The organism is Brachybacterium sp. 107, assembly GCF_052379725.1.
Classification (GTDB): domain Bacteria; phylum Actinomycetota; class Actinomycetes; order Actinomycetales; family Dermabacteraceae; genus Brachybacterium.
In genome coordinates this window covers 1-57,671 of the sequence record NZ_JBQSYW010000017.1, presented here as the reverse complement: position 1 = coordinate 57,671, position 57,671 = coordinate 1, and the positions used below count along the sequence as shown (strand labels likewise).

Genomic DNA, 57,671 nt, shown 5'->3' with positions numbered 1-57,671 from the left:
TGCCCTCGTGGACGCGGCGCACCACGCGGGCGACGACCTCGTCGGGAACGTCCTCATGGGCCATGTGGCCCCACCAGGTGAGCACGTCGGTCTCGGCGAGGGCTTCCTCGGAGAGGGTCTCCTCGATGTCGTCCAGCAGGGCGATCCGCACCTCGGCGTCGACGCCGTCGGCCGCGAGCACGTCGCGCAGGCCGCCGGCGATGACGGTGTGCATGCCCTCGGGATAGATCTCCTGGACCTTCGGGTCGACCTTCTCGTGCCGGTTCTCGCCGAACACGGCGATGCGCAGTGTCATTGCAATCCTCTGTGATGTGGAAGGTGCGCCGAGGGCTACCCCGTCAGCGCGGTCCGTCCATCGTAGGGGCGTATTCCCACGAGGGAAACGTTCTGTCCACGACGCGCCGGTTCCGATCCGTCGGGCGCAGGATCCGGCGCCCCGGAGGCCGACGGGATGGAGCGCCGGTGCGCGGCAGAAGGGAGGCCGACGCGAGACGCAGGCGTCGCCGCCCGAGAGGTCGCCGCTCCCCCGGGACACGAGGGTGAACCGTGACCCACCTGTGACGCATTACTCATCAGTAGCCAACTATGGTCGTCGACAGGTTCCCTCAATGGCGAGGGGACCTGCCCGCCCGACTCAACGGCATACCGCCTCGTCGGGACCTGCTGACCTGCGGCACAGCGACGATCCAGGAGGCCTCAGGCCCTTCCCGCCCGCACGAGCATCCCGAGGTGCTCGAGATGCGCCTCGAGGGCGATGACGGTCTGCTGATGAGCACGCTCCGCACGGGCGCGCCCGAGGCTCCCGCCGAGCGCCGCACCGGCCGCCGCGCCCCAGCGGTATCGGATCTCCGTGGTGCGCCCGCCGGCGCGGATCTCGATCTGGGCGGTCAGGAAGAAGGCCTTCCCGGCCAGGGCGCCGAGGAGGATGGTCCGTCGGCGGCTGCCGCGCTCGTAGTCGATGCGGCCCTCGCCGCGCTCCCGTCGGCCCCAGCCGCGGTCGCGGAAGAAGGCGTCGAGGACCTCCCGTGCCGCGTCGGGGCCGCAGTTGACCACGAGCACCGTTGCGGTCGTGCGAGCCGATGCCCCGCCTGCCGCCGCGCCGCTCGCGCCACCGCTCATCGCTCCTGCTGACGGCGCGTCGCTCACAGGCGGGCCGACCCGATCCGGCGCAGCTCGGCGTTGCCCAGGTGCGGGACGTCGCGGTGGTCGTGCGGGTCCATGCCTGCCCCGATCGCGAGGGCGATCTGCAGGATGTCGCCGTGGGCGACGAGCACGACGGGGGCGTCGGCCGCGAGGGCATCCGCAGCGCGGAGCGCCTGGTCCACGCGCTCCGCCACCGCGGCGACCTGCTCGACGCCGTCGTCATGGGTGCCGCGCTCGCGGTCGACGGACCACACCAGGTCGTAGGCGCTGGAGGGCCCTTCGTCGTGCGCGCCGAAACCCCGCTCCCGCAGCCGTTCGTCGAGGCGGGGCGCGGCGGCACCGATCCCGTGCGCGAACTCCTCCGCGGTCTGCAGGGCCCGGGCGAAGTCGCTGGAGACGACGGTCGTCGTCGCCCCCAGCCCCTGCTCGAGCGCGCCGCGCGCCGTGGCCCGCGCCTGGCGTCGGCCCAGATCGGTCAGTCCCACGTGCGTCAGGGCGCGCGGCCCGGGCAGCGAGACGATCCGCCCTTCCACGTTGGCGGTGGATTCCCCGTGCCGCAGCACCCAGACGTCACTCATGGCCGCTCAGGGCGTGGTGACCTTGCCCGGGTTCAGGTTCCGCCCGGGGTCGTTGTCCGCGAACAGGCCCTTGACCATACGCACGCCGACCTCGCCGATGTCCTCGGTGATCCACGGCTGGTGCTCGGTGCCCACCGCGTGGTGGTGGCTGACGGTCGAGCCCAGATCCACGAAGGTCTGCTGCACAGCCTGCTTGGCCGCGTAGTACTGGTCCAGTGCCTGCTCGTCCGAGGAGTACGGGAAGGCGAAGGTGAAGTAGAGGCACGCCCCCGCGTGGTAGCTGTGCGACATATGGCAGAACATGAAGCCGGGCAGGCCCTGCTCCTCCTGCACCGCGTAGAACGCCTCGTACACCTTCGTGTGGACCTCGTTGATGCTCGACCAGGTCGCCCCGGTGTCGCACACGTCGCCGAAGACCTGGTAGTTCAGCAGGAAGTCGCGCAGGTACGGGGTGTCGAACTTCTTCTGGTCGTAGATCGCCCCGGGGCCGGCGCCCAGGGTGATGCCGCCGGCGTTCTTCACGATCTTCTTGACGATCGACTTCTGCTGCTCGACCGCTTCCTTGGAGCCCTCGAAGCAGACGTAGGAGATCGACATCTCGTTCGTGGTGTCCCAGCCCTTGGAGCGCAGGTAGGCGAACAGCCCGTCCTGCACCTTCGCGGCCACCTTGCCCTTGGTGGAGCTGGGCTCCTTGACCATGGAGAGGCTGAATTCTGTCTCGGGCCCGTCGGAGAGACGGGTGAACGTGGGCGAGACGTCGGTGGAGCGGGCGATCGCGTGCATGCCGCGGATGCCGTGCTCCCAGTCGGGGTACATATAGGCGATGACCTGGCGCACCGGGGCGAGGCGGTGCACCTGCACTGTGGTCTCGGTGATGATGCCGAGGCGGCCCTCGCTGCCCAGGATCATCTCGTGCACGCTGGGGCCGGAGTCTCGGCCCGGGATCGCCTTGGTGACGGCGATGCCGTCGGGGTGGACCATGCGCAGGCCGCGCACGATGTCCTCGATGTCCCCGTACTTGTCGGACTGCATGCCCGAGGAGCGGGTCGCGGCCCAGCCGCCGAGGGTGGAGTACGTGAAGGAGTCCGGGAAGTGCCCGACGGTCCAGCCCAGGGCGTTGAGCTGCTCCTCGAGATCCGGGCCGTAGACGCCGGCCTCGACGCGCGCCAGGCCCGCGGTGTCGTCGATCTCGAGGACCTCGCGCATGCGGCCCAGGTTCATGGTGAGCACGGGGCGCTGCTCGGTGACGTCGGGCGTGACCGAGCCGGAGATGCAGGAGCCGCCGCCGTAGGGGATCAGCACCAGGTCCTTCTCCAGGACGATGCGCAGGACCTCGGCGACCTCGGCCTCGGAGTCCGGGTAGACCACGGCATCGACCAGGCGCCCGAAGTCACCGGCGCGCACACGGAACAGGTCGGGCAGGGAGCGGCCGAAGGAGTGCACGACGCGGTACTCGTCGTCCTCCAGCAGGTTCTCCTCGCCGACCACGCCGGTCAGCAGCGCACGCACGTCCTCGGGGAGGCGGGTCGCAGGCACGTCGAACGCCGAGAGGTCGGGCTCGACCGGCGTGTCCTTCGCGGCCAGGTCCACGCCCACCTTGTTCTTCGCGAGCGGCGCGAAGGCCGGCTTGTTGTCGTACCGGAAGGTGACGTCGTCCAGACCCCATCCCCACCACTTGTGCCGCTTGACCTCTCGGGCGCTCAGCCGGTCGCTCATGCGGTTTCCTCCTCGTCCGGGGCGTCCGCGCCCAGGACCTCGTCGTGATGCTGCTCGTACAGGTCTTTGACTCGTGCGCGGATCCGGTCGGAGAAGTCGACCGCGGATTCGTCCTGGTCGGAGATGATCGGCTCACCGAAGACGACGCGCACCGGGGGGCGGCCCTGCGGCCAGCTCCGCCCCTTGGGCATCGCCTCGTAGCCTCCGACGATCGCCGCAGGGATCACGGGCACACCCACGCTGATCGCGAGGGCCGCCCCGCCGGGCTTGAAGCTGGTCATCTGGCCGCTGCTCTGGCGCCCGCCTTCGGGGAAGACCAGGATCGGAACCCCGGCGCGCAGCAGCTTGCGGGACGTGCCCGAGTGCTTGCGATCGCCGCCGCGGTCGATCGGGAAGGCGTTGAGCATGGTGCGCACGAAGAATCGGCGGGGCCAGCCGTGCTCGAACCAGTAGTCCGTCGCGACTCCGGTGGACAGCAGCCGGCCCTGAGCCCACGGCAGGCTGAGCGCCAGCAGGGGTCCGTCGACATGGCTGGTGTGATTCGCGACCAGCACGAACGGCCCCCGGACGCTCTTGACGCGCCGGTGCATCACGACCTGCGGGGTCACTGCGGACCGCACGACCATCCGGAAGATCACGCGCTGCAGCACGAAGCGGAGCCCCGAGCGCCAGCGCGAGCGGTACTTCGCGAGCTCGCCCTCGGGCTTCTCCCAGCCCTCGCCGCGCGAGCGGGCCGAGAGCGACGCCATCAGACGTCGGCCGGGGCTGGGATGCTTCGCCCCGTTGCTCTGCGTGGTCTCGTCGTTCTGCGTGGTCTCGTCGTTCTGCGTCGACTCGCCGGGCTGCTTCGTCTCATCGGCCGGACCCTCCGGAGCGTCACCGCCGGCGTCGCCGCCGGGCTCCCCACCGGCGTCGGCATCCGTGTCGACGTCGGAGTCCTCATCAGCGGCGGCGAGGTCGTCGGCGACGGTGTCGGCGTCCTCGGCAGGTCCCCCGGGACGCGCATGACCTGCGGCGTCACCGGATCGCGCCGGGAAGGCGGCACCGGCGGGATCGACGGTGTCCTCAGGGTCCTGCCCGGGGATCTGCGGGGAGTTCTGCGGGGTCATGCGATCACTTCTCCCGGCTGCGGCGGTGGCTGAGCAGTGCGCTCAGTCGTGCCACGATCCCACGAGGCGTCGTGCGCAGCACACCGGCGATCCCCTTCCAGCGCAGCGACGGGATCGACACGGGTTTACCGCGGGCCACATCCCGCAGGCACTCCTCGACCAGGCGGTCGGCGTCGAGCCACAGCACACCGGGGATCGAGGAGCCCTTGATCCCGGCGCGGTTGTGGAACTCGGTGCGCACCCAGCCCGGCATGAGCGCTGTGACCTGCACGCCGGTGCCGGACAGCTGCACCCCGAGCGACTCGGAGTAGTTGCCCACCCAGGCCTTGATGGCGGAGTAGTTGTTCTGGGTCACCAGGGCGCTCACGGAGCCCACGTTGATGATCCAGCCTCGGCCGCGCTCGCGCATCCCCCGGCCTGCCGCACCGCCGAGCTTCAGCACGGCGCGGATCATCACCTCGAAGCCGAGGTCATGGGCGGAGATGTCCTCCTCGAGGAGGCTCGCCTTCACGGAGAAGCCGGCATTGTTGACGAGCACGTCGACCGGTTTCGTCGCCGCCTCGAGGCGGTCGGCGACGCGCTGCTGCGACGCGCGGTCGGCGAGGTCGGCGACGAGGGTCTCGATCTCGACGCCGTACTCGCGGCGGAGCTGTGCGGCAGTCTCGTCCAGGCGGGAGGCGTCTCGCGCGACCAGCACGAGGGACGCTCCGCGAGAAGCGAAAGCTCTCGCGAAAGCGGCCCCGATGCCCGCGGTGCCACCGGTGATCAGGGCCCTATGCATGGCGGCTACGATACACTAGAGCCGCCCTGATCAGCGCGGGAAACACCCCTGGTGAGGCGACCCCGGGGCGCGTCGAACGCGACGGGATCGCGACACGGGCCCCATATCTTGCACGTCCTTCCGTACCCGTCCATCGAGGGAATCCATGTCGAACAGCACACCGTCCGCCGACCAGTCCGCGAGCAGCGGCGGGCACCGCGACGGGGATCGTCGGATCCTGCTGACCGGCGTCACCGGATTCCTGGGCCAGGCGGTCCTGCGGTCCCTCCTGGAGACCACCGAGAACACCCACATCACCGCCGTGGTGCGCCCCAAGGGTTCCCTCACCGGGCTCAAGCGCCTCGAGCAGCTGCTGCGCAAGCCCGTCTTCTCCTCCTGGGCCGACGCGATCACCACGAGCAGCCAGGACAGCCAGGACGCGAAAGACGGGAAGGCCGTCGTGAAGGCCGCATTCGACGCCCGTGTCTCCGTGCTCGAAGGCGATCTCACCGACATGCCCGCGATCGAGGACCCCTTCGACGTGGTCATCCACTCCGCGTCCTCGGTCTCCTTCGACCCGCCGATCGACGAGGCCTTCCGCACCAACGTCGGCGGGGCGAGGAACCTCTACGAGGCGCTGCTCGCCTCCGGCCAGGACCCCCACGTCATCCACGTCTCGACCGCCTACGTCGGCGGCATCGCGAAGGGCCTGCGCCAGGAAGGGTCGCTCCGGACCGACGTCGACTGGCGCGCCGAGTACCAGGCCGCGCTCGACGCCCGCACCCGCGTCGACGCCGAGTCCCGTCGGCCCGAGACCCTGCGCTCCCAGATCCGCGGCGCGACGCTGCGCACCGGCCGGATGGGCCCCAAGGCGGTCGCCTCCGCCTCCGAGGAGGCCCGCCGCGAGTGGGTCGACGAGCGCCTGGTCGACTTCGGTCGCACCCGCGCCCAGTCCGTGGGCTGGACCGACATCTACACCTTCACCAAGGCGATGGCGGAGCAGGTCGCCGAGGAGCTGTGGGCGGCCAACGGCCACCGTGTCTCCTTCGTGCGGCCCTCGATCATCGAATCGGCGGTCCAGAACCCGTACCCGGGCTGGATCGACGGCTACAAGGTCGCCGACCCGCTGATCATGGCCTACGGCCGCGGCGCCCTGCCCGAGTTCCCGGGCCTGGCGGACTCGATCCTCGACGTCATCCCCGTGGACTTCGTGGTCAACGTGATCGTGGCCCTGGCCACCCAGGACGTCACCCGCCGCGGCGACGACGCCTACTACCAGGTGGTCTCCGGCGCCTCGAACCCGCTGCCCTTCCACGAGATGTTCACCGCGGTGCGCGAGTACTTCGTGGAGCACCCGCTGGAGGACGACGAGGGCAAGGCCATCGAGGTCCCGGCCTGGACCTTCCCGGCCGTGGAGATGGTCGAGCAGCGCTTCCGGGCCAAGGAGCTCGCCGCGAAGGTCGGGGCCACGGCCGTGGCCTACCTCCCCGCCACCAAGCGCACCCGCGCGTGGACGTCGGACCTGCACAAGGCGACGTCGGGCCTGACCACGCTGCGCATGTACATCGAGCTGTACCGCCAGTACACGAAGACGGAGATGGTCTTCGACGACGCCAACACGCGTGCCCTGCGCGACGAGCTGCCGGCATCGTTCCTGGAGGGACACGACTTCGACGTCACCGGGATCGACTGGCGCGAGTACTTCACGAAGCAGCACCTGCCGGCGGTCACCGACCTCACCAAGGCGTACTCCCGGGCGAAGTCCGCCCAGCGCAAGCGCACCTCGCGTCCCGCGCCGGAGCTCAAGCAGAACGAGAACGCCCTGGCCGTCTTCGACCTCGACGGCACCGTGCTCGCCACGAACATCGTCCAGCAGTACTTCGCGGTGGTGCGGGCGACGCGTCCCCGCCGGTCCTGGCCCGCCGAGATCGGCGGCCTGCTCGCCTCGGTCCCCGGCTACCTGCGGGCGGAGAAGCGGGACCGCTCCGAGCTGATCCGCACGGTCAACCGCCGCTACAAGGGCTACCGCAGCGACGAGCTGCGCTCTCTCATGCAGGGTGAGGCCGGGCGCCGCATCCGCGCGTCGATCCGTCCCGAGGCCCTCGAGACGATCGAGCGCCACCGTGCCGCCGGCCACCGCACCGTGCTGGTCAGCGGTGCGCTCGACGTGCTCGTGGAGCCGCTGGCGGGCCTGTTCGACGAGGTCGTCGCCACCCATATGGACGAGGACGCCTCCGGGGTCATGACCGGCTACCTGGCCACTCCCCCGCTGGTCGACGAGGCCCGCGCGAACTGGCTGAGCAAGTACGCCGATCTGCACGGCGCGGACCTCGCCGCCTCCTACGGCTACGGCGACTCCCACGCCGACGCCGCCTGGCTCGAGCTGGTCGGCTCCCCCACCGCCGTCTCCCCGGACCTCGGTCTGTACGGCGTGGCGAAGAAGAAGCGCTGGCAGATCTTGGAGTGGTGAGCCGCTGAACGCGGTGGGCCACCGAATGTGGTGGGCCACTGAATGTCGAGGGCCACTGAGCGTGGTGGGCCGTAGGACCGTCGTGCCAGCAGCTCCCGCTCGCCAGACCTGATCGACCAGCAGCCCCGTCGCCGTGCGACGGGGCTGCTTCATGTCCGGTGGGGCTGTTCGGTCTCCAGGCCGGGCCGCTTCGTGTCCGGGCGGGGCTGCTCCGTGTCCAGGCCGGGCTGCTTCGTGTCCGGGCCGGGCGGCTTCGTGTCCGGGCCGGGCTGTTTCGTGTCCGGGCGTGACGGCTTCGTGCGTGCCCCATGGGGAGGATGGCACGGGGACTCCTGCCCATCGCCCCTGGCCAGAAGGCCGACTACCGTCATTTTCAGGTCGAGCGGCAACTCCCGGGATGGGAACTGCGAGGCCTGGGGACGGCGAAGGTCGCGGTCCCGGATCCCGCCGAGAGGGGACCCTCATGACCAGAACGATCTATGCCCGCGGAGCAGCTCTGGCGGCCGCGACCATGCTGGCGCTGACCGCATGCGGCGGCTTCGGCGAGACCGAGGCCGAGAGCGAGCCGGGCGAGCAGGGCCAGGAGCAGGACCGCGGGGGCGACGGTGAGGACGATGGCACCGACGAGGAAACTGGGAAGGGCGCAGACGAGGGCACCGAGGATGGTGCCGACGAACGCACTGACCAGGGCACGGACGAGGACGACTCCTCCACGGAGGACGGCGACGAGTCCGGCAGCGATACCTCCGACGGCGCGGGCACCGACGAGAGCGCCGATGGCGAGGACGCGAGCTCCGACGATGCAGGCTCCGACAACGACAACGACAACGACAACGACGACGCCGCCGCCGAGGGCACCGCTGCCTCCGCGGGCGAGCCCGCGGTCGTCGAGATCGGCACCGAGCTCGTCGACGAGGAGACCGGCGACGTGGTCACGATCGTCTCCGCAGTGCGGGGCAATCCCACCGATTTCTACGCCGCGACGGACAACCCCGACGGCGAGATGATCTACCTCGAGGTGGCCGTGACGCCCGGCGGCCAGTACGGCGGAGTGGTCAGCCAGTCCGACTTCTACCTGGAGGACGGCGGCGAGGAGGTCAACTACGCGGCGAGCGCCGACGAGGAGGTCTCCGACGCGGGCTTCGAGTACTTCGAGGGGGCGCCGCGTCGCGATGGCGAGGCCACCGGCTACATCCCGATCTACGTCGAGACCACGGATGACACCCTCACCGGCTCGTACGTGCGACCCGAGGCGGAGGTGATCGGCGAGGACACCGTGATCCCCGAGTTCCGGGGCGAGTTCGAGATCCCGGCCGTCTGATCGTCGTCGGCTGATCATCGCCGTCTCATCGCCGTCTCATCGCTGCACTCACATCTCGTCCACCAGCCCCGCTGCAGCGGGGGTCGACAGCGCACCAGGGGCGCACCGCATCCGCGGTGCGCCCCTGGTGCATGGTGCATGCATGACTGCTCGGCCCGGCGGCCGCCCCGGGCTCAGAGCACCGAGGCGAGGAAGTCCTGGAGGCGGTCGGACCTCGGATTCTCGACGAGCTCCTGGGCGGTGCCCTGCTCGACGATCCTGCCCTCGTCCATGAACACGACCCTGTCGGCGACCTCGCGGGCGAAGCCCATCTCGTGGGTCACCACGATCATGGTCATCCCGCCCTCGGCGAGCTCCTTGAGCACCGCGAGGACCTCGGCGACCAGCTCCGGGTCCAGGGCGGACGTCGGCTCGTCGAAGAGCATCAGCTCGGGCTCCATGGCCAGGGCGCGGGCGATAGCGACGCGCTGCTGCTGGCCGCCGGAGAGCTCCGAGGGGTAGTGATCGGCGCGGTCGGACAGCCCCACCCGCTCGAGCAGGGCGAGCGCGGACTCCTTGGCCTCGGCCTTGGACCGCCCCAGCACCTGGATCGGGGCCTCCACGATGTTCGCCAGGGCGGTCATGTGCGGGAACAGGTGGAAGCGCTGGAAGACCATGCCGATGCGCGAGCGCTGGCGGGCGATCTCGGCGCTGGGCAGCTTCTGCCAGCGACCGTCGGCCAGCGGTTCCTCGGTGTAGCCCTGGGTGACGCCGGCGATGCGCACCCGGCCGGCCGTCGGCTCCTCGAGCTGGTTGATGCAGCGCAGCAGGGTGGACTTGCCCGAGCCGGAGGGGCCGATCAGCACGGTCACCTCGCCCGGGGCGACGGAGAGGTCGCAGTCCTTGAGCACGTGGAGCTCGCCGAAGGCCTTGTGGATGCCCTCGAGCTGGATGAGCGGCGCCGCAGGGTCGGGCATGGCAGCCGGGTCGGGCGGGGCGGCCTGGTCGCGCGCGGCGGTCAGACCGGGCGTGGCGGCCCGGTCGGGCGTGGCGGCAGGAGCGTCGTCGGGCGTGGGCGTGGCGGCGTGGGTCATCAGAGCTCCACCTCCGGGAGCGAGTCCTTGGGGGTCGTGCCGGCGCGGTTCACGGCGGACTGGCGCGAGCGCTTCGGGGCGCCGCCGGGGCGGTCGTCGAAGCCGCGGCCGAAGTACCGCTCGAGGAAGAACTGGCCCACCATCAGCACGCTGGTGATCGCGAGGTACCATATCGCGGCCACGATCAGCAGCGGTATCGGGGCGTAGAGCTTGTTCGAGATCGCGTTGGTGGCGAAGGTCAGATCCAGGGTGAAGGGCACGGCGAGAACGAGCGAGGTCGTCTTCAGCATGCCGATGGTCTCGTTGCCCAGAGGCGGCACGATCACGCGCATGGCCTGGGGGATGATGATGCGCCGCAGGATGTTGCCGTTGCCCATGCCGAGCGCCTTGGAGGCTTCCGTCTGCCCCTTGTCCACGGAGTTCAGGCCCGAGCGGATGATCTCGGCGAGGTAGGCGCCCTCGTTCAGGCCCAGGCCCACCACGGCCGCCCAGAACGCCGGGAAGTAGTCGCGGGTGGAGAAGGAGAACCACTCGGGACCGAAGGGGACGCCCAGCGCGATCTTGGGGACGATCACGGTGAACAGGCCCCAGAACACCAGCTGGGTGTACACCGGCGTGCCGCGGAAGATGAAGATGTACGCCCAGGAGACGCCGCGGAGCACCGGGTTCTCGCTGCGTCGCATGATCGCGGCGGCGAGCGCCACGACGGTGCCGAGCACCATCGCGAGCACGGTGATCAGCAGCGTCCAGCCCACGCCCTGGACCACCTTGACGTCCAGGATGTAGGTCGCCACGGTGGGCCAGTCGAAGACGGGGTTGGTGATCAGGAAGTTGATCAGGCCCAGCACGACCAGCGCGACGATGACGGCGCTGATCCAGGTGCCGGGGCGCGGGCTGCGCCGGGCGCGGATCCGGCCCGGGATCGGGTCGACGGCGCGACGGCCGGTCGCGGGGCCTGCCGAGGCTGCGCCGGGGGCGGGGGCGGGGGTCTGTGTGCTCACTGCTTCGGGTCCACTTCCGAGGTCTCGATCATGCCGTTCTCATTGCCCCAGGCCACGAGGATGTCGCGGAGGGCGCCGGAGTCGATGAGGTGCTGCACCGCCGCGCGGATCGCCTCGGCCAGCTCCGGCTGGTCCTTGGCGACGACGATGCCGTTCAGGGCCGCGTCCTCGATCTCGCCGACCTCCTCCAGAGTGCCGCGGGAGCGGTCCACGGCGTAGGCGACGACGGGCGAGTCGCCGATCAGCACATCGGCCTTGCCGCCGGCGACGGCGGTCGCGGCGTCCGCATTGCCGACGTAGGGCTGGTCGACGATGCCCTGGCCGCCCGTGTCCTTGCACTCCTGGTCGCGTTCGACGACGACGTCGTCCATATAGGTGCCCACCTGGTGGGCGACGCGGGTGCCGCACAGGTCCGGCGGAGTGATGCCGTAGGGGTTCCCGGTCTTCACGGCGTAGGACATCCCCGCCGCGAAGTAGGACACCATCGAGACCTGCTCGAGGCGCTCGGGGTTGATGGTGAAGCTCGAGATCCCGACGTCGTACTTCGAGCCGATCGACGGGATGATCTGTGCGAACACCGCGGATTCGGTGCGGGTCGTCAGGCCCAGCACCTTGCCGACGGCGGCGAGGATGTCCATGTCGTAGCCGACCGCCCCTCCCCCGGAGCCGACGAACTCGCCGGGCGCGTAGTTCAGGGCGGCGCCGTTGACCAGCTCGCCCCGCTCGCGGATCTCGGCGGGGACGAGGGCGGCGAGCTCGGGCTGCTCCTCGATGCTGTCGACGTCGACCTCCGGGATCGCGTTGGACTCGGCGTCCAGGCGGACGGAGGCATCGGTGCAGGCGGCGAGCGCGGGCGCGAGAGCGGCGCCGCCCAGGGCGAGCGGCAGCGCGCGCAGCAGGGTGCGCCGGCGGGGATGCCGACGGGGGCGGAGGGAAGTCACGGGTGAATAGTATTCACGTGAATGCATGAAAACAAACCAGTGTTGGCTGGTTCACCGCAGTGGCCGCGGAGCCCGTCAGCCCAGCTGCATGCTGCCGGTCTCGGTGGAGGGCTCTCCGTCATGCGAGGCGTCGTGCGCGACCTCGTGGGCGGCGTCGTGCGCGCCCTCGTGCGCGGCGAGCTCCTCCTCCGCGTCGATGTCCACGGCGGCGCCCTCGAACTGCGAGCGGTACAGCCGGGCGTAGGCCCCGCCGGTCGCCAGCAGCTGCTCGTGATCGCCCTGCTCGACGATGTCGCCGTCCTCCATCACGAGGATGAGGTCCGCGTCGCGGATCGTGGAGAGGCGGTGGGCGATCACGAAGGAGGTGCGGCCCTCGCGGAGTCGGTTCATCGCGTTCTGGACCAGCACCTCGGTGCGGGTGTCCACGCTCGAGGTGGCCTCGTCCAGGATCAGCAGGCTCGGCTTGGCGAGGAAGGCGCGGGCGATGGTCATCAGCTGCTTCTCGCCGGCGGACAGCGAGGACTCGTCGTCGTCCACGATCGTGTCGTAGCCCTCGGGCAGCTGCCGGGCGAAGTCGTCCACGTGGGTGGCGCGCGCGGCCTCGAGGACCTCCTCGTCGGTCGCATCCAGGCGCCCGTAGCGGATGTTCTCCCGCAGGCTCCCCTTGAACAGCCAGGTGTCCTGGAGCACCATGCCGGTGCGCTCGCGCAGCTGGGCACGGGTGAGGTCGCGGATGTCGATCCCGTCGATCGTGATCCGCCCGCCGTCGACCTCGTAGAACCGCATCACGAGGTTGACCAGAGTGGTCTTGCCGGCGCCGGTGGGGCCGACGATCGCGACGGTGTGCCCGGGGTCGGCGACGAGGGACAGGTCGCGGATCAGCTCGCGCTCGGGGGTGTAGGAGAAGCGCACATGCTCGAACTCGACGCGGCCCTCGTGGATGCCGGCGGCGGCGGTGTCGAGGGTCGTCTCGGGCTCCTGCTCGTCGGCGTCCAGCAGCTCGAAGACGCGCTCGGCGCTGGCCACGCCGGACTGCAGCATGGTCGCCATCGAGGCGACCTGGCTCAGCGGCTGGGTGAACTGGCGGGAGTACTGGATGAACGCCTGCACGTCGCCGAGGGTGAGCTGGCCGGAGATGATCCGCAGCCCGCCCACGATCGCGACGACCACGTAGCTGAGGTTCCCCACGAACATCATGATCGGCATGATCAGCGACGAGACGAACTGGGCGCCGAAGGTCGCCTTGAACAGCTTCTCGTTGCGCTCCTCGAAGCGCTCGGCGATCTGCTCGCGGCGGCCGAAGACGGTCACCAGCGAATGCCCGGTGTAGGCCTCCTCGACCTCGGAGTTCATCACCCCGGTCGCGTCCCACTGCTGCGCGAACAGCTTCTGCGACCTGGAGCCCACGATGGCCGTGAGCAGCACGACCACCGGGATCACGGCGAGCGCGATCAGGGAGAGCTGCCAGGAGATCGTGAGCATCATGACCAGCACGCCGATCACCGTGAGGATCGAGTTCACGAGCCCCGTCACGGTGTTCATCAGCGTGTTCTGGATGTTGTCGATGTCGTTGGTGACGCGGGAGAGGATCTCGCCGCGCTTCATCCTGTCGAAGTAGGCCAGCGGCAGCCGGTGCAGCTTCTCCTCCACCTCACGGCGCATCCGGTACACCATGCGGTAGATGACCCGGTTCAGGGCGACGCCCTGAAGCCACATGAGCAGCGCGGAGCCGACGAACAGCCCCACCGCCAGGGCGAGGGTCTGATGGAGGGAGGTGAAGTCGATGCCTTCGCCGGGGGTCAGGTGCATCCCCGAGAGCAGGTCCGCCATCTGCCCTTCGCCGCGCTCGCGCATCTGGGCGATGACGTCGGCCGGTTCGGCTCCCGCCGGGAGGTTCTTGGAGATCAGCCCGGTGAAGATGATGTCGGTGGCGCGGCCCAGGATCTTCGGGCCGACGACGCTGAGCGCGACGGACACGAAACCGATGAGGATCGCGCCGATCATGAACTTGCGCTCCGGACCGATCTCCCGCAGCAGGCGCTTGGCCGAGGGCCAGAAGTTCTTGGCGCTCTGCCCGGGGCGCAGGCCCCGCTGGGCGTCCTTCTCGCTGGCGATCTCGTCGGCGGCCTTCGCCTCGTCGCCCGCCGCGGCGTGGCTCGTCGTGGTGTCGGCGGCGGACGTGGTGGTGGCGCCCGCGGACGTGTCACCGGCGGTCGTGCGCTCAACGGCCGTGCCGTCAGGAGTCGTGCCTTCGGGGGTCGTGCCGTCTGCTGCGGCGCCTCCTGCTGCGGGCTCGCGCTTCTTCTTGAAGGGAGACATCAGGCCACCTCCTCCTCGACGCCCTGCGAGCGCACGATCTCCTGATAGGTCTCCGAGGTCTCGAGCAGCTCGGTGTGGGTGCCCTGGTCCACGATGCGCCCGTTGTCGAGCACGAGGATCAGATCCGCGTTCGTGATCGTGGTGACGCGCTGGGCGACGATCAGCATCAGCGCATCGCGGGTCTCCGGGACCAGCGCCGCGCGCAGTTTCGAGTCGGTGGTGAGGTCCAGCGCGCTGAACGAGTCGTCGAACAGGTACAGCGACGGCTTCGCGGCCAGCGCCCGGGCGATGCACAGCCGCTGCCGCTGACCGCCGGAGACGTTGGTGCCGCCCTGGGCGATCGGCGACTCCAGCTCGGTGGGCATGGCGGCCACGAAGTCGCGGCCCTGCGCGACGCTCAGGGCGTGCCACAGCTCCTGCTCGTCGGCCGACGGGTTGCCGAAGCGGAGGTTGCTCGCGACCGTGCCGGAGAACAGGTAGGGACGCTGCGGGACCAGGCCCACGCGATCCCACAGCACGTGGGCGTCCAGGTCGCGGACGTCGTGGCCGTTGAGCAGCACCCGTCCCTCGCTCGCGTCCATCAGGCGCGGCACGAGGTTGACGAGGGTGGTCTTGCCGGCGCCGGTGCCGCCGATGATCGCGACGGTCTGGCCGGCGCGGGCGGAGAAGGAGATGTTCTCCAGCACCGGGCGCTCGGCGCCGGGATACGTGAACGAGACATCCTCGAAGGTCAGCTCGATGGGACCCTCGATCTCGCGCACGCCATCGGTGCGCTGGACGACGCTGGTGTCCGTGTCGAGCACTGCGGAGATGCGCTCGGCGGAGACCATCGCGCGCGGGATCATCATCGTCATGAAGGTCGCCATCATGACCGCGATGAGGATCTGCATCAGGTACGCGATGAACGCGGTGATCGAGCCGACCTCCATCTGCCCGGAGTCGATGCGGGGCGCCGCCACCAGCAGCACCATCACGCTGGAGACGTTGAGGATGAACATGATGATCGGGTTGATGAGGATCATCAGCAGGCCGATGCGGCGGTTCAGGTCGGTGAGCTGGTCGTTGACCACGCCGTAGCGCTCGCGCTCACGGTCCTCGCGCACGAAGGCGCGCAGCACGCGGATGCCGGTGATCTGCTCGCGCAGCACCCCGTTGATGTCGTCGATCTTGCCCTGCATCTGCTTGAACAGCGGCGCGGCCCGGAAGATCAGGATGCCGACGGCGACCAGCATGATCGGCACCATCACGGCGATCAGCCACGCCATGCCCGGCTCGACCCGCAGGGCGAGGACCACGCCGCCGATCCCGGTGACCGGGGCCTGCACCAGCATGTTCAGGGAGAAGAACACCAGCATCTGGACCTGCTGGACGTCGTTCGTGGAGCGGGTGATCAGCGAGGGCGTGCCGAACTCGCTCAGCTCGCGCGGCGAGAAGGAGGAGACCTTCGAGAAGACCGTGGTGCGCAGATCCTTGCCGACCCGCATCGCCGAGCGCGCCGCGAAGAAGTTCGCGGCCACGAGGGCGATGACGTTGCCCAGCGAGATCAGCAGCATGATCTTCCCGAGCTGCCAGATCACCGGGACATCCGCCTTGGCGACGCCGTCGTCGATGATGTCGGCGTTCAGCGTGGGCAGATAGAGCGCGGCCAGCACGCCGACGATCTGGAACAGCACCACCAGGAGGATCCAGAGCCAGTACGGCTTCACGGACCTCAGGACGAGTCGCAGCAGGGTCACGTGGCTCCTTCGATCACGGCACGGGCCAGACCGTGCCGGTGCGCCGCAGGAAGCCTAGTCCTCCAGGCAGGGAAACGGCATCCGACTTCCGTCGGTCCGCCGATCGGTGGAGGGGGTGGGCGAGGTCGGCGAGAAGGCACCGAGGAAGCCGCGGTCGACCGAACCGCGACGCCACCTGCTCGCCGACGAATTCGGTGCGCGTCACGGTGCCGGAACAGTCTGACGCGCATTGCGCCGAGGGCGTGATCCGTCCGACGCCCCTGCGGCGTCCACGGAGGCCCGTGCTCTACCGTGGTCCGCGTGAACCGACCTGTCCAACGCCTCATCATCGCCGTCCTCGCCCTCATCCTGGTCGTCTCCGTCGGCGCTGTCGGGATCAGCTCGCTGACGGGCAACAACCCCAGCGATGAGAACCAGAGCGAGCAGCCGACAGCCGCGAACCCGGACGATCGACCCACGGCGGACCCCGCGGATCAGCCCCCGAAGCCCGAGCTGCCCCGCCCCGAGGAGCCCGCCGGACTCACCGAGCAGACCTCCGAGGGTGCGCAGGAGACTCTCACCTACCTGCTCGAGTCGTACACGTACATGATGACCACCGGTGACACCTCCGTATGGGAGGACTCCGTGGACCCCAACTGCGAGGTGTGCACCACCTTCCTGGGCAACGCCCAGATCCTCCACGAGCAGGACGGCTACCTCGTCGACGGCGAGTTCGACGTGCGCTCGACAGGCTTCTCCGGCACCGGCGAACCCCCGGCCACCGGCCAGGTCGTCGCGGACTTCACGCAGGAGGCCAGCATCATCGTCGATGACCCGAACCTCCAGGCCAACCCCATCGACGAGGTCTCCGGCCAGCTCATCGCCCAGGTCGCCTGGGACGGCACGCGCTGGCGCGTGACCGACATGAGCATCGCCCCCGCCTCCAGCGGTGCGAGCGACGCGGGCGGTGCGAGCGACGCGGGCTGAGCGGGCTGAGCGGGCTGACGCAGATGGGGCCGACGCAAGGACAGGTCATGACGGCAGCACAGTGCCATCCGCGTCGTCACCCGCCACCGGCCACCGGCCACTCACCACTCACCACTCACCACTCACCACTCACCACTCACGCATCCTCGAGTACTGCCGAGCACCGAGCACCGAGCACCGAGCATGCACCACGTGTCGTTGAGAGCGGCCTCAACGACACGTGGTGCTTGATACCGCGCAGTAGCTGGAGCAGCTGACCGCTCCGTCCGAGTGCGCTGACCCGGGCATTGTGGATGAACAGCACCAGCTGACGGCTCTGCACGCATCCTGGTGCCATGCCGAGACCTCCCGCGCCCCTCCCCGCAACGTTCCCCTGGAACGTGTTCACGCGAGCAGAAGCTGCGAGTGCAGGGATCTCCGTGGAACGTCTGCGCCGCGCGGACCTGAGGAGGCTGCGACAGGGCCTCTTCGCCCGGACTGCAACAGAACTCGTCGAGATGGATATTGCCTCCGCCCTGTGCCGAGCCGATCCGGGCGCAGCGGTCGTCGGGGTGAGCTCCGCCAGGATCCAAGCCCTCCCTCTTTCCCTGCGTCTCGACCAATGGAGCGAAGGCACCCCGGTGCACATCTCCTTCCCTCAGGGCAGGAGGATCACCGACGGAGTGATCAGCAGACACGCGCTTGTCCTCGGGCCCGGTGATCTCCGCACTGCGTCGTTCGTCCATCCCTCGTCCGACGCAAGCAGCTCGGACCGCCTCGAGCTGCCGCTGCGACTCACCTCCCGAGCCCGGACCTGGCGGGATCTCGCCGGAGTCCTGTCACACTCTCGACTGGTGGCAATCGGTGATCACCTGGTGCGTCGGCCTCGCCCTGACTTCGAGTTCGGCAGGTCCGAGCCATGGTGCTCGCTCGAGGACCTGGCGCTCCAGTGCACTGGTCGGCATGCGCGGATTCTGCGCGCTGCACTGCGTGACGTGCGCGTCGGCGCGGACTCTCCCCGCGAGACGCTGCTGCGCCTCGCCTTCGCAGATGCCGGACTGCCTGAGCCGGAGATCAATGTTCCCCTGGTCGGAGCGGACGGCCGCATCCGGCACACTCCGGACTTCCAATGGCCCGCACACCGGATCGCTGCGGAGTACGACGGCAAGGGTCACAGCAAACCAGACCAGGTGAAGCGGGACATCGCGCGCGCTCGACGCGTGCGGGATGCCGGCTGGACCGAGGTTCGGCTGTTCGCCGCCGATGCCGAGGACGGCTGCGCGGGTGCGGTGGACCAGATCCGCCGAGAGCTGCGGTGCAAGGGATGGGTGCCGTGACGCCCCCTTGCTCGACCACCGCCCCATCACCCTCGCAACGCCTCCGTAGCTCCTCCTTCCTCGCGCCGCCCAACCGCCCTCGTACCGCCCAACCTGCAGCACGTGTCGTTGAGCGGCCTCTCACCGACACACAATGCACTCTCGATGGCACTCCCCGACCGAAGGCCAGTACGGAGGCGCGACAGCAGGCGGGCGCCGGGACGAGCAGGCGGGCGGGTCAGCTGGCTAGTGGGTGAGTGTGTACCGGGATGCGCGAGCGGACTAGCGCTGAAGAGCAGACGAGCAGACGAGCAGACGAGCGGACGAGCGGACGAGCGGACGAGTCGTCTATACCTTCCGGGAAGCCCGATAGAGGAACAGGTCGGTCCGGTACGGGATGCCGACGGTGCTGCCGGGCTCGTGGCCGAGGTGGTCGTGGAGGTACCAGTCGAGGTTCGCGAGCACCTTCGCGCGGCGCTCCTCGGAGGCGGTGATGACGTAGCTGCGGGTGCGAGCGAGGTCGATGATGTCGCCGGTGGGCATCGGGTCTTCCCACTGGTGCACGCTGCGGCGCGCGAGCGTGAGACCCGGGCCGACGGTGGGCGTGAAGTCCTCGCGGTGGATGTCCCCGGCGTGCATGATCCGGGAGAGGCGATGCACCCACGGGATCGTCACGTCGAGCATGTTCCACACCAGGGCGAGCACGCCGCCGGGGGCGAGCAGCCGTGTGACCTCTGCCGACGCGGCCTCGGCGTCGAACCAGTGCCACGCCTGCGCGACCGTGACCAGCTCCGCCGAAGCATCCGGGAGGCCCGTGGCCTCGGCAGGAGCGACCTGCGTGGCGAGGGTGGGGGCGGCGGGGGCTGCGGGGGAACTGAGCCGTGGCACGGGGTCGACGGCGGATGCGGGGTCGACGGCGGATGCGGGGTCGACGGCGGATGCGGGGTCGACGGCGGATGTGGGGTCGACGGCGGATGTGGCGCTTGCATCCAGATCGGCCGACGGGCCACGCCGCAGAGCTGTCTCCAGCATGGCGCGGCTGGTGTCCACGGCGGTGACGGCGAGACCCCGCTCCGCGAGCGCCCACGACAGCTTGCCGGTGCCGGCCCCGAGGTCGACGGCGCGGGGCTCCGCGCGGTTCACCTCGGCGAGAATCGCGTCGAGCACGGCGGGCGGGTAGCCGGGCCGTAGGCGGTCGTAGTCCTCGCCCTGGTCCTGGAAGGCCGCCGCGAGGGCGCTCTTGCGCTCCGCACTGCCGAAGCGGGGCTCGTCTCGCGCGGAGATCGCGGGGACAGGAGGGTTCACGGAGTCCGGCACGACCAGAATTCTAGATGCTCGAGAGATGAACAGGCAGGGCGTGATGCATGCCCGGCTCAGTCTTCGATATATCCCGTCTCCGGGTCGACCTGCTCGAGGAAGTTCCGGATGATCGCCAGATGATCGGCCATCTGCAGAGGCGGTGAATTGTGCGCAGCGAGAGAGAATCCGTACTGAGCGTTCGAGCCAGACGTCCAGTCATAGCCGTAGTTGCCGGGAGCGCCGTGCGAGACCGTGAAGACTTCTCCGTCGCACTCGAGCCTGAAGGACATCAGCGTCGCCACCTTTTCACCTCAGTAGGTTCCTCTCCCGGTCAGCAGCCACGGTACGGCGAGGCAGACCGCGAGAGCGAGGACAAGGGCGAAACCTGCCAGGACCAGCTGCCAGGGCGCTGCTTCCCGCCCGCGTAGCAGGGCCACGATGCTGAGCAGAGTCACCACGAGCGCGAGCAGAGCGCCGAGAAGCGACACGGGGATGAGGGCCAGCACGCTCCCGATCCAATCGGGATGCTCTGTGGCCTCCCTGGAGCCGTCCGGCGGCGGCAGGTAATAGGTGACGCGCGCAGACGTGGCTGCTATCAGGGTCGCGAGAGCGGATACGAGCGTCGCAATGGCCCCGAGCACGACCGTGAGCACCGCCCGCCGGGATCGCTTCGTCCCGAGAGCCAGCTCGTCGGCCCGAGCTCTCGCGTCTGCGCCTGTGCCCGCGTCCGCCCCTGTGCCCGCGGTCTCACCTGTGCCCGCTCGCGGGCCCGCGTTCTCGGTGTCGCGCTCCGTCCCCATGGTCCGTCCCCTCACGCGCTCGCCCGTCGATGCTGACCGACGCAGGGCGTCCAGCCCTCCGGTCGCCCTGCCCGGGCAAGACTGCCCAGCGTCTCGGCGGATGTCGATGGGGAGTTCTCACTGCGACGCGCGGTGCGCCACCCAGGAGCGGTGCAGGCCCGCGTAGATCCCGCCCTCGAGCTCGACCAGCTCGGCGTGGGTGCCGTGCTCGGCGAGGTCGCCGCCGTCGAGCACCATGATCCGGTCGGCGCGTTCCGCAGTGGAGAGCCGGTGGGCGATGGTGATGGTGGTGCGGCCCCGGGCAAGGCCGTCGACGGCCTGCTGGACGTGCACATCACTCCATCATCGTCGTTCGACTCACGTCACGGGATGAGCGGGAGATATTGCTTGCGGGCGAGCATCGAATGGATGATCTCCTCGGTGCCGTCGTCCCAGATCAACACCACCAATTCGAGAAGACGAGCGTGGGTATCGAATCCCAGCCGGAATTCGCGCTGCGGGTTCTCCTCATCCAGTGGAGCGAGGTAGACCGCGGTGCTGCCCGCACGAATCGACTCCTCAGGAGCGATGCCGTGCTTGAGCGCTGAGGGGCGGACCCTCACGCAGTCGTCCACTCACGGACGGCTTGTCGGATCGCCTCTGAACGATTCAGATGCTCCCGGTCCGCACGCTGCATGAGCGAGGCGATCTCCTCGTCGGTGAATCGCACAGGCACCACCTGGGCTGCCTGCTCTCCGCGGGCGGGCCGCCCGCGTCGGCGCAGTTGCTCCACGTCGTAACCGGCCTCGGCTTCAGCAACCCAGGCGTCGACCTGCTCCTCGGGAACCTCACGTCCCTGCATCTTCCTCATACCACGTATTGTATTACGTATACCTGTGCCATGGCCAGGCAGCCCGCCACGGCCGTGATCGCAACGACGGTGCACCGTCTGCTGCTCACCGCGACGCGCGGTGCGCCACCCAGGAGCGGTGCAGGCCCGCATAGATCCCGCCCTCGAGCTCGACCAGCTCGGCGTGGGTGCCGTGCTCGGCGAGGTCGCCGCCGTCGAGCACCATGATCCGGTCGGCGCGCTCGGCTGTGGAGAGCCGGTGGGCGATGGTGATGGTGGTGCGGCCGCGGGCGAGGCCGTCGATGGCCTGCTGCAGGCGCACGTCGGCCGCGGGATCCACAGCGCTGGTCGCCTCGTCGAGCACGATCACGTCGGGGTCGGCGAGGTAGGCGCGGGCCAGGGCGACCAGCTGCCGCTCCCCCGCGCTGAGGGATTCGCCGCGCTGGCCGACGGGGGTCGCCAGACCCTCGGGCAGCTCGTCGGCCCAGGTGCCCAGGCCCAGCTCGGCGAGCGCCTGGTGCATCTCCGCCTCGGTGGCGCCCGGCCTGCCGTACAGGAGGTTCCCGGCGACCGTCGTGTCGAAGAGGAAGCCCTCCTGCGGCACCATGATCACGCGCGAGCGCAGCGAGGCGTACGGGATGAGGTGCACGGGCACCCCGCCGATGAGCAGATCGCCGCTGGCGGGATCCATCATGCGGGTCAGCAGCTTGGCGAACGTCGTCTTGCCGCTGCCGGTCTCCCCCACGATCGCGATGCGGCTGCGGGCGGGCAGGTCCACGGTGATGCCGTGCAGCACCTCCGGGCCCGTCGGATAGGAGAACCGCAGGTCGCGGATCTCGATGTCGAGCAGACCGTCCGGCAGCTCCGTCGCGCCGGGCACGGGATCCAGACGCTTGCCGGTGTGGGGGTCCATGGCGCCACCGGGGTCGGCGACGTCGGCCGGGGTGTCGAGCACGCCGAGCACGCGCCGCCAGCCGGCCACGGCGTTCTGGGCCTCGGAGAGCATCTCGATGCCCATCCGCACCGGCTGACTGAACAGCGACACGAGGAAGACGAAGGCGATGACGCCGCCGGCGGTGAGGTCGCCGCCGGGCAGGTTCACGCCGAACGCCTCGGTGCCCAGCAGGATCCCGACCACGACCACCACGGCGGTGGCGAGCCCGTCGGCCGTCTCGGAGAGGAAGAACGAGGCGGACTGCGGCTTCAGCACGGAGAACTGGGCATTGCGCACGTCGCGGACCCGCTCGAACTGGCCGGCGCGGGTGCGGTCCTCGATGCCGTAGGCGCGCACGGTGGCGGCGCCGACGAGGGACTCCGAGACGGAGCCGAGCATGGTGCCCACGTTGGCGCGGACCTGCTGGAAGCGGGCGCGGATCCGCTTCTGCAGCGAGCCCATGATGAGCAGGATCGGGATGTAGCAGATCCACACCACGAGGGCGAGCGGCCACGAGTAGAACGCCATCACGGCGGTGGCGAGCACGAGCTGCATGCTCATGACGACGAGCATGATGCCGCCGAAGCTCATGAACTGGCTGACGGTGTCGACGTCGCTGGTCACGCGGGAGACGAGCGCGCCGCGCTGCTCGGTGCCCTGGGTGAGCAGCGAGAGGTCGTGGATGTGGCGGAAGGCGCGCTTGCGCAGGGTGGCCAGCGAGGTCTCGGCGAGCCGGAACAGCCGACGGTTCATCAGCACGTTGCAGGTGGCGGTGACCAGCAGGACCAGCGCGGCGAGCCCGGCCGCGCCCCCGACGAAGGCGAGGTCGGGCCGCTCGGGGGCGATGATGCCGCGGTCCAGGATGGACTGCACCGCGATCGGCACGACGACCTTTCCGCCGGTCGCGACCACGGCCAGCAGCAGAGTGATCCAGATGCCGCGCAGCAGCTCCGGGGTCAGGGCGAGGCCGCGCCGGATCGTGTGCAGCGCGGATTCGTCGGTGGTGGTCTCGCTGCCGAGGGCGGAGGATTCGGCGCGGTCGGCTGCGGGTGCGGCGGTCATCGGCCGTCCTCCTTCTCATCGCGCGGTGCTGAGTCGGGTGCGGGGCGCGGCTCCTGAGGGCCGACGGGGCGCGCCTCCTGGAGGCCGACGGGGCGCGCCTCCGCGCGGTCCGCGCCGACGGGGTCGGGCTCGGACGGGTCCGGTGGGAGCGCATGCAGCGCCCCGGTGGTCGCGGGCGGCTCGCACTCGCACTCCCCGTCGGGGGTGACGTCCTCGCGGCGGTACCTGCCCTCGCCGTGGCGCTCGACCGCGGCGGAGACGGTGCGGGCCCGGTCGGCGTCCACGGCGATGCTGGGGTCGGGGCCGTCGCTGGGCTGCGGCCCCGAGGACTCGAGCAGGTTGTGGGAGATCGCGGCCTCGTCGTACGCGTCGACCAGGGCGCGGTAGCCCTCGCTGTCCGTGCGCAGCTCCTCGTGGGCGCCGCTCGCGGCCACGCGCCCGTGGTCGAGGAAGACGACCTGGTCGGCGAGGGAGATCGTGGACTTGCGGTAGGCGATCAGCAGCAGCGTGGACGAGGTCATCTCACGGCGGATCCCGTCGAGGATCGCCAGCTCCACGGTGGGATCGCAGGCGCTGGTCGCATCATCCAGGATCAGCAGCCGGGGTCTGCGTGCGAGGGCGCGGGCCAGGGCGATGCGCTGGCGCTGCCCGCCGGAGAGCGATCCGCCGCGCTCTCCCAGCTCGGTGTCCAGTCCGTCGGGCAGGGCGTTCACGAAGGTCTCGGCCTGGGCCACGCGCAGCGCCCAGCGGATCGTCGCCTCGTCGATGTCCTCGCCGAGGGTGACGTTCTCGCGCACGGTGTCGTCGAAGATGAAGGCCTGCTGGAGCACCAGGGCGACATCCGCGGTGAGGGCGTCGGCCGTGAGGCAGCGCAGATCCGCACCGTCCACGGAGATGGCGCCCTCGTCAGGGTCCACGAGCCCGGCCGCGAGCAGGGCGAGGGTGGACTTGCCCGACCCGGTGGCGCCGACGACGGCCAGCACACGGGTGCCTGCCTCCGGATCAGCACGAAGGGTGACCCCGTGCAGCGCCGCGGAGGTGCGCAGGTGGTCCTCGGCGCGCGCGCCGCGACCGAGGATGACCTGGGCGGGGTCGTCGCGGTAGACGAACGAGACCTCGTCGAAGGTGAGCACGCCGGGGCCCGCGGGCAGGGCGTCGGGGCCGTAGGTGCGCTGTTCGGTGACGTCGAGGATCTGCTGCACGCGGCCGCCGCCGACGACGGTGCGCGAGAGGTCGCCGAGCACCCAGCCGAAGGAGCGGATCGGCAGGGACATCAGGGTGAACAGGTACGCGACCTCGACGAGCTGGCCGGTGGTGAGGTGCCCGTCGCCGATGCGCCAGGCGCCGAGCACGGCGACGGCGAGGATGCCGAGGTTGGGCAGGGCGTCGATCGCGGGGTCGAACCAGCCGCGCACGTAGCCGAAGCGGATCCCCGTCTCGCGCAGGTCGTCCGCCGCGCGGGTGAAGCGCTTCTCCTCGACGTCCTCACGGCCCAGCGACTTCACGACGTTCGCGCCGTCGAAGGACTCGTGCGCGATCTCGGCGACCTCGGCGCGCAGCCGCTGGGAGCGCACCGCGATCGGGGTCGCGAAGCGCTGCAGCAGCACGTTGAGGATGATCAGCAGCACGATGAGGGCGAGCATCACCAGCAGGATCACGGCGTCGATGCGGGCCACGACGACCGTCGCGTACACGAGCATCACGATCGTGGACAGCGCGAACGGGAAGGGCGCCATCGCGAAGAACGCGGCCTCGACGTCGGAGTACACCGAGCTCAGCAGGGTGCCGGTGGACTGCCGGCGGTGCCAGAGCAGCGGCACCTTCGCGTAGACGGCGGTGAGGCGCTCGCGGTACAGGCGGAACAGGTCGAACTGGGCGGCGGCGGCGAAGATGCGGCGGGCCATCACGGTGACCGCGCGGGCCACGGCGATGCCGAAGATCGCGAGGCCGCCGCCGACGATCAGGCCGATCTGGGGCTCGCCGCCGGCGAAGGACGGCACGACGACGTTCTCGGTGACGCGCCCGATGATCGAGGAGGTCGCGATCTGCAGCAGCGCGAAGACGGTCGCGCCGAGCACGGCCAAAGAGAACCAGAGGCGCTGCTCCCAGGACCCCTTGAGCAGTCGCTTCAGGCCCGGGACCAGCACGGCGGGGTGGTCGCGCTCGATATTCGCGATCGGACGCGGCGCGGGCGCAGGGGCATTGGCGCCGGCCGGATCTGGTGCGCTGCCGCGGGCCGGAGCGGACGAGTTGCCGGGGGCGGTGGTGGCGTCGGGCGTGGTGACGGGAGTCGCGGCGGAGCGCGGTGCGGGGGTGGTCATGCGGTCACGAAGTGGACGACGACGCCGATCGCGAACACGATCGTGGAGAGCATGGCCAGCGAGAACTCGATCATGATGCCCACACCGAGCGCCTTGACCGCGATCCAGGCGGAGCCGAGGCCCTTCTTCAGATCCTTCTGCCGCACGGCCTCGCTGATGCACAGGCCGAGCACGAACCCGATCGGGAGGCCCAGCAGCGGGATCACGAAGAACCCGACGATGCCGGCGGCGATGCCCACGTAGATCGGCCACATCGGCACCTCGGCGGCGTGCAGCTTCCGGCCGGTGAGGACGTAGCTGGTGGTCACGCCGATCGCGCTGAGCACGAGCACGATGCCGAAGACGATCCAGGCGGGCCAGCCGCCGATCACGATGGCCCATACCAGGGTCGCGATCGCGATCGTGATGGTGCCGGGCAGCACGGGCACGACGATCCCGGTGAGTCCGACGATGTACGCCAGACCCGCCAGGACGGTGACGATGATCTGGACGGTGAGGGAGTCCACGGGTCCTCCGGAGGGGCTCGAGATGTGTCAGTCCCCGGCGGGTGCGTGAGCGTTCACGACCAGGATGCGGGGCGGCGTCGGCCCCGACGGACAGGGCTCCGTCCATCCTATCGGGATGATGCGACGGATCACCCCGATCGCCCACGGCAGCGCGATCAGGAGGCGGTGCTGCGCCTGCTCAGAGCAGATTCGCCCTCAGAGCAGATTCACCAGGAGCACGAAGGTGAGGGTGCCGAGCCCGACGCTGAGGAGCGTGCGTCGGCCGCCCAGCAGATGCGCGGCGATCGTGACCGCGGTCGCGATCGCCGCCGGGACGAGCCGGCCGGGATCCGCGTCGATCGAGGTGCGCAGCGTGGAGACGGCGAGGATCGCGAGGATCCCCACCGGCATCCACAGGGCCATGACGCCCACGAAGCGCGACTCCTGCAGCGGGCCGAGGATCACGAAGGGCACGGCGCGCAGGCCGAACGTGATGACCAGACCGATCACGAGGACAGCGAGGTAGTACGAGGTCTCAGGCATGATCGACCTCCAGTGGGGCGCTCTGCAGAACGTCCGTGGCGTCCTGCGGGGCGGGCCGACGACGATCCGCCTTCCGGGTGGTGAGCAGGTAGCGCACGGCGAGCAGGGACACGAAACCGATCAGGCCCACGAAGAGCGCGGATCCCGGCACCAGCAGCAGGGCGAGGCTCAGGGCGAGCCCGGCCAGCAGCAGTGAGGGGACCTGGCGGCGGGAGCGGCAGGCGTCGAGCGTGAGCGTGATGAACAGGGCGCACAGTGCGTACTCGAGGCCCTCGATGCGGCCCGGCAGGAACGAGCCGATCGCGACGCCCACGAGGCCGCCGCCCACCCAGTAGCTCTGGAAGGCGAGCTGCATGGCGACCAGTCGGGCGCCGGTCCAGGTGCCCGGCCGCGCGGCGGAGACGGCGTAGGCCTCGTCGATCATCGCGTAGACGGAGTAGAAGCGGGCCAGCGGATGGCGCACCACGCGCAGCGGGAAGGAGAAGGCGTAGAAGACGTGACGGAAGTTCACGAGCACCGCTGTGAGCGCGATCGTCGCCAGCGGAGTCCCGACCGCCATCAGTCCCACGAGCAGCAGCTCGACGGAGCCCGAGAACAGGAAGATCGACAGGCCCGGGGCGACCCACCAGGGCAGGCCCGTCTGCACCACGAGCATGCCGAAGGCGATGCCGATCGGGAACATGCCCAGGCCCGCCGCGAAGGAGAGGCGCACGCCGGCGGCGATCTCCTGACGGCGCGTCCCCAGGGTCGACGGCGGATCGGCGGGGGCGAGCACTGCCGCGGCCTCGCCGACCGGGATGGCGTCGAACGCCTCGCGGACGTCGTCAGTCACGTTGTCCGTCGCGTGCGCCTGCTCGTCGCCCCGGCGCAGCGTGTCATCTCCGGGGCCGACCGGCGTCATCGTCGGGCGGCCTGTCCGGAGGTCGCCCTGCCTGCTGATCATTTCCGTCACAGGAGCAATCATCGCAAGATCACGGCTTCTGGGGATTGCGCATATAGCGGCGCGAACCCTCTACGATGCAACATATGAGCCTTGATGACGTGGATCGCGCAATACTCGAGCATCTCCGCGAGGACGGCCGACTCTCGAACGTCGCCCTGGCCGACCGCGTGCACCTCACTCCCGGACCGTGCCTGCGCCGGGTGCAGCGCCTGGAGGCCGAGGGTGTGATCCTCGGATACGCCGCGCAGGTGTCGCCGGCAGCGCTGGGGCGGGCCTTCGAGGTGATCCTCGATGTGGACCTCACGGCGTACGACCGCGGCACCGTCGAGCACTTCGAGACCACGGTCGCCGCCTTCGACGAGGTGATCGAGCTGAACCGTCTGTTCGGCTCCCCCGACTACTTCGTGCGCGTCGCGGTGAGCGATCTCGAGGCGTACGAGCACTTCCTCACCGAGCAGATCATCACGATCCCGGGGGTCTCGAAGATCTCCTCCCGCTTCACGATGAAGGTGCTCAAGAGTCAGCGGCCGTCGGCGTCTCAGGCGTCCTCCGGTCCACCATCTGTGCGCCGCTGATCCGCCCAGACAGACCGCTGCGGTCCACGAACAGCACCACGACCAGAGTTCCGAGCACCACGGCGGCCGCGGCCGTGTTCAGCAGCGAGGGCACGAGCGGCACGTGGGCTCCGGCGGCGAGATCGGCGAGGCCGGGCGCCAGGGCAAAGACCCCGGCCACCGGCAGGGCACGCAGCAGACGACAACGGCGGCTCCCCCGTCGGCCGTCCCACAGCGGCCGGATCGCGACCAGCCGCTGCCCCGGCGAGGCGCCGCTCCCCCGCAGCGCGGGCAGCACCACCGTGAGCAGCAGGCCGGCGAGAAGCGCCACCGGCTGCAGGAACGCGGCGGCGGTGAGCGCAGCGTCGGGCATCTGTCTCGCGCCTGTCGCGACGGTCCAGGCGAGCGCCATGGCGAGCACGGTGACCGTGTGCAGCATCGCGGGCATCACGGAGACGAGGGCGGCGTCGAGCGCCGAACCCAGCAGGCGACGGGTCCGGGTGACGGGCTGCGTGGGCAGCGCGGCGAGGGTCGCCGGGCGCGGGACCCAGCCGGCGATGATCGGTGCCGCCACGGCCCCGAGCAGGGCGCCCGCTGTGTTCGTGAGCAGGTCATCGACGTCCGCCACGCGATAGCCGCAGTCGTAAATCTCCCACAGGCCGGTGAACTGGGTGGTCTCGATCAGCAGCGAGGCGGCGAGGCCGAGGAGCAACGCGGTGGGGATCCCGCGACCGGTCATCACGCGCACGAGCAGTCCCAGCGGGATGAACAGCACGATGTTCAACAGCGGCTGCGCGATGGTCGCGAGGGCGAAGGAGGATCCGAGCCCGTTCTCGCCGACGATGCGTGCGATATCGGTGATCACCGCGCCCGGGATCACCTGCAGGATGCCGCCGCTGCGACCCTCGCACACCGACGGATCCGGCAGCGGGAGCAGCGTGTACGCCACGAGGGCCACCCCGTAGACCGACACTGCGGCGGTGCCCAGCAGACGCGTCAGGCTGAGCCGGCCGTACGCCGAGTACTGGACAAGGACAGCGGGGACGAGGACGCCGAGGAACACGAGCGTGCCGCCCACCAGGGCGAAGGGGATCTGCCAGGTCCACGTCTCGATCATGGTCCCAGCCTAGATATGCAGGTGGCGCACGGAATCAGACCGGGGTGCCGACCGTGGTCCTACCGTGGTGGGAGGCCTGGTTGAGGGCCCGGTCTCGGGGGCCTGGTCCCATCCAGCATCGCCCCGTACGGTTCCCTCGTGAGCGAGCTGCTGCGCCTGGGTCTGGTGGGGGTGGTCGGCGGGATCGGCGTGTTCGTCGTGATCCTGGGACCTGCCCTCCTGCTCCAGCGACGCCGATTCGGCCGGGTGCGACCGAACCGCCTGGTGGGCGTGGCCGTGATCTGCGTGTACACGATGTCCCTGGCCGGGCTCACTATCGCCCCTGCCTACGAGATCGCGGCGACCTGCCGGAATCGGTCGGGCGGCAAGCTGCACCCCTATCCCTTCAGCTGGGTGACGGACCTCCTCCAGCTGCACGACAGCGGAGTGGGCGTCCTCGGCCTGGCGCTGAGCTTCCCGGTGCTGCAGCTGCTCTCGAACGTCGTGCTGTTCGTCCCGCTGGGGATGGTGCTGCGCGGGGTGTTCCGGCTCGATGCGACGACCTCGCTGGCGCTCGGGGTGATGCTGTCAGTGCTCATCGAGGCCACCCAGTACACCGGCGCCTGGGGGCTCTACCCGTGCGGGGTGCGGATCGCCGACATCGACGACGTGTTCGCGAACTCCCTCGGTGCCCTGCTCGGTGCGATGGTGGCGCCGCTGCTCACGCGATGGCGGGTGCCGCTGTTCGTGCACGAGGGGCCGCTGGGTCGCACGGCCGACGGGAAACCCGCCGAGGGGGCCCCTGACGACAGGAGCTCGACCGACGGGAGTTCAACCGACGGGAGTTCAACCGACAAGTCGGATCACCGCTCGGACGACGCCGGACGGTGAGCGGCCGACGCCATCCGGCCCGACTCAGCCGGAGGCTGCCGGGCCCGCCTGGTCTTCCCTGGGCTCAGACGTCGACCTGGTAGCCCAGCGCCAGGTCCTCGGCGTTGACCCCGCGGATACCCCAGTTCACGCGCGGGGTCTCGGTGATCGTGACCTCGACACTGTGGGCGGGGATCCCGGCCTCCGCCTCGATACGGGCGAAAAGCTCGGAGAGCAGGGTGCGCTTCGCGGTGTCCGTGCGGCCCTCGAACATCGAGATCTCGATAATCGTGTAGTCCGGCCCACGGTCCTCGGGGTGGATGAAGTCTTCCGGCTCCAGCGCGATGAAGCGATGGAAGCGCTTCTCGGTCGGGTACTCGAGCGCCGTCATGACGGCGCCATGGATCGCGTCAGAGAGCGCCGATCGTCGTCGCTGGATGGATTCTCGGTGCCCGTACACAATGATCTGCGCCATGGGCCAAGACTATGGGGCGGGCGCAGGTCAACCTCGCTCAGGGCAGGCGCACCACCTGGCCGGCGTAGGAGAAGCCGCCGCCGAAGCCCAGGAGCAGCGCGGTGGCGCCGGCGGGGAGTCGGCCGGCCTCGCGCATCCGGGAGATCGCCAGCGGGATCGTGGCGGCGGAGGTGCTGCCGGAGGTGGTGACGTCGTCGGCGACGATGGCGTCCTCGCGCAGGTCGAGTGCCGCGGCGAGCGGCTCGATCATGCGCAGATTCGCCTGGTGCGGGACGAAGACGTCGATGTCCGACATCTGCAGTCCGGCGGCGGCGACCACGCGCTCCGCGATGCCGGGTGCCTCGCGCAGCGCCCAGCCGAGCACCTGGCGCCCGTTCTGGGAGAAGCAGCCCGACGGCGGGCTGATGGTCACGGCGTCGACGAGGTCGGGCACGGTCCCCCAGACCACGGGGAAGATGCCGGGCTCCGTCGCCGCCTGCACCACGGCGGCGCCGGCGCCGTCCGCGGTGAGGATGCAGGTGGTGCGGTCGGTGTAGTCGGTCTTGGCGGAGAGCTTCTCCGCGCCGATGACCAGGGTGGTGTGCGAGGCGCCTGCCCGGATGCCCTGATCGGCGACGGCCAGGGCGTGGCTGAAGCCGGAGCAGGCGGCGCCGATGTCGAAGGCGGCCGGGGCGGAGAGCCCGAGGGCCTGGGCGACACGGCCGGCGGCGCTCGGGGAGCGTTCCTCGTCGGAGCAGGTCGCGACGATCACCTGGGTGACCTCGGACGGCTCGATGCCGGCGTCCTCGAGCGCGGCGCGGGCCGCATGGGTGGCCATCTGCGCGACCGTCTCGGACTCGGCCGCGATGTGCCGTTCCTCGATCCCGGTGCGCCGGCGGATCCAGTCGTCGCTCGTCTCGACGATCGACTCGAGGTCGATGTTGGTCAGCACCCGTTCCGGACGGTAATGGCCTGTTCCGATGATCGCGGACCCCGGGGCGGGGGTGGCAGGGAGGGAGGAGTGGGTCATGGTGGTCCTTCCGTCGGGAGCCCGATGAGCAGGGTCTCCCGCGCTGGTCGCAGGCGGCGCCTCCATCATTCCGTACCTCAGGCGGTCACGCTGAGGGTGGAGTGGAAATCGGCGCCGCGGCGCACGTGGATCTGCTCGGCGATCTGGGCCTTCATGTCGCCCACGTGGCTGACGATGCCGATCACGCGGCCGGTCTCGGCGAGGCGGCCGATCTCCCGCACCACGGTCTCGAGGGTCTCGGGGTCGAGGCTGCCGAAGCCCTCGTCGATGAACAGGGTCTCCATCTGCACGCCGCCGGCCTCGCCCATGACGATGTCGGCCAGGCCCAGGGCGAGGGCCAGGGACACGAAGAAGGTCTCGCCCCCGGAGAGGGTCTCGGGCACGCGCACCTGATCGGTGCGCCGGTCCAGCACCAGCAGGTCGAGGCCGGTCTTGCGTGCCCCGCGGGCACCGGTGTCGCGGAGCAGCTCGAGGTCGGAGCCCGAGAACAGGGCGAGGCGGGCGTTGGCGGCTTCCACCACGGCGTCCAGGCGCCACATGAGCACGTACGTGGACAGCTGCACGCGGTCACCGTCGCTCGATCGGCCGGTCGCGAGGTCCGCGACCCGCACCACCACACCGGCGTCGTCGCTGACGGCTCGCACCTGGTCCATGGCGGTCCGCAGCGCCGTGCGGGCTGCGGCCCCGCGTTCGGCGACCCCACCGAGGCGGGCGGCGAGGCCACCGGCTTCCTTGGCCGACTCCTGGGCTGCGGTGTGCGTGGTCGTGGCCGCCGTGAGCGCGGCGTCGGCTGCGTCCTGGGCCTCGGTGGTGGCGACGGTGGCCTCGATGCCCTCCTCGGCGAGGCCGTCGGTGAGCCGGGACTCGTCCACGGCGCGCTTCTGGACGAGGGTTTCGAGGCGGCGGCGCTCGGGCGTCTCGAGCACGGCGGCGCGGGCTTCTTCGGCGGTGGCCAGCTCGGCGGCGGTGAGGGCGGTGGCGGCTTCCTCGGCGAGCTCGTCGGCGCGGGTGGAGGCCTCGGTGCGGGTGCGCAGCGCCTCGCGGAGCGCGGTGGCGGCGCGAGCGCGGGTGAGGTGTGCACGCCGACGGGTGGCGATGGAGTCGTCCTCGCCGCGGGCCTCGGTGACCTTCGTGCTGTCGGCCGCAAGGGCTCGGGTGGCCTCCTCGATCGCGGTGCGCTCGCGTTCGACAGCGAGGCCATCGGCCTCCTTGCGCTGGGTGAGGCGGTCCGTCTCCTCGTCGAAGGCCGTGATCTTCGCATCGATCTCCGCGGCCGTCTTCTCTGCCTCCTGCGCGGCGGTGACCTGTGTGGTCGCGGCGTCGACGGCCGCCTTCGCGGTCTCGGGGGTGTGGTCTCCGGCGGCCTCGTGGAGGCGGGTGAGCTCCTGGGCGGCCAGGGCGTGGGCCTGGTCGGCGCGGGACTGCTCGGCTTCTGCCGCCTGGCGGGCTGTCTCGGCGGCCTCGACCTGCTCGGGGCTCACGGCGTCCTCGGCGGCGCCGGCCGGATGGGGGTGCTCGATTGCGCCGCACACCGGGCAGGCGTCCCCGTCGGCGAGGTCCACGGCGAGCTCGGCGGCGATCCCGGCGAAGCGGCGGCGGCGCAGATCGGTCTCCGTCTCCGTGCGCTCCTGGGCGGTGCGGAGCGCCGCGACTGCCTGCTCGCGGGCGGCCTGGACCTTCTTCTCCTGGGTCGCGGCGGCGGTGGTGGCCTGCTGTCGCTCGGTCGCGGTGCGCTGGGCGAGCCGGGCATCGCCGAGTGCTCGGGCGGCGGCCCGGGCGGTGTCGCGAGCGGTGACCTGTTCGGTGCGCTGGGCGGGCCGCGCGGCCAGCTGCTCGTTGAGCGCGGTCAGCGCGTTCGAGGTCTCCGTGAGCTTCGAGCGGCGCTCGGTGAGCTTCTGCTCGCGAACGGGGAGCGCGGTTTCGAGCACGGCGAGGTCCGCGAGGGTGCCGGCTGCGGACGTGGCCTCGTCGGCGGAGGCGGTGAGCGCGGTGGCGGCGTCGTCGTGCTCGAGGAGGTCCACGAGCGTGGGGTGGTCGGTGCGCGTGGTGGTGGCGAGCTCGGCGAGGGCCTCGATCGCGGTGGCGACCTGGGCGGCGGCGAGGTCTCGACGGCGCAGGAGGTCGGCGACCGGCCGGGCGGTCTCATCGCGCTGCAGGGAGCGCCGGGCCGTCTCGACAGCGGGTTTCTCCTCGGCGAGTCGCGCGGACAGCGCATCGAGTTCACGGCGGCGGTCGATGCGCTTCCGGGCGGTGCGGGCGTTCTCGGCGGCGGTGCGGGCGGTCTGCTCCGCGGTCGCGGCGGTCTGCGCGGCGTCGCTCGCCGCGGTGGCACGGGTGGTGACGGCGGCGAGGTACTCATCGGCCGCAGCGGCCAGCGGTTCCAGGCGCAGCGCCTGGGCATGGTCCTCCAGGACGGTGACCTGCTCGGTCTCCAGGGCGGTCGCCTCGGTGAAGCGGGCCAGCGCGGTGCCGAGGGTCTGCTGTGCCTGGTCGACCTGGCGCTTGGCGGCCTTGCGCATCTCCTCGAGCTGCTTCTCGACGGCGGCGTACGTCTCGGTGCCGAACACGCGCTGCAGCACCTGCTGGCGCTCCCCGGTGCCGGCGCGCAGGAAGCGGGCGAACTCGTTCTGCGGCAGCAGCACGGTCTGCGTGAACTGGTCGCGAGTGAGCCCCACCGCGCGCTGGATCTCGCGGCCCACCTCGTCGATCCGGGTGGCGATCGCCTCGACCCCTCCCCCGCCGCCGGCCTCGTCGGCGATCACGGCGGGGATCAGCTGCGGGGAGCCGATGCGCCACAGCACGGCCTTGGCCTGCTCCTTCGTGGTGCCGGTGCCGCGCATCTTGGGACGCTGGAACTCGGGCTGGCGACGCACCCGGTAGATCCCCGAGGATGTCTCGAACACGAGGTCCACGACGCTGGGCTCGGTGGGCTGCGCGAACTGGGAGCGGATCCGGGCGTCGCTCGTGACACTCCCGGCGACCTGCCCGTACAACGCATAGGCGATCGCGTCGAGGATCGTGGACTTGCCCGATCCCGTCGGCCCTTCGAGCAGGAACATGCCGCTCGCGCCGAGGGCGGCGAGGTCGATCTCGACGGTGCCGGCGAAGGGGCCGATCGCGGTCAGGCGCAGGTGGTGGAGCTTCATGAGGCCTCCTGCTGGCGCCGCACGTGGCGGTAGGCGCGCTCGATCACGTCATGCTCGGCGCTGGTGGGCGCGCCACCGGTGACGTCGGCGAGGAACTGATCCATCACCTCGAGCGGGTTCGCCTCACGGCGCACCACGGGGGTGCTCTCCCGTGCCTCGCGCCCCTCCGGGGCATACTCCGTGAGCAGCAGGTGCGGGAACCCTTCACGGAGCTGTTCCTGCAGGTGGGCGGGCCGAGCGGGGTCGGTGACGATCGCCTTCACCCAGTCGTTGCCGTGCGTCTCGCTCTGCGCGAGGATCTGCTCGAGGGTGCCGCGCAGCTCGGTGAGGCGACGCGGAATCGGAGTCTCGATCCGCTCCACGGTGACCTCGGAGCGGTCACCGTCGGCGGCGCCGGGCGCTCCGAGCTCGACGAGCAGCACGGACTTGCGATGGGTGCGCTCGGAGAAGGAGAAGGCCAGCGGGGAGCCGGAGTACCAGGCCGGCGCGCCGACGGTGCGCGTGAGGTCCTGGCAGCCGTGGAGGTGGCCCAGGGCGAGGTAGTCGATGCCGCTCAGCACACCGGCGGGCACGGAGTCGACACCGCCGACGGACAGGTCGCGCTCGGAGTCGCTCGCCTCACCACCGGTGACGAAGGTGTGGGCGAGCACGACAGTGCGGGCACCGGGATGAGCGGCCGCGCGCTCGCGCACCCGCTCGAGGGCGGCGCGGGTGACGGCCTCGTGGCTGCGGGCCAGCGGCGGCTCCCCCTCGGCCACGAGCTCGGTGCGCACACGGTCCGGTTCGAGGTAGGGCAGGCCGAAGAACAGCACCTCGCCGTGCTCGTCCTCGACGGAGACGGGGTGCTCGATGCCGGGGACGTCGGTGAGCAGGTGGATGCCGGCCCGCATGAGGCCGCGGCCGAAGCCGAGCCGCTCCGGGGAGTCGTGGTTGCCGGAGGTCAGCACCACGGTCGCGCCCGTGCCCGCCAGCCGGGCGAGGGCGGAATCGAGCAGCTTCACGCTGGTCACCGCGGGCACTGCGCGGTCGTACACGTCACCGGGGATCACGACGACGTCGACCTGCCGCTCCGTCACGAGGTCCACCAGCCAGTCGAGGAAGGCGGCCTGGTGCTCGTGCAGATCGACCTTGTGCAGCGTGCGCCCCAGATGCCAGTCCGAGGTGTGCAGGATTCTCATGCCCCGAGCCTACGGAGAACGCCCGACAGTCGAGCGTCCGGCGCGCAGCTGTGGATCGTCGGGCACTGGGGAGGAACGACACGGACCCCTCGTCAGCAGGGACGGAGCCCCGTCCGATCACGGGTGCTCGCCCCGGAGGACCCGGAGTGCCCGCACCCCGTGACTCCGCCCTGAGTCAGGCGTAGCGTGCCGACATGGCTTCCGATGCGCAGTCCTCCCCCTCAGACACCGCCGCCGACACGACCGATGCCGTCACCGGTGACGCCCCCGAGACGCCGACCGGTTCTCCGTCCGTGATCTCCGCCGACGTCGTCGTGATCGGCGGCGGCCCTGTCGGCGAGAACGTCGCCCAGTACGCGATCGAGGGCACGGATCTCACCGCCGTGCTGATCGAGGGCGAGCTGCTGGGCGGTGAGTGCTCCTACTACGCGTGCATGCCGTCCAAGGCCCTGCTGCGGCCGCTCTCGGTGGCCGATGCCGCCGCGCATCTGGAAGGCATCTCGACCCCGGAGGTCGACCGCGACGCCCTGCTGGCGCGTCGCGACATCTGGGTCTCGCACTACGACGACACCGGCCAGGTGCAGTGGGCCGAGGGGGCGGGGATGCAGGTCGTGCGTGGGCACGGCCGGCTCGTCGGCGAGCGCGAGGTGCGCGTGGAGGGGCCCGACGGCGGAGAGCCGACTCTGGTGCGCGCCACCCGCGCCGTCGTGATCGCCACCGGCTCCCAGGCTGTCATCCCCGAGCCCCTGCGCGCCCTGCAGCCGTGGACCTCCCGGGACGCGACCGGCGTGCAGGACGTTCCGGACGAGCTGCTGATCGTCGGCGGCGGCGTGGTCGCCGTCGAGGCCGCGACCTGGATGGCGGCGCTCGGCTCCCACGTCACGCTCCTCGTGCGCGGCGCCGGGCTGCTCACGGGCTTCGAACCGTTCGCCGGCGAGCACGTGCTGGAAGCGCTGAGAGACCTCGGGGTCACGGTGCAGCTCGGCACCTCGGTGCTCTCCGGCTCGCGCACCGACGCCCGTGACGCCGTGCTGGGCAGGTTCCATGATGGCCGCGTGACCCTGCAGGTCAAGGACGCACAGGGCCCCCGCGAGATCAGCGGTGACGAGGTCCTCGTCGCGACCGGGCGCACGCCGCGCCTGGCCGATGTGGGCCTCGAGTCCCTGGGTCTGAGCGCCGAGGACGTCACCGGGGCGGAGCACCCGAGGACCGACAGCTCAGTGGGAGACGACTCTGCGGACGACAGCTCGGGGAGCACCGCCCTGCCGTCGTGGCTGCACGCCGTGGGCGATGCGAGCGGGGATGCGCCGCTGACGCACTGGGGCAAGTACCGCGCCCGCGTGATCGGGCAGGCGATCCGGGCCGGCTCGACCGGCGGCCATCTCGAGCCGGTTCCCGAGGTCGTCCCCGTTCCCCAGGTGGTGTTCACGGATCCGCAGGTCACCAGCGCGGGCCTGACCGAGGAGGCTGCGCGCGAGGCCGGCCATGACGTGGTCACCGCGCAGGTCCCCTTCGGCGGGTCCGCCGGTTCCGCCCTGCTGCGGGACGACGTCACGGGCACGGCCCAGCTGGTGGTCGATCGGACCACGCGAACGCTCGTCGGTGCCACGTTCGTCGGCCCGGAGGCCTCCGAGCTGATCCACGCGGCGACCATCGCGATCGTCGGCCAGGTGCCGGTGCACGTGCTGCGCCACGCGGTGCCCAGCTACCCCACGAGCTCCGAGCTGTGGCTGCGGCTGCTCGAGGAGCTGCCTCAGGAGCTGCGCGCCGGCTGACCCGGCCCTCCTCCCTTGGGAGGAGATGACAGATCGCACTGGTGCCGGCGACCCCTGGTCCGATGCAATGGGTGGTGAGGGCGGGACGAGGATCCGTCCCGACCGGCCCCGGGAGGATCATGTTCACGCGACTGCGACGCACACGGAAGCTGCGCCGCGCCCGCCCGGGCGACGGCAGCGCACTGAAGCGCTTCCGCTGGTGGCAGCTGGCCACGCGCACCCTGTTCGATCTCGACCCGTCGCCCGACGGCACCCGGCCGGCGACCTACACGGTCGACGTCCGCTATCTCGCCGCCGAGCTCGAGGGCGGGAAGATCCCGGAGGGTTCGAAGCACGCCCAGGTCTCCCTGTACCGCGACGGGGTGCAGGAGCACATCGCGAACCCGCCGGTCGCGTTCGCGGTGCCCGGCGGAGTGATCGAGGTGGCGACCAGCCCGTACGGGCTCACTCGCATGCATCATGTGCCCGAGGGCGGATCCCCGCAGACCTTGCGCCCACATCCGCGAACGCTCGAGGGGCTGCGAGCACGGTTCGGCCGACGGTTCCCCCGCGCCAGCTCGCTGATCGGGGTGGCCGCGATCCTCATGCTCCTGGTGGGACTGGTGATGATGGTCCCCCAGGCCGCCGAGCTCATCACGCAGATCGACGTGGTCGCCGAGAACATCGGCACGTTCACCTCCCCCATCTCGCTGCCGTTGTGGCTGAACGTGACCCTCGTTGTCGCCGGGGTGCTCGCGGCGACCGAGCGGGCGCTGACCCTGCGCAACCACTGGCTGATCGACGCCGACACGACCTGGACCTCGCTCGCGTGATCGCGGGACGGACGATCGCCGGGAGGTGCTGCGCGGCACGGAGCAGGGACATGGCGAGCGGCGACGAGTATTCGCTGGTCGCACAGTCGATGGGCGCCTACGGTCGACCTTGTGACCTCTGAGAACCCTTCGCCGCAGTGCGATCGCGAACGCGCACCCGATCCCGACCCCGGCGCCACCACCGAGGCAGAACCTGACGCGATCTTCGCCGATCCGCGCCTGGCCGCCTGCTACGACACCTTCGACGGCGAGCGCGACGACCTCGACCACTACGAGGCGATCCTCGAGGAGCTCGGGGCACGCTCCGTGGTCGACATCGGCTGTGGGACCGGCGCCCTGGCCGTGCGGCTCGCCGCCGCCGGCTTCACGGTGGCCGGGGTCGATCCGGCACAGGCCTCGCTCGAGGTCGCGCGCACGAAACCGGGCGCAGGCCGCGTGCACTGGATCCATGGCACCGCCGTGGATCTCCCTGCGCTGGATCCCCCGCTGCACGCCGACGCCGCCGTGATGACCGGGAACGTGGCCCAGGTGTTCGTGACCGACGAGGCCTGGGCGAGCACGCTGCAGGCGATCCGCGCCGCCGTGAGCCCGGGCGGTCATCTCGTGTTCGAGGCACGCCGGCCCGAGCGTCGTGCCTGGGAGGACTGGCAGGCGGACACGTCCGCGTCGGTCCATGAGGTGCCCGGGCTGGGCCAGGTGCGTTCGCGCCCCACGCGGTTCGACGTCGACCTGCCGCTGGTCACCTTCGCCGACGAGTTCACCTTCGAGGACGGCACCACGATCACCTCGACCTCCACGCTGCGGTGGCGCAGCGAGACCGAGCTGCGGGACTCGCTCACCGCCGCTGGTTTCGCCGTCCAGGAGATCCGGGACGCCCCGGACCGGCCGGGCCGCGAGTTCGTGGTGATCGCCCGGGCGGTCTGAGCCCCGGGACGAGCCCGGCAGTCCCCAGGCCCAGCCGTCGTCAGGCCCCGGTGCCGGTGCCGGTGTAGAAGCCGTAGGTCGCGTCCGCCAGGCGCTGAGCCGTGTCGGCGTCCGCGCCAGAGGCGGAGTGGGCGACGGCCCAGCCGTCGGCCGCACCGCGGTAGAACGAGCGACCCTCGTCGGTGCCCGCCCAGGCCTCGGCCTCGGACGGGGCGAGCGAGCCCTCGGTGGCGCCGAGGTGCAGCGCGAGGCCCAGCAGGCCGCCGTCCCAGCCCACGCCGGTGGCGCCGGGGCCGAAGGTCTCCCACATCTCCGCGGGGATGTCCGCGGCATGGGAGGTGTGCTCGAGCTCGAAGCGGGTGGCCTCCTCGCCGTCGGCGGCCAGACGGATCGTCAGCCAGGACACGGCGCCCATCATCTCCCAGGTCACGGAGTACTCCGCGAGGCCGTCGGCCGGCGGCTCGCAGGTGAGGATCTCGCCGCCGGCGTTGCCCTCGAACTGGTAGCGGCCGCCGAGCTGCAGGTCGCCGCTGATCGGCAGGAACCAGCGCTGGATGCGCTCGGCGGTGGTGACCGCGTCCCAGACGTCGGCGAGCGCGGCGGGATAGGTCTGCTCGAGGGACTGGACGTGCGCGGGCTGACCGTCGCGGTCCTCGAGGCGGTAGGAACGGGTGACGGACTGCAGCTGGGTGGGGACGTCGACCATGTCAGGACTCCTTCGGAAAGTGTGCCGCTGCGGGCCGGATGCCCGGCGCGGCGTCGGTGGGTGCGGAACCCGAGGATGTGGGGGCCGTGGAGGTGGTTGTCTCGGAGGTGGGTGTCGTGGACGTGCGGGAGGTGCCGACGCCGACCTCTGGAGCAGATCCGTCGTCGACCGATGACGCACGCCCGCCGTCGGCCGACGGGGTGGCGTCGGCGGCGAGGCGTCGCTGTCGCCGCTCGCGGGCGAGCTCGGTGCCCAGGGCATCGAGCGCCGGCAGCCAGAAGCGTTCGAAGGGGGTCAGCCAGTCCCTGGCCTCCTGCGGACCACGGGCATCGACGGCGTACAGCCGGCGGCGCCCCTCGGCGCGGACGGTGGCGAAGCCGTGCTCGCGCAGGACACGCAGGTGCTGGGAGACGGCCGGCTGGCTGATCACGAACTCCTGCTGCACGCTCTCGCCGATCTCGCCCGCGCCGAGCTCTCCCTCGGCGAGGAGCTCGAGGATCCGTCGCCGCACGGGATCGCCGAGGACATCGAGTGCGTGCATGCGATCATCCTTCCCGTCGGCCTCATATAAGTCAAGGCTTAATTGCTCGATCGGGCTCGTGGCGCACCGGTCTCAGCGGCGAGCTCGCACCACGATCGCGCGGTACGCGACGCCGATCCCGACCAGGACCACACCGGCGACCACGGTGCGCCCGGGCAGTGCCGCCACCAGCACGACGCAGCCGATCAGTCCCCCGATCTGCAGCGCCTGGGGGAACAGCCGCCACTGCCCGGCCTGTGTGAACGCCGCGAGGTTCCCGATCGCGTAGTACAGCAGCACCCCGAACGCGGAGGCGGCGATCGCGACCAGCACGTCCGAGGCCAGCAGCACGAGCGCCAGCACGGCGAGCGCCGCGACGATCTCGGCCCGCTGCGGCACGGCGTAGCGGTTGCTGGACTTCGCCAGGGGCCTGGGCAGGTCGCCGCCGCGCGCCATGGCGAGCATCGTGCGGGACACTCCGGCGATCAGGGCGAGCAGCGCCCCGGCGGCGGCCGCGACGGCACCGATCGTGATCACGGCGGACCAGGCGCCGCCGGCGCCCACGGACTCCAGAGCGGTGAGGAACGGCGCCGGCCCCCAGCCCTGGCCGCCCGGGGCGGGGCCGACGAGCACCAGCAGCGCGGACAGGCCCAGGTACAGGGCGCACACCATGGCGAGCGCGAGGAGGATCGCGCGCGGGATGGTGCGGCGCGGCTCGATGACCTCCTCGCCGAGGGTCGCGACACGGGCGTACCCGGCGAAGGCGAAGAACATCAGCGCCGCCGCCTGCAGCACCACGAGGGTGATGCCGAGGATCCCGCCGCTGCCGGCCCCGAGCACGGCCGCCAGTCCCCCGTCCCACAGCCCGGAGGCGGAGCCGGCGAGCGGGCCGGGCACGCCGCCGAACGCGGGTCCGGCCGACGCCGTGTCCGCCGGTCCGGCGCCTTCGAGGATCCCGGCGCTGGGCCCGTCGCCGCGCACGAGGCCCACGAGCAGACGGCCGGCGGTCAGGAGCAGCGCCGCGAGCGCGATGGTCACGAGCACGCGGGCGAGCGCGGCGGTGCGGGTGATGCCCACCAGGTTCACCCCGGTCAGCGCGACCACGACCAGGGCCGCGACGATCCGCTGGCCCGGCTCGGGCACCAGGTAGGCGGCGACGACCAGGGCCATCGCCGCACAGGACGCGATCTTGCCGATCACGAAGCACCAGCCGGCCACGAAGCCCCACCAGGGGCCGAGCTGCTGGGTGCCGAAGTGGTAGGTGCCGCCGGAGCTGGGGTGCTGGGCGGCCAGCTGCGCGGTCGAGGTGGCGTTGCAGATCGCGACGACGGCCGCGATCAGCACGGCGACGGGGGCGAGCGCCCCGGCGAGGTCCTGCGCCGCGCCGAGGGACACGAACGCGCCGGCCCCGATCATCGAGGCCAGTCCGATCACGATCGCGTCGCCGAGACGCAGCCGACGGGCGAGACGGCCCGGCGTCGGAGCCGTCCCCAGGCTCAGTCCCGGGTCCAGTTCGGAGCCGGGACCGAAGTCGCGGCCCCGGCTCGGGCCTGCGCCGCGGGCCGGGATGGCGTCGCCCTCGGGAGCCGCGTCAGGATGCGGTCCGGGGTCGGTGCCGGGACCAGAAGTGGGTGTCATGGGGTCCAGTCTCGTGGATGGCGCCGGTCAGCCGTTGCGACCGTTCGCCCTTCCGTTCCCGTTCCCGTTCCCGTTCCCGTTCCCGTTGCCATTGCCATTGCCATTGCCATTGCCATTGCCATGACCGTGGCCATGCCCGTTGCCGTGACCATGGCCATGCCCGTTGCCCGGGTGGTCGCCGTCGCCGGGCTCCTCGCCGCCGCCCTCGGGGAAGCCGGCATCCAGGCCCACGATGAGGGGGTCATGGTCGGAGGAGCCGAACACGCCGTCCTCATAGAGGTCGGTGGCATTGCTCCGGTAGCGCGAGTACTGGGTCATGACGGACTCGGCGCCGTTGATCTGCCAGTCGGTCGCGCCGGTGACGCGCTCCGAGGCGGAGGCGTTGCCCAGGACATGGTCGAGCGAGCCGACCATTCCGCCGTAGCTGTAGGACCAGCCCGCGGGGTCATGGGCCTCGGCGAGGTCCTGGTACCCGTCGGCGTAGAACTCCTGGAGGGGTTCCTCCTGGGAGTACGCGTTGAAGTCGCCGCCCAGCAGCACGTCCTGCACGCCGAGCTCATCGGCGCGCTCCTGCGACCAGGTGTGCAGGGCCTCGGCCTGCTGCAGGCGGGAGGTGCGGGCGTTGCCCTGCACCGGGTCCGCGGGCAGGTCCGCGTCCTCGGCGTCCGCCGAGCCCTTGGACTTGAAGTGGTTCACGGCGAAGAAGAAGGGTTCGCCCTCGACCTGCTGGTCACCCTCGCCCTTCACCGGCACGAACACCTGACCGATGGGCTCGCGGGCGTTGTCGAACGCCGGGTCGCCGGTGAGGATCTGGGCGTCGCCCTGCGTCGTCACCTCGTCGCTCTTGAAGATGATCGCGTTGGTGATGACGTCCTGCCCGCCGTCCACGCCCTGCGCGGCGTAGGCGTCACCGGTGGGCACGTAGTCCCAGGTGCCCGCGCCGTCGCGCTCGTTCAGCGCGGCGACCAGGGTGGCGGTGGCCTCGTCGGCGCCCTCGCCCAGACGGGCGGAGTTCTCGATCTCCATCAGGCCCACGACGTCGGCGTCGGTGCCGGAGATGGCCTCGACGATCTTGCTCTCCTGGCGCTCGAGGTCGTCGGCTCCCCAGGCGCCGCGCAGGTCGCAGCCGCCACGCACCGTGGTGCCGTTGCCCTCCATGTCGGTGTACGGCTCGCAGCCGGGGGTGTCCTCGCCGAGGGTGGTGAAGTAGTTCAGCACGTTGAAGGTGGCGACCTGCAGGTCGCCGCCCACCTCGTCCGGGGCGTCCTGACGGGTGTCCTCGAAGGCGACCCCGTCGGCCTCGGAGCTCTCCCAGGGGCTCGTGACGTTCAGCCGCCACTGGTCGAAGGAGTAGGAGACCACGACGGGCTGCTCGAAGCTGGTCGCGGCGCCGACGCGCACGGGCTCCTGCGTGGTCAGCCAGCTCATCGGCAGCTGCGCGTTCTTCGTGAAGTCGGTGGTGCGGCCGTCGTCGAGCAGCACCAGATTCTGCGCCTGCTCCTCGAAGTAGGCGGTGGCCTCCGCGCCGGGGGCCATGATGTCGCCGGCCTGCTGGAGGGGCTGGTCGCCGATGGCGAGGCCCACCTCGCCGAACTTGTTCGTGGAGTAGACGTCGGTGACGGTGAAGTCGCCCTCGCCGGGCAGGTAGAGCATGTGCTCGAGGCTCTCGCGCTGGGTCTCCTGGGTCGGGAAGCCGCTGTCGATCGTGGCGGGTTCGACGGGCTCGAGCGCCTCGGGGAGCTGCTCGAGGCCGTCGGCGCCGACGGTGATCTGGGTGGAGTCGTGATACTCGGCGACCTCGCCGGTCACACGCACGGAGTCACCGATCGCGACCTGGCCGGCGGTGTCCGGGGAGTACACGAACACGGCGGTGGATCCGGTGTGCTCGGCGAGGTCCAGGGCGCCGCCGGTGCCACCGGTCTGGATGACATAGCCGTCCAGCCCGCCGGTGGCGTACACCGCGGTGACGACACCCTCGGCGACCACCCGGGTGCCTGCCAGCTCGGAGGCGGTACCGGTGCCCTGGATCTCGGCGATCGTGGCCGGGATCGCCTCGGCGGGTTCGCCGGGGTCCCCCGGGTCCCCGGGATCGCCCGGTTCACCGGGGTCCGGCTCCTCGGCGCCCGACGGAGTGGGCGTCGGAGCGCCGGCGATGAAGTCGGTGGAGTTCTCGCCGGTGGCCGCCACGCGGGAGACGGAGGTGGCGTTGGTGGTGGCGGGCGCGGGGGCCTCGCCCGAGAAGGTGGCGGCGTCGCCCCAGGCCAGGAGGTCCACGACGGCCGGGTCCTCGGCGCAGGTGGTGCCGGTGCAGGCGAGCTTGCCCTCCGCGTCGGACAGGGCGAAGACGCCGCCGGTGCCGGAGGCGTTGACGCCGGCCGTGAGGTCGGCGCCGGGCAGCGGGTCGCCGTTGCCGTTGCCGGCGGCGAGCTGCACCAGGAAGGTGCCTCCGGCGGGGACGGTCCCCTGCAGGGGGACGGTGTTGTGGAAGGCGCCGGTCTTGGAGGCGTACTGCAGGGACCAGCCGTCGATGCTGAGGTCCTGGTCGGTGGTGTTGCGCAGCTCGACGAAGTCGTTCTGGAAGGTGGCGCCGGAGTTGCCTCCGCCGCCGTACGCCTCGCTGATCTGCAGGTCGCCGGGAGCGACCACGGCGGCCTGGGCGGTGGGGAGCAGGCCCGGGGCGAGGCTGAGGCCGAGGGCCAGGGCGGCCGCTGCTCCGCCGACGCGGGTGATGCGCGTCCGCAGTCCGGAGCCGTGGGTGGTAGCGGTGCTCATGAGGGGTCTCCTGGCGAGGCGGTGGGACGGCGGGATCGGCCCGGGGTGTGGGCCTGGTGGTGCGGGCCTGCGGGTGGGGCTGGTGAGGGTCTGCGGAGCGGGTGGGGGCCGTGTGGCAGGTGGGAGTCGTGAGGCGAGTGGGGCCGTGAGGCAGGTGGGAGTCGTGAGGCGGGGCTGGCAGTCCTGACGACGAAGGAGCCGGGCCGGTGGGGCTCGGCCCCTTCGTCGTCAGGACGGGGGTCAGCGGCGGCTCAGGCGGCGCCGCAGCACCAGGGCACCGACGCCGGCCAGGGCGATGATGCCGATCGCGAGAACATACGGCGCCACGTCGGCGCCGGTGCGGGCGAGGTTCGACGGCCCGTCGGCACGGACGTCCGCGGAGTCGGTGCCCGCCGAGTCCGTACCGGTCGCGTCGGTGTGCGAGCCGCCGGTGGCCGGCGGGGCGGTGGTGTCGTCGGCCGGCGGGGTGGTGCCGTCGGACGCGTCATCGGCGTCGTCCGCAGGCGGCGTCGTGTCGTCCGTGTCGTCGGCCGGCGGAGTGGTGTCCCCGCCCTCGTCGCCCTCGTCGTCCTCATCGCTCGGGGGTGTCGTGGTGCCGTCCCCGTCGTCGCTGTCGTCCCCGCCGTCGCCGGGCGGGGGCGTGGTGTCGTCACCGCAGGTCTCCGGCGCACCGCCGGCGGTCCAGGTGAAGGACGGCAGCTCGTAGGTGATCGCCGTGCCCTCGTCCGGGACAGCGGTGATCGTCAGCGGCACCACGGTGCCCTCGGGCACGCACAGCCAGTCGGTCAGGGTGACGTCGCCGACGTAGCGGCCGGCGTCCTCGAGGTACCCGTAGGGCGCCTCGAAGGTGCCGTACTCGCCGGCGTCCACGCTCACCGAGGTGATCTCGGGAGCGCCGAGGCTGAGGGACTCCAGCGCCGCGAGGCGGAGCACGGGATCGGTGTCCACGCCGGCCTCGGAGTCGTACTCGCCGCCGTCGAGGATCTGAAGGTCCAGCTGCTGCTGGGAGTAGTCCGGCGCCAGGCCCTCGTGCGCTCCGAGGTACTGGATGAAGGCGTCGCGGTCCAGCACGCCGGAATCGCTCACGTTCTGCGCCTCGGAGAGCGCCCACATGTTGTCGCCGCCCTCGAAGAGGAAGCTCGCGGCGACGATCGTGTAGGTCGCGTCGAGGTCGATCGGCTCGCCGCCCACGCGGATATCGACGATGTGGTCGTCCAGCTCGCGGGTGCTGTCCAGGACGTACTCGACGTTGTCCGAGACGCTGAACGCGAGGAACTCGCTGGTGGGGTCACCCTTGTCATCACGCTGCCACTGCTCCTCGAGCATCTGCGCGAACTGGGCGCCGGTGACCTCGCCGGAGTTCAGGGTGTTGCCGAAGGGCACCATCGAGTTGGCTTCGGCATAGGTGACCACGCCGTCGCCCTCGGCGCCGGCAGCCTCGTCCCACAGCTCGGCGCGGATGCCGCCGGGGTTCATCCAGCCGATGACCTCGTTCTCGCCGTCCAGGCCGGCGTCCTCGAGGTACCACGTCATGGAATCCGCGAGCGTGCTGCCGGCGGCGGAGTGGCGGGAGCGGTCATCGCCCTTGGTCGTCGCCTGGTCCGTGACCGGGGCGCGGGACTGCCGGATGCCGTTCTCGTCGTACTCGGCGACGCTGGAGTCCCACGAGGTGGTGATGTCGTCGGAGATCGTGCCGACCTGCTCGGCGCCGAGCACCTCGGCCTCGGCGATCGCGTCGGCGATGACCCGGGAGGCCGCGTCGTAGGTGGCGTTGCCGGCGCAGGCGCCGAGGTCGGCGTTCTCGGTGGGGAGCAGCTCCGTGCCGCCCTCGATCACGTCCCAGTCGCCGTCATCGCCCAGCGCAAGGGTCACGGAACCGATGTTGGCGCCGCTGGAGCCGGTCTGCACGACGGGACGCACCTCGCCGTCCTGGCCGGGCATCGGGGCGTCGAACGCGTAGGTCTGATGGGAGTCGCCGTTGAAGATCGCGTCGACCTCGGAGGACGTCTCCGCGACGATCTCGTCGAAGATCGGGTCGGAGTTGCTCGGTGCGGAACCCGGCTCACCGTTCCCGGAGGCACCCTCGTGGTACGAGGCGACGATGACGTCGTACTCCTCGCCAGACTCGTTCAGCTCGTCGATGGCGTTGTTGACACCCTCGACCGGGTTGCCGAAGGTGAGGCCCTCGATCGCCGAGGGGCTGACCTTGCCGACGGTCTTGGTGGTGACGGCGCCGATCACGGCGACCTTGACGTCCCCCGCCTCGACGATCGCGTAGGGCTCCAGAGCGTGCCTGCCATCGGCGTGGTAGACGTTCGCGGCCAGGTCCGGGAAGTCGGTGCGCGGGGAGATGCGATCGGCCAGATCGTCCTGGCCCTTGTCGAACTCGTGGTTGCCGACCGCGCTCGCGTCCACGCCGAGGGCGTTGAGGAAGTCGATGGTGGGCTCGTCATCGGCGACGGCCGAGGCGAAGGCGCTGCCGCCGACGTTGTCGCCCGCGGAGAGCAGGGCCGAGTTCGGATGCTGCTCCTGGGCGGTGGTGATCGTGCAGGCGAAGGCGTCGCCGGCCCCGAGGGCGCCGTGGAAGTCGTTGAAGGTCAGCAGATTGACCTCGTCTCCGGCCTCGGCGGCGGCTGCAGCACCGAGCGGGACCATGGCGGTCGCGACCACGAGGGCGGCGGCACCGAGGCCCACGGACGCGCCGCGCGCGAGGCGGCGGACGGGGGGAACGAACATGAATATCTCCTGGGAGTGATGTGTGCGCACGCCGTGCGCCTGGGGACATCTCATCCCGGGGATGTCGCACCACGCCCGTTGTTCCCCGTTCTGGTTTCGAGTTGTCACCGTGCGTTGGCCGATCCCCGTGACTTGCGCCTCGATCTTGGTGCGATCCGGGGGACGCCTTGACCCTTTCATGACCTGAAGCCCGGCCGGCACCGGATCCAGCGGGCGGAGATGGGAGCTGGAGGGCGGGATCCGGCGTGCGGGGACGAGAGGGCGGGACCTGGAGGGCGGGAGCTGGAGGGCGGGGACGAGAGGGCGGGAGCTGGAGGGCGGGAGCTGGAGGGCGGGAGCTGGAGGGCGGGAGCTGGAGGGCGGGAGCTGGAGGGCGGGAGCTGGAGGGCGGGACGAGATGGCAGAGACGGCGCGGCACCGCGAGGGAGGCGGCGATCACGATGCCTCCGCCCTGAATTCGCTTTCCTTGTGATGCGCGACCTCAGGACCGGGGGCTACGGTTACGCCACGGTGCACGAAGTGGGTAGCATCGCTGAGTACTTCGGACGACACGCCTCCTCGCGCACTCGTCTCAGGCCCCGGGCCCGACCGGTCGTCGAGCCCGCCTCCCCGGGTCGCACCCGGCATCGTCCGCAGCCCCTCGATCCTCCTCACCCTCCAGCCGACGCCGGCTCCCCTGCCCAGGGACGCCACCGGTGCCCCTCCGGGACGCCGACCACCGTCACTCCAAGGAGTCAGTTCCCATGGTCCTGCCGATGCCGTTCCTCTCCCGTCGCCCCACCGTCCCTGCGAAGGACGGCGCGAGCTGGCCGCATGTGATCATCCTGGGCGGCGGCTTCGCCGGCGCCCACGCCGTGGGAGCCCTGCGCGATGCCCGGGTGCGCGTCACCCTGATCGACCGCAACGTCTACAAGACCTTCCAGCCGCTGCTCTATCAGGTGGCCACGGCCGGCCTGAACCCGGGCGACGTCACCATGTTCCTGCGCGGCCTCTCCCTCAAGGTCCCGAACATGCGGTACCGCCAGGGCGAGGTCGAGGGGGTGGATCCCGAACGCAAGGTGGTCAAGCTCGACGAGGGCCAGAAGGGCATCCACGAGCTGTCCTACGACTACCTGATCGTGGCCAACGGCGCGACGACCACCTACTTCGGCACCCCTGGCGCCGAAGAGCACGCGATGCCGATGTACACCCGCAGCCAGGCGCTCGCGATCCGCGACCGCATCTTCTCCGAGCTCGAGCGCTCCAGCCGTGAGGACGCCGCCGGGCACGACAAGCTCCACGTGTGCATCGTCGGCGGTGGGCCCACCGGTGTGGAGATCGCCGGCGCCCTCGCGGACTTCCGCATGCAGGAGCTGGACATCCTCTACCCCGAGATGGACCCCGGGACCCTGCAGGTCACGGTGCTCCAGCGCGGCGGCGAGCTCATCAAGGAGTTCAGCCCGAAGTATCGCGACTACGCCGCCGAGGAGCTCAAGGACCGCGGCGTGACGCTGCGCCTGGGCCACGGCGTGAAGTCCGTGGGCTACGACCACGTGGTCCTGGACAACGGGTCGATCCTCGAATCCGACATCACCATCTGGGCCGCGGGCGTCGCCATCCCCGATTCCGTCAAGGAGTGGGGCCTTCCGCAGGACAAGCGCGGACGCCTCGCAGTGGACGACTTCCTGCAGGTCAAGGGGCATCCGGGCGTGTATGCAGCCGGAGACATCGCCGGCCAGGACGAGGCTCTCCCCCAGCTCGCCCAGCCCGCGATCCAGATGGGTCAGGCCGCCGCCCGCGCCATCGCCGCAGAGGTCGCCGGCAAGCCTCGCAAGAAGTTCAAGTACACGGACCTCGGCACCATGGCCACCATCGGCCGTCACGCCGCGATCGCCGAGATCCCGGTTCTCGGCGGGCTCTCCGGCGCGATGGGCTGGGCCGCTTGGCTGGGCGTGCACATCACCAAGATGATCGGGCACCGCAACCAGCGCGCCGTCGCGATGAACCTGATCTCGCTGTACTCGGGTTCCCGCGCCACCCACCAGCCGAACCCCGTGGTGGGCGAGGTCAACTCGCTGCGCGCGGCCCGGATCTTCGAGGAGCAGGCCGCCAAGCGGAAGTTCGGCAAGGGGGCCTGCGCCGACGCGCCGGCCGACGAGGCAGCGGCCGCCGCCGCCCCCGGGGCCAGCAGCGTCCCGGGCCCGACGAAGGACTGACGCGCAAGGGGTACGGACCTCGTGTCCGCTGCCCCGCTGCCGCACAGCCCCGCTGCGTCACCGCAGAGCCTCATCCGGCTCCGGCAGGCGCCGACGGATCGCCTCGGGCCACTCGAGCCGCACTCCTAGCTCGTCTCGGAGCAGCGCCTGCAGCTCCGCGACCCTCTCGGGGCTCGCGTGCACCTCGGCCGGGGTCACTCCACGACGGCGACAGATCTCGGCGAGCGCGCCGACGGCCTCGCCGATCGACCACTCCACGGGGTGCAGCCGATAGGCGCCGTTGGTGATGTGGGTGGTGCCGATGTTCTTGTTGGCCGGGAGCAGGTTCGTGACGTCGGCCGGGATGAGAGCCCCGAGCGGGATCTGGAACGGGAAGGAGTCGATGTCGACGTAGGTGCGGGCCGACGTCGACGGGTGCAGGTCGATCCGGTAGTGCCCCGTCCCCACGGAATCCGCGAACTCCGCGGGGCCGGCGAACTCGCCGCGCATCTCCCGGCCGATGTGCTCCTCCGTCACGGTGAACAGCGCGCGGATGCGGCGGGACTCACGGATGTAGGGCTGGCGGGCGAGCCCGTCGGCGGTTCCCAGGACGTCTCCGCGCAGCCGGAGCTCCGGGTACCCGTGCCCACCTCCGGTGCGGGGCGCCTCGGTCTGCAGCCAGTGCACGAAGGACAGGGTCAGCTGGCGTGCTTCGTCCTCGGCGCGCGCCCTCTCCTCGGCGCCGACGCCGAGCAGCGGCAGATCCCAGAAGTCGATCTGCGGCCAGTTGACCAGGCTGATCTCCCCGCCCGGGGTGCCCGGCTCGAGGACCTCCTGGGAGCGCACCCGACGGTAGTGCCACATGCCCCGTCCGTCCTGGACACCCTCGTCACCGACCGGATCCTCCAGGAAGACCGGGCGGTGGCGCACCTCGAGCGTGATCGGGTGGACGTCGTCGAAGGAGAGCTGCGGGCCGGGCCAGAAATCGGGGACCACGGTCGCGTACCGCTCGTACAGCGCGGGTCGGGGCACCAGCTCCCGATTCCCCGGCGCCCATTCGAGCGCGCAGCACCAGGTGATCGCCTGCTGGTCGAGGGGATCCGCCTGCTCGGGGGCATGGAGCTCGCCATGCTCGCTGCGAGCTTCCGCGCCGATCACGTGCTCGACCTCCCCGAGCTCCAGCAGATCGCCGAGCTCGGTGGCGTCGACGATCAACGGAACCCTCAGGATCGTCTCCACGCCGGTCCGGAGCTCGCGGACGACCACCGAGCTGATCCGGTCTCCGTCACGCTCTGCCGCGGTGGGTTCGTGCTCGCGCAACCAGGTGATCTGCCCGCTGGACAGCAGCGGGGAGAGCATCTGCTCGAGCACCAGCGCCCCGATGCGGGGCTCATGGCAGAGCTTGGACACGAAGCCCTTCCCCGGGTTCAGCTGTGCATCGGCCCGGGCGCTCTGCGTGAGCGGGAAGTTCTGCCGATAGTGCTCCCGGACCGCCTCCCGGAACTCTGTGTAGCTCGCCGAATTCGGGTGGGACTCCACCCACGCCGACTCGTCCGGGGGCACACCCTGCACCGTGAGCTGGCCCCCGAGCCAGGGATCCGCCTCCGTGAGGATCACGCAATGGCCGAGCCGGGCGGCGGTGAGTGCGGCGGCGACTCCTCCGAGTCCGCCGCCGATCACGACGAGATCGGCCGCCAGCTCGCGCGGCTCGGGTGCTGGCAATGGCGCCGGTGCGGGCTCTGGTCCTGGTACGGGATCTGGTGCTGGTGTGGTCATGCCGGGAGAGGTCACCGGTTCATCCTGTCGAGTCGGAGGAGGTGGCGGCAGGATATGCCGCAGCCCACAGTCGCGGGGGCGAAGAGCGCCTGACGACGAGCCGATTTCACTCCCTCGAGGAGCCTCGTTCATCGTCATGAGAAGTCGCGTTCATGGTGACCAGGACGCGGATCTCGGCCCCAACGATCCAGTTCCCAGCTCGGGGTTGACATGGGTCACAGATCGACTCTAGGTTCTGTTACATCCTTACGTAACCTCCCCTCACCCCCACCTCGAGCGGCACATCCACCACTCTCCAGCATAGGTGTCCAGTCCATGAATACTGCCCGAATAGCCACGAAACAGCTGAGAGTCGGCCTCGTCGGCTCCGGCCAGCGCGCCGCCTCCTATTTTCGTAACGTCCCGGCAGATATGGCGGATTCTGTCGACCTCTCGGCGATTTCGGATCCAGATCATGAGCGCCGCGAGGCCTTCGCCGGTCTCTTCGCCGCACAGCCCGACTTCCATGACGATGGCGTGGAGATGCTGCGCGATCGCCACCTCGACGCCGTGGTCGTCGCCTCCCCGAACGACCAGCACGTGGCGTACGCGGTCGAGGCGATGCGGCAGGGGCTTCCGCTGATGCTCGAGAAGCCGGTCGCGACCACCGTGGAGGGGCTCTCCGCGCTCTGGTCCGCGGAACAGGCACGAACCGCGTCCCGCACCGTCGTCGGATTCGTGCTGCGCTACACGCGCTTCTACGAACGTGTGCGGGAGATCGTCCGCTCCGGCCGGCTGGGCGAGATCCTCTCGGTCCAGGCCGACGAGAACCTCGGCACCGGGCTGACGCTCATGCAGTACCAGGGCTGGCGACAGGACGTCGGGCATTCCGGCGGCTGGATGCTCGAGAAGTGCTGCCATGACGTCGACGTCCTGGGATACGTCCTGGGCAGCCGCCCCGTGCGTGTGCACTCCATGGCCTCGGCCCTCGCGTTCCGGCCCCGCGCGGAGAGCGAACAGCTGCCGCGGTTCCGCCCGACCGCCGGGCCCGGCGAGCTCGACTTCGGGGACGAGGCGACGAAGAACGCTCTGCGCTCGAGCACCCAGCACTCCCCCTACGGCCCGTCCGGTCTCCCGGACCGCCAGGTCGCGACCTTGGAGTTCGACAACGGAACGCTCGCCACCTTCACCGCCGTGATGGCGCAGCCGCGCTCCACCCGTCGGCTGCGGATCTTCGGGACCGAGGGTCTGCTGGAGGGCGACCTGAGCGCCCGGACCCTCGATCTGTCCTTCCCGGATCCCGCCGGTGGAGCCGGGTCCACACAGGAGCACGAGAGCGTGCAGATCGGCGCGAGCGGCCACCACGGAGGCGACGAGATCCTCGGTGAACTGTTCTGGCGTCTCGCCGCCGGGGAGGACCGGACCCCGCGGGCCGGTCTCGCCGAGGGCATCGACGCGGTGCTGTGCGCGATGGCCCTGCAGGACTCGGCCCGCACCGGGATGCCGGTGCACCTCGCGGATCTGCGTCGTGCGGTCTTCGGCGCCTCGGAACCGGTCGCCTGATGTCCTCCGCGTCCCCGTCGGCCACGCGTACGTCGACCGCGTCCCCGCCGGCCGACCAGCCCGCGGCGTCGTTCCCGCAGCCGTCGCGCCGGCGCCGGCTGCGTCGGCGCGTGGTCGCGAGCTGGCAGCTGTATCTGCTCGCCGCCCCCGCTCTGATCTTCTTCCTGATCTTCAACTACGTCCCGATGTACGGGGTGCAGATCGCGTTCAAGGACTTCATCGCGAGCAAGGGGATCTCGGGCAGTCCCTGGACCGGGTTCGAGAACTTCGAGCGCTTCTTCGGCTCGTTCTACTTCTGGCGCCTGCTGAAGAACACGCTGGTGCTGAGCGTCTACCAGATGCTCCTCTTCCCGCTGCCGATCATCCTGGCGCTCGCGCTCAACGAGCTGAAGAGCAGGTTCTTCAAGCGGTTCACCCAGACCCTCACCTACGCACCGCACTTCGTCTCCACGGTCGTGGTGGTCGGCATGCTGTTCGCCTTCCTGGACCCCAACACCGGGCTGCTGAACCATCTGCTCGAGCTGGTCGGGCTCGATCCGATCCAGTTCATGCAGGATCCGGCCTGGTTCCGTCACCTCTACGTGTGGTCCGGAGTGTGGCAGTCGCTGGGGTGGAGCACGATCATCTACCTCGCCGCGCTGGCCGGCGTGAACCCCGAGCTGCACCAGGCGGCGGAGGTCGACGGCGCGAACCGCCTGCAGCGGATCCGGCACGTGAACATCCCCGCGATCATGCCCACGGTGGTCATCCTGTTCATCCTCGATTTCGGCAGCTTCATGTCCGTCGGCTTCGAGAAGGTGCTGCTGATGACCAACAACCTCAACGCCGAGACGGCCGATGTCATCCAGACCTTCGTCTACGAGACGGGTCTGATCCAGGGCCAGTACAGCTACGCAGCTGCCGTCGGGCTCTTCGACTCGGTCATCAACATCATCCTGCTGATCACCGTGAACCAGCTGGCCCGCAAGTTCTCCGAGAACAGTCTGTGGTGACCCCATGAACACGACGACCCAGCTGCGCCCCGGCGGCGCAGCGTCCGACGACTCCCTCAACGGGTCTCCTGTCGAGCACCGCGCCGTAGGCAGCCGCGACGATCAGTGGTTCGACCGCTTCAACGTAGCGTTCGTGCTGTTCGTGGTGCTGGTGATCGGCTATCCCCTGTGGTTCGTGGTGATCGCCTCGATCAGCGACCCCCACGCCGTGCAGACCGGGAAGGTCTGGCTGTGGCCCGTGGACGTGACGCTGGACGGCTACCGCCGGGTGTTCGGGCAGGCGGCGATCTGGATCGGCTACCGCAACTCGATCGTCTACACCCTGGTGGGCGTGGCGGTGCATCTGGGCCTGATCCTGCCGTGCGCCTATGCCCTGTCGCGGAAGCACATGGCGGGGCGCACCGGCGTGACCTGGTACATCCTGTTCACGATGCTGTTCTCCGGCGGCATCATCCCCACCTATCTGCTGGTCAAGGATCTCGCCCTGCTGGACACCATGTGGGCCGTGATCCTGCCCGGTGCCGCCGGCGCCTGGTCGATCCTGGTGGCGCGGGCCTTCTTCACCCAGACGGTGCCCGAGGAGATCGGCGAGGCCGCCAAGGTCGACGGGGCGAGCGACGTGCAGACCTTCTTCCGCATCGCGCTGCCGCTGTCGGCCCCGATCATCGTCACCCTCGCGCTGTTCCACGGCGTGGGGCTGTGGAACGAGTACTTCAAGGCGCTCATCTATCTCTCGGACCGCGACAAGTTCCCGCTCCAGCTGATCCTGCGCGAGCTCCTGGTGGTCTCCGAGGACCCGTCCGCCGGCGGCGGGGGCGGTGGTGATGCCGGCTCGATCGTCGAGCAGGTGCGCCTGGCGTCTCTGATCAAGTACGCGGTGATGATCGTGGCGTCCCTGCCGCTGCTGATCATCTACCCGTTCCTCCAGCGGTTCTTCACGCAGGGCGTGCTGATCGGGTCGGTGAAGGGATGAGCACCCTCCGCCCTGGATCCGCGCCGGTCACCGCCAGGATGCCTGGCGGCTTGCGCCCTCTGGCCGGCTTGGACGCCCTCGTCCATCGCGCCGTGCAGCTGGTGTGGCTGAACCTGTGGTGGAGCATGCTGACGCTGCTGGGCGGAATCGTGCTCGGCATCGGGCCCGCGAGCATCGGCGCGCATGCGGTGGCGAGCGCCTGGGCCCGCGGCGACCAGGACGTCGACGTGCCCCGCACCATGTGGGCGCACTGGCGATCCCGCTGGGGCCGGTCCGCCGGGTTAGGCCTGCTGGCCATCGCTCTCGCGGCGTCGCTCGCGATGACGTGGTGGATGTCCCGGGGGGTCCCACCGATCCCGTCGGCCGTCACCCAGGGGATCGTGCTGCTCACCGCGCTCCTGCTGGCCGTGACGCTCCCCTACCTGCCGTGGGTGCTCGAGCAGATCGAGCCGGGCGCCCGCCCTCGGGTCTCCGTCATCGTCGCCTCGGCGCTCGCCCACGCGCTGAGCCGGCCCGTGCTGAGCATCGCCCTGGTCGCTGCCTGGGTCGGATGGCCGACGCTGCTGATCGTCTCGGGCTGGCCCGGCCTGCTCCCCGTCGTCGGCGCCGGCGTCCCGTTCGCCGTCTCCGCGTGGTGCCTGCACCGCGCGCTCCCCCACCCCTCCCACGCCCAGCCCGTGTCCGTGTCCGCCGATGGGCCCTTCACTCCCACGATCTCCCGCCCAGGCCACCCGGCCGTGACGAATCCCCTGCACGATCTCGAGAGGAAATCATGACCCGTTCACCGTTCACCCGCCGCACCGTCCTCGCCTCCGCTGTCCTCGCCTCCTCCACCGCGCTGGCGGCCTGCGGCGGCGGGGGTGACGAGGGCGGGGACACCGCCGAGAAGATCGAGAACCCCGACGAGAACATCAATCCCGAGGGCCTGCCGATCGTCGAGGAGGAGATCACGATCTCCTTCATGTCCCGTCGGTCCAACGCTTCGGCGGAGGACTGGAACGAGGTCGCTGCGGCGCAGACGACGCAGGAGCTCACCAACATCGAGGTCGACTGGGGACTGGTCAATGAGGAAGCAGCTATCGAGCGTCGCAATCTCCTCCTGACCAGCGGCGACTACCCCGAGGTCTTCTACCGCACGGGGGTTCCCAGCGGCGACATCGCGAAGTACGGCGAGCAGGGCACCTTCGTCCCGCTCAACGATCTGATCGAGAAGTACATGCCCAACCTGACGGCGCGGATGGAGGAGTACCCCGCGCTCCGCACCGGCCTCACCTTCCCCGACGGGAACATCTACTCCCTGCCGGGCATCTACGACCCCACGAGCCTCGGTCTGCGCTACCAGACGAAGTTCTGGATCCGCCAGGACTGGCTGGACCAGTTCGGCATGGCGACCCCGGAGACGCTCGAGGAGTACCAGGCCTACCTCGAGGAGGTCGCTGCGAGCATCGAGGGCTCGATCCCGCTCGGCGGCCAGGACATGGGCGCCATCCTGACGAGTCTGTACGGGACGTTCGGCCTCGCGAACCACGGCAACGATGCCGGCCTCATCGACCTCGACGCGGACGGCAAGGTGCGCTACTTCCCGGCCAGCGAGGAGTACCGCGACCTGTTGTCCTTCCTGAACGGGCTCTACAGCAAGGGTCTCCTGCAGCAGGACATCTTCGCCACCGACGCCGCGGCGTTCAGCGCGAACGGTACCGAGGGGCTGCTGGGCTCCTGCGGGGTGCAGACCCCGTCGGGCTACTTCGGGAAGGAGGGCGACAACTACGTCGCGCTCAAGCCCCTGGTGCGCAGCGCCGGCGATGAGCCGACCTGGCACGCCGTGCGGTCGGAGCTCTCCTCGATCGGCAACTTCGTGATGACGGACAAGTCCGAGCACCCCATCGAGATCGCCCGCTGGATGGACTTCTGGTTCAGCGAGGAGGGCGCCAAGCTGTTCTTCCTGGGCGTCGAGGGCGAGAGCTACGAGGAGGTCGACGGGCGCGACGAGCTGATCCCGGAGCTCCTGGAGGACAAGACGGTCGACGAGGCCCTGAAGCCGTACGTCCTGTACCTCGGGGGCTGGTACCCGGGCTGGGCCACGGACGACTGGTTCCGCGGCGTCGAGACCTCGGAGCAGTCCACCGAGGGATCCAAGGTCGTGGAGCCGTACGCCCTGAAGGAGGTGTGGCCCGCGTTCACCTTCACCGCAGAGGAGTCGCAGCAGATCACCACGATCGGCAACGACATCTCGAAGTACGCCGAGGAATCCCTCGCCGCGTTCGTCACGGGTGACCGGTCGCTGGACGAGTGGGACGACCACGTCGCCACCTTCGAGCAGATCGGTTTGGCAGATTTCGTCGCGGCGCACCAGACCGCC

Annotated in this window: 48 protein-coding genes (1 of these 48 running past the window's edge); 15 read left to right on the top strand and 33 right to left on the bottom strand. The window is 70.6% G+C overall.

Translation table 11 applies throughout. The annotated features are described in order from the left end of the window. The 6 genes from ACT3UL_RS15555 to ACT3UL_RS15530 form a co-directional block, all read right to left on the bottom strand. Positions 1 to 295, bottom strand: partial view of a ThuA domain-containing protein gene (locus ACT3UL_RS15555; RefSeq protein ID WP_444579250.1) — the 5' portion only. Its footprint begins 479 nt before the window's first position; only the first 295 of its 774 coding nucleotides appear in the window; it begins with the start codon at positions 293 to 295; the stop codon falls past the left edge of the window. Positions 296 to 696: 401 nt separating this feature from the next. Continuing rightward, a complete protein-coding gene (locus tag ACT3UL_RS15550; RefSeq protein ID WP_444579249.1) occupies positions 697 to 1,119 on the bottom strand; it encodes a hypothetical protein in 423 nt (140 codons plus the stop codon). Between the two features lie 23 nt (positions 1,120 to 1,142). After that, positions 1,143 to 1,721 (bottom strand): histidine phosphatase family protein, encoded by a 579-nt coding sequence (locus ACT3UL_RS15545; protein WP_444579248.1) that lies wholly within the window; start codon positions 1,719 to 1,721, stop codon positions 1,143 to 1,145. Between the two features lie 6 nt (positions 1,722 to 1,727). After that, complete coding sequence (locus tag ACT3UL_RS15540) at positions 1,728 to 3,437, bottom strand: FAD-binding oxidoreductase (RefSeq protein WP_444579246.1); 1,710 nt, start codon at positions 3,435 to 3,437, stop codon at positions 1,728 to 1,730. Then, the gene (locus tag ACT3UL_RS15535; protein WP_444579244.1) at positions 3,434 to 4,546 is read right to left on the bottom strand and encodes a lysophospholipid acyltransferase family protein; all 1,113 of its coding nucleotides are present in this window, start codon (positions 4,544 to 4,546) and stop codon (positions 3,434 to 3,436) included. The genes ACT3UL_RS15540 and ACT3UL_RS15535 overlap by 4 nt, the downstream gene beginning before the upstream one ends. Positions 4,547 to 4,550: 4 nt before the next feature. Beyond that, the gene (locus tag ACT3UL_RS15530; protein WP_444579243.1) at positions 4,551 to 5,327 is read right to left on the bottom strand and encodes an SDR family NAD(P)-dependent oxidoreductase; all 777 of its coding nucleotides are present in this window, start codon (positions 5,325 to 5,327) and stop codon (positions 4,551 to 4,553) included. 145 nt (positions 5,328 to 5,472) lie between these two features. On the opposite strand from ACT3UL_RS15530, the gene ACT3UL_RS15525 reads away from it, so the two are divergent. Next, the gene (locus tag ACT3UL_RS15525) at positions 5,473 to 7,776 is read left to right on the top strand and encodes an HAD-IB family hydrolase (RefSeq protein WP_444579242.1); all 2,304 of its coding nucleotides are present in this window, start codon (positions 5,473 to 5,475) and stop codon (positions 7,774 to 7,776) included. Positions 7,777 to 8,239: 463 nt separating this feature from the next. After that, complete coding sequence (locus tag ACT3UL_RS15520) at positions 8,240 to 9,097, top strand: hypothetical protein (protein ID WP_444579240.1); 858 nt, start codon at positions 8,240 to 8,242, stop codon at positions 9,095 to 9,097. 173 nt (positions 9,098 to 9,270) lie between these two features. Here the strand turns inward: ACT3UL_RS15520 and ACT3UL_RS15515 are convergent, their stop codons facing one another. The 5 genes from ACT3UL_RS15515 to ACT3UL_RS15495 form a co-directional block, all read right to left on the bottom strand. Next, positions 9,271 to 10,053, bottom strand: a complete 783-nt coding sequence (locus tag ACT3UL_RS15515; RefSeq protein WP_444579286.1) for an amino acid ABC transporter ATP-binding protein — start codon at positions 10,051 to 10,053, stop codon at positions 9,271 to 9,273. Positions 10,054 to 10,169: 116 nt separating this feature from the next. Beyond that, positions 10,170 to 11,171: an amino acid ABC transporter permease gene (locus ACT3UL_RS15510; RefSeq protein ID WP_444579239.1), complete on the bottom strand. Its 1,002-nt coding sequence runs from the start codon at positions 11,169 to 11,171 to the stop codon at positions 10,170 to 10,172. Further along, complete coding sequence (locus ACT3UL_RS15505; RefSeq protein ID WP_444579238.1) at positions 11,168 to 12,112, bottom strand: ABC transporter substrate-binding protein; 945 nt, start codon at positions 12,110 to 12,112, stop codon at positions 11,168 to 11,170. Before ACT3UL_RS15505 ends, ACT3UL_RS15510 begins: the two co-directional genes overlap by 4 nt. 75 nt (positions 12,113 to 12,187) lie before the next feature. Further along, on the bottom strand, positions 12,188 to 14,431 hold the full coding sequence (locus ACT3UL_RS15500) for an ABC transporter ATP-binding protein (RefSeq protein WP_444579237.1): 2,244 nt from the start codon (positions 14,429 to 14,431) through the stop codon (positions 12,188 to 12,190). Then, the gene (locus ACT3UL_RS15495) at positions 14,431 to 16,167 is read right to left on the bottom strand and encodes an ABC transporter ATP-binding protein (RefSeq protein WP_444579236.1); all 1,737 of its coding nucleotides are present in this window, start codon (positions 16,165 to 16,167) and stop codon (positions 14,431 to 14,433) included. Before ACT3UL_RS15495 ends, ACT3UL_RS15500 begins: the two co-directional genes overlap by 1 nt. A 300-nt stretch (positions 16,168 to 16,467) precedes the next feature. Here ACT3UL_RS15495 and ACT3UL_RS15490 point away from each other — a divergent pair, with 300 nt between their 5' ends. Beyond that, positions 16,468 to 17,133, top strand: coding sequence for a DUF6318 family protein (locus ACT3UL_RS15490; protein ID WP_444579234.1), 666 nt, complete (start codon positions 16,468 to 16,470; stop codon positions 17,131 to 17,133). A gap of 833 nt (positions 17,134 to 17,966) precedes the next feature. Then, the gene (locus ACT3UL_RS15485; protein ID WP_444579233.1) at positions 17,967 to 18,449 is read left to right on the top strand and encodes a hypothetical protein; all 483 of its coding nucleotides are present in this window, start codon (positions 17,967 to 17,969) and stop codon (positions 18,447 to 18,449) included. A gap of 327 nt (positions 18,450 to 18,776) precedes the next feature. Here the strand turns inward: ACT3UL_RS15485 and ACT3UL_RS15480 are convergent, their stop codons facing one another. The 11 genes from ACT3UL_RS15480 to ACT3UL_RS15430 form a co-directional block, all read right to left on the bottom strand. Continuing rightward, on the bottom strand, positions 18,777 to 19,745 hold the full coding sequence (locus ACT3UL_RS15480; protein ID WP_444579232.1) for a class I SAM-dependent methyltransferase: 969 nt from the start codon (positions 19,743 to 19,745) through the stop codon (positions 18,777 to 18,779). A gap of 56 nt (positions 19,746 to 19,801) precedes the next feature. Continuing rightward, a complete protein-coding gene (locus ACT3UL_RS15475; RefSeq protein ID WP_444579231.1) occupies positions 19,802 to 20,017 on the bottom strand; it encodes a hypothetical protein in 216 nt (71 codons plus the stop codon). A 21-nt stretch (positions 20,018 to 20,038) separates the two neighbouring features. Beyond that, a complete protein-coding gene (locus ACT3UL_RS15470; RefSeq protein WP_444579230.1) occupies positions 20,039 to 20,233 on the bottom strand; it encodes a hypothetical protein in 195 nt (64 codons plus the stop codon). Positions 20,234 to 20,644: 411 nt separating this feature from the next. After that, positions 20,645 to 20,860: a hypothetical protein gene (locus ACT3UL_RS15465; protein WP_444579229.1), complete on the bottom strand. Its 216-nt coding sequence runs from the start codon at positions 20,858 to 20,860 to the stop codon at positions 20,645 to 20,647. Between the two features lie 29 nt (positions 20,861 to 20,889). Beyond that, a complete protein-coding gene (locus ACT3UL_RS15460; RefSeq protein WP_444579227.1) occupies positions 20,890 to 21,129 on the bottom strand; it encodes a hypothetical protein in 240 nt (79 codons plus the stop codon). Then, positions 21,126 to 21,377, bottom strand: a complete 252-nt coding sequence (locus ACT3UL_RS15455; RefSeq protein WP_444579226.1) for a ribbon-helix-helix protein, CopG family — start codon at positions 21,375 to 21,377, stop codon at positions 21,126 to 21,128. The genes ACT3UL_RS15460 and ACT3UL_RS15455 overlap by 4 nt, the downstream gene beginning before the upstream one ends. Positions 21,378 to 21,462: 85 nt before the next feature. After that, a complete protein-coding gene (locus ACT3UL_RS15450) occupies positions 21,463 to 23,352 on the bottom strand; it encodes an ABC transporter ATP-binding protein (protein ID WP_444579225.1) in 1,890 nt (629 codons plus the stop codon). After that, the gene (locus ACT3UL_RS15445) at positions 23,349 to 25,673 is read right to left on the bottom strand and encodes an ABC transporter ATP-binding protein (RefSeq protein ID WP_444579224.1); all 2,325 of its coding nucleotides are present in this window, start codon (positions 25,671 to 25,673) and stop codon (positions 23,349 to 23,351) included. The genes ACT3UL_RS15450 and ACT3UL_RS15445 overlap by 4 nt, the downstream gene beginning before the upstream one ends. Continuing rightward, a complete protein-coding gene (locus ACT3UL_RS15440; protein ID WP_444579222.1) occupies positions 25,670 to 26,179 on the bottom strand; it encodes a DUF456 domain-containing protein in 510 nt (169 codons plus the stop codon). The genes ACT3UL_RS15445 and ACT3UL_RS15440 overlap by 4 nt, the downstream gene beginning before the upstream one ends. Before the next feature lie 195 nt (positions 26,180 to 26,374). Next, on the bottom strand, positions 26,375 to 26,701 hold the full coding sequence (locus ACT3UL_RS15435) for a branched-chain amino acid transporter permease (protein WP_444579221.1): 327 nt from the start codon (positions 26,699 to 26,701) through the stop codon (positions 26,375 to 26,377). After that, entirely contained in the window at positions 26,694 to 27,533 is an 840-nt protein-coding gene (locus ACT3UL_RS15430) for an AzlC family ABC transporter permease (RefSeq protein ID WP_444579220.1), read from the bottom strand. The genes ACT3UL_RS15435 and ACT3UL_RS15430 overlap by 8 nt, the downstream gene beginning before the upstream one ends. Positions 27,534 to 27,727: 194 nt before the next feature. Between ACT3UL_RS15430 and ACT3UL_RS15425 the strand changes: the two genes are divergently transcribed. Next, positions 27,728 to 28,219 (top strand): Lrp/AsnC family transcriptional regulator, encoded by a 492-nt coding sequence (locus tag ACT3UL_RS15425; RefSeq protein ID WP_444579218.1) that lies wholly within the window; start codon positions 27,728 to 27,730, stop codon positions 28,217 to 28,219. Here ACT3UL_RS15425 and ACT3UL_RS15420 read toward each other — a convergent pair. Further along, the gene (locus tag ACT3UL_RS15420) at positions 28,158 to 29,315 is read right to left on the bottom strand and encodes a VanZ family protein (protein ID WP_444579216.1); all 1,158 of its coding nucleotides are present in this window, start codon (positions 29,313 to 29,315) and stop codon (positions 28,158 to 28,160) included. The two genes, ACT3UL_RS15425 and ACT3UL_RS15420, sit on opposite strands and share 62 nt — an antisense overlap. A gap of 138 nt (positions 29,316 to 29,453) precedes the next feature. Here ACT3UL_RS15420 and ACT3UL_RS15415 point away from each other — a divergent pair, with 138 nt between their 5' ends. Continuing rightward, positions 29,454 to 30,185, top strand: coding sequence for a VanZ family protein (locus tag ACT3UL_RS15415; RefSeq protein ID WP_444579215.1), 732 nt, complete (start codon positions 29,454 to 29,456; stop codon positions 30,183 to 30,185). Positions 30,186 to 30,249: 64 nt separating this feature from the next. Here the strand turns inward: ACT3UL_RS15415 and ACT3UL_RS15410 are convergent, their stop codons facing one another. The 4 genes from ACT3UL_RS15410 to ACT3UL_RS15395 all read right to left on the bottom strand — a co-directional run bounded on the left by ACT3UL_RS15410 (position 30,250) and on the right by ACT3UL_RS15395 (position 35,972). Then, on the bottom strand, positions 30,250 to 30,639 hold the full coding sequence (locus tag ACT3UL_RS15410; protein ID WP_444579213.1) for a tautomerase family protein: 390 nt from the start codon (positions 30,637 to 30,639) through the stop codon (positions 30,250 to 30,252). Positions 30,640 to 30,676: 37 nt separating this feature from the next. Then, a complete protein-coding gene (locus ACT3UL_RS15405; RefSeq protein ID WP_444579212.1) occupies positions 30,677 to 31,648 on the bottom strand; it encodes a beta-ketoacyl-ACP synthase III in 972 nt (323 codons plus the stop codon). A 77-nt stretch (positions 31,649 to 31,725) separates the two neighbouring features. After that, complete coding sequence (locus ACT3UL_RS15400; protein WP_444579210.1) at positions 31,726 to 34,794, bottom strand: AAA family ATPase; 3,069 nt, start codon at positions 34,792 to 34,794, stop codon at positions 31,726 to 31,728. Continuing rightward, positions 34,791 to 35,972, bottom strand: coding sequence for an exonuclease SbcCD subunit D (locus ACT3UL_RS15395; protein WP_444579208.1), 1,182 nt, complete (start codon positions 35,970 to 35,972; stop codon positions 34,791 to 34,793). Before ACT3UL_RS15395 ends, ACT3UL_RS15400 begins: the two co-directional genes overlap by 4 nt. Positions 35,973 to 36,166: 194 nt before the next feature. Between ACT3UL_RS15395 and ACT3UL_RS15390 the strand changes: the two genes are divergently transcribed. The 3 genes from ACT3UL_RS15390 to ACT3UL_RS15380 all read left to right on the top strand — a co-directional run bounded on the left by ACT3UL_RS15390 (position 36,167) and on the right by ACT3UL_RS15380 (position 39,483). Beyond that, on the top strand, positions 36,167 to 37,747 hold the full coding sequence (locus tag ACT3UL_RS15390; protein WP_444579206.1) for a dihydrolipoyl dehydrogenase family protein: 1,581 nt from the start codon (positions 36,167 to 36,169) through the stop codon (positions 37,745 to 37,747). Positions 37,748 to 37,866: 119 nt separating this feature from the next. Then, positions 37,867 to 38,559, top strand: a complete 693-nt coding sequence (locus tag ACT3UL_RS15385) for a hypothetical protein (protein ID WP_444579204.1) — start codon at positions 37,867 to 37,869, stop codon at positions 38,557 to 38,559. Positions 38,560 to 38,670: 111 nt separating this feature from the next. Next, positions 38,671 to 39,483 (top strand): class I SAM-dependent DNA methyltransferase, encoded by an 813-nt coding sequence (locus tag ACT3UL_RS15380; protein ID WP_444579203.1) that lies wholly within the window; start codon positions 38,671 to 38,673, stop codon positions 39,481 to 39,483. A 40-nt stretch (positions 39,484 to 39,523) separates the two neighbouring features. Here ACT3UL_RS15380 and ACT3UL_RS15375 read toward each other — a convergent pair whose 3' ends face one another. The 5 genes from ACT3UL_RS15375 to ACT3UL_RS15355 form a co-directional block, all read right to left on the bottom strand. Further along, entirely contained in the window at positions 39,524 to 40,189 is a 666-nt protein-coding gene (locus ACT3UL_RS15375; protein WP_343922960.1) for an SRPBCC domain-containing protein, read from the bottom strand. 1 nt (position 40,190) lies between these two features. Further along, the gene (locus tag ACT3UL_RS15370; RefSeq protein WP_444579201.1) at positions 40,191 to 40,730 is read right to left on the bottom strand and encodes an ArsR/SmtB family transcription factor; all 540 of its coding nucleotides are present in this window, start codon (positions 40,728 to 40,730) and stop codon (positions 40,191 to 40,193) included. Positions 40,731 to 40,802: 72 nt separating this feature from the next. Next, entirely contained in the window at positions 40,803 to 42,347 is a 1,545-nt protein-coding gene (locus ACT3UL_RS15365; protein WP_444579200.1) for an APC family permease, read from the bottom strand. 27 nt (positions 42,348 to 42,374) lie between these two features. Further along, positions 42,375 to 45,119, bottom strand: a complete 2,745-nt coding sequence (locus ACT3UL_RS15360) for an ExeM/NucH family extracellular endonuclease (RefSeq protein ID WP_444579198.1) — start codon at positions 45,117 to 45,119, stop codon at positions 42,375 to 42,377. Between the two features lie 240 nt (positions 45,120 to 45,359). Then, complete coding sequence (locus tag ACT3UL_RS15355; protein ID WP_444579197.1) at positions 45,360 to 47,855, bottom strand: bifunctional metallophosphatase/5'-nucleotidase; 2,496 nt, start codon at positions 47,853 to 47,855, stop codon at positions 45,360 to 45,362. Between the two features lie 743 nt (positions 47,856 to 48,598). On the opposite strand from ACT3UL_RS15355, the gene ACT3UL_RS15350 reads away from it, so the two are divergent. Continuing rightward, complete coding sequence (locus tag ACT3UL_RS15350; protein WP_444579196.1) at positions 48,599 to 50,050, top strand: NAD(P)/FAD-dependent oxidoreductase; 1,452 nt, start codon at positions 48,599 to 48,601, stop codon at positions 50,048 to 50,050. 57 nt (positions 50,051 to 50,107) lie between these two features. On the opposite strand, the gene ACT3UL_RS15345 is transcribed toward ACT3UL_RS15350, so the two are convergent. Then, positions 50,108 to 51,820 carry an FAD-dependent oxidoreductase gene (locus ACT3UL_RS15345; RefSeq protein WP_444579194.1) on the bottom strand — a complete coding sequence of 571 codons (1,713 nt, stop codon included), beginning with the start codon at positions 51,818 to 51,820 and terminating at the stop codon, positions 50,108 to 50,110. A 300-nt stretch (positions 51,821 to 52,120) separates the two neighbouring features. On the opposite strand from ACT3UL_RS15345, the gene ACT3UL_RS15340 reads away from it, so the two are divergent. From ACT3UL_RS15340 to ACT3UL_RS15320, 5 genes are all read left to right on the top strand, one after another. Further along, complete coding sequence (locus ACT3UL_RS15340) at positions 52,121 to 53,347, top strand: Gfo/Idh/MocA family protein (RefSeq protein ID WP_444579193.1); 1,227 nt, start codon at positions 52,121 to 52,123, stop codon at positions 53,345 to 53,347. Then, positions 53,347 to 54,339, top strand: coding sequence for an ABC transporter permease (locus tag ACT3UL_RS15335; protein WP_444579192.1), 993 nt, complete (start codon positions 53,347 to 53,349; stop codon positions 54,337 to 54,339). Before ACT3UL_RS15340 ends, ACT3UL_RS15335 begins: the two co-directional genes overlap by 1 nt. Before the next feature lie 4 nt (positions 54,340 to 54,343). Further along, a complete protein-coding gene (locus ACT3UL_RS15330) occupies positions 54,344 to 55,312 on the top strand; it encodes a carbohydrate ABC transporter permease (RefSeq protein ID WP_444579191.1) in 969 nt (322 codons plus the stop codon). Between the two features lie 50 nt (positions 55,313 to 55,362). Next, the gene (locus ACT3UL_RS15325; protein WP_444579190.1) at positions 55,363 to 56,088 is read left to right on the top strand and encodes a DUF624 domain-containing protein; all 726 of its coding nucleotides are present in this window, start codon (positions 55,363 to 55,365) and stop codon (positions 56,086 to 56,088) included. After that, the coding region (locus ACT3UL_RS15320) for an extracellular solute-binding protein (RefSeq protein ID WP_444579188.1) at positions 56,085 to 57,671 on the top strand (1,587 nt) is incomplete at its 3' end. The genes ACT3UL_RS15325 and ACT3UL_RS15320, both read left to right, overlap by 4 nt.

Bases quoted from the DNA above. Each gene is read 5' to 3' on its own strand.
- ACT3UL_RS15535 (WP_444579244.1), bottom strand. From the start codon at position 4,546: ATGACCCCGCAGAACTCCCCGCAGATCCCCGGGCAGGACCCTGAGGAC.
- ACT3UL_RS15350 (WP_444579196.1), top strand. From the start codon at position 48,599: ATGGTCCTGCCGATGCCGTTCCTCTCCCGTCGCCCCACCGTCCCTGCG.
- ACT3UL_RS15425 (WP_444579218.1), top strand. From the start codon at position 27,728: ATGAGCCTTGATGACGTGGATCGCGCAATACTCGAGCATCTCCGCGAG.
- ACT3UL_RS15335 (WP_444579192.1), top strand. From the start codon at position 53,347: ATGTCCTCCGCGTCCCCGTCGGCCACGCGTACGTCGACCGCGTCCCCG.
- ACT3UL_RS15365 (WP_444579200.1), bottom strand. From the start codon at position 42,347: ATGACACCCACTTCTGGTCCCGGCACCGACCCCGGACCGCATCCTGAC.
- ACT3UL_RS15545 (WP_444579248.1), bottom strand. From the start codon at position 1,721: ATGAGTGACGTCTGGGTGCTGCGGCACGGGGAATCCACCGCCAACGTG.
- ACT3UL_RS15500 (WP_444579237.1), bottom strand. From the start codon at position 14,431: ATGTCTCCCTTCAAGAAGAAGCGCGAGCCCGCAGCAGGAGGCGCCGCA.
- ACT3UL_RS15340 (WP_444579193.1), top strand. From the start codon at position 52,121: ATGAATACTGCCCGAATAGCCACGAAACAGCTGAGAGTCGGCCTCGTC.
- ACT3UL_RS15550 (WP_444579249.1), bottom strand. From the start codon at position 1,119: ATGAGCGGTGGCGCGAGCGGCGCGGCGGCAGGCGGGGCATCGGCTCGC.
- ACT3UL_RS15520 (WP_444579240.1), top strand. From the start codon at position 8,240: ATGACCAGAACGATCTATGCCCGCGGAGCAGCTCTGGCGGCCGCGACC.
- ACT3UL_RS15475 (WP_444579231.1), bottom strand. From the start codon at position 20,017: ATGTCCTTCAGGCTCGAGTGCGACGGAGAAGTCTTCACGGTCTCGCAC.
- ACT3UL_RS15420 (WP_444579216.1), bottom strand. From the start codon at position 29,315: ATGATCGAGACGTGGACCTGGCAGATCCCCTTCGCCCTGGTGGGCGGC.
- ACT3UL_RS15390 (WP_444579206.1), top strand. From the start codon at position 36,167: ATGGCTTCCGATGCGCAGTCCTCCCCCTCAGACACCGCCGCCGACACG.
- ACT3UL_RS15405 (WP_444579212.1), bottom strand. From the start codon at position 31,648: ATGACCCACTCCTCCCTCCCTGCCACCCCCGCCCCGGGGTCCGCGATC.
- ACT3UL_RS15525 (WP_444579242.1), top strand. From the start codon at position 5,473: ATGTCGAACAGCACACCGTCCGCCGACCAGTCCGCGAGCAGCGGCGGG.
- ACT3UL_RS15370 (WP_444579201.1), bottom strand. From the start codon at position 40,730: ATGCACGCACTCGATGTCCTCGGCGATCCCGTGCGGCGACGGATCCTC.
- ACT3UL_RS15385 (WP_444579204.1), top strand. From the start codon at position 37,867: ATGTTCACGCGACTGCGACGCACACGGAAGCTGCGCCGCGCCCGCCCG.
- ACT3UL_RS15455 (WP_444579226.1), bottom strand. From the start codon at position 21,377: ATGAGGAAGATGCAGGGACGTGAGGTTCCCGAGGAGCAGGTCGACGCC.
- ACT3UL_RS15445 (WP_444579224.1), bottom strand. From the start codon at position 25,673: ATGACCACCCCCGCACCGCGCTCCGCCGCGACTCCCGTCACCACGCCC.
- ACT3UL_RS15355 (WP_444579197.1), bottom strand. From the start codon at position 47,855: ATGTTCGTTCCCCCCGTCCGCCGCCTCGCGCGCGGCGCGTCCGTGGGC.
- ACT3UL_RS15515 (WP_444579286.1), bottom strand. From the start codon at position 10,053: ATGCCCGACCCTGCGGCGCCGCTCATCCAGCTCGAGGGCATCCACAAG.
- ACT3UL_RS15375 (WP_343922960.1), bottom strand. From the start codon at position 40,189: ATGGTCGACGTCCCCACCCAGCTGCAGTCCGTCACCCGTTCCTACCGC.
- ACT3UL_RS15330 (WP_444579191.1), top strand. From the start codon at position 54,344: ATGAACACGACGACCCAGCTGCGCCCCGGCGGCGCAGCGTCCGACGAC.
- ACT3UL_RS15410 (WP_444579213.1), bottom strand. From the start codon at position 30,639: ATGGCGCAGATCATTGTGTACGGGCACCGAGAATCCATCCAGCGACGA.
- ACT3UL_RS15435 (WP_444579221.1), bottom strand. From the start codon at position 26,701: ATGCCTGAGACCTCGTACTACCTCGCTGTCCTCGTGATCGGTCTGGTC.
- ACT3UL_RS15530 (WP_444579243.1), bottom strand. From the start codon at position 5,327: ATGCATAGGGCCCTGATCACCGGTGGCACCGCGGGCATCGGGGCCGCT.
- ACT3UL_RS15400 (WP_444579210.1), bottom strand. From the start codon at position 34,794: ATGAAGCTCCACCACCTGCGCCTGACCGCGATCGGCCCCTTCGCCGGC.
- ACT3UL_RS15360 (WP_444579198.1), bottom strand. From the start codon at position 45,119: ATGAGCACCGCTACCACCCACGGCTCCGGACTGCGGACGCGCATCACC.
- ACT3UL_RS15395 (WP_444579208.1), bottom strand. From the start codon at position 35,972: ATGAGAATCCTGCACACCTCGGACTGGCATCTGGGGCGCACGCTGCAC.
- ACT3UL_RS15540 (WP_444579246.1), bottom strand. From the start codon at position 3,437: ATGAGCGACCGGCTGAGCGCCCGAGAGGTCAAGCGGCACAAGTGGTGG.
- ACT3UL_RS15450 (WP_444579225.1), bottom strand. From the start codon at position 23,352: ATGACCGCCGCACCCGCAGCCGACCGCGCCGAATCCTCCGCCCTCGGC.